This window comes from Altererythrobacter rubellus (genome assembly GCF_030284385.1).
GTDB classification, from domain to species: domain Bacteria; phylum Pseudomonadota; class Alphaproteobacteria; order Sphingomonadales; family Sphingomonadaceae; genus Erythrobacter; species Erythrobacter rubellus.
The window spans coordinates 2,175,001-2,231,900 of the sequence record NZ_CP127221.1; the positions used below are offsets into that span (position 1 = coordinate 2,175,001).

Consider the following 56,900-nt stretch of genomic DNA (forward strand, 5'->3'; position numbering starts at 1 on the left):
CACATGTCCCTTCATCAAAAACTAACGATGTCAAAGAGCCAACCAGACAACAAAAGGCGGACAGCAATGGGGCCCCGATTCTTCCACCGGGGGACCGGCTATCCGTCTGTGTCTGGCGACCAACTTGGTGGGCGGTGAAACCGTCAGCGCCGCGTCGGTGAGAGGCCATATATGGGGGGCATTGAGTCGGGTCAACGCCTTTTTGCAATTTTATTTCACACTAGCGAAATAACCGCAGATTTCCGCCATTTTTACGGCCATTTTTCCTACACCTAAGTGGGGTCGTGACGCACAATTGCAAGGTTAGATCCGGTTGCAGTCCTGATTCCCGACGATTCATCGCTGCCTGTTACACTGAATCCAGTGACTCTGGCTGGGAATCGCTTTGCGAATCCAAGTTGATGCGCAGTTGATCGACTCGATTCCCCCCCCTTCACTCGTTCAGAACTTGGGCCCGGGACCTTTGTCTGGTAGATGTGCTTTCTGGGAGAAAGACATGTCGCATATTATCTGGACCGCATTTGCAACCGCGGGACTTGCCGCAGCCGCATTACCGCTTACGCAAGTCGCAGACGATGCGCAAAAGCGAACGCCCATTGCGACGACTCCCCTTCTGCCAGATCTGACTGATCCGCGCACCGCGATCCTCCCGCTCGATGAAGACAGCAACTTGCGCTATACGATACCTGTGAAGATTGACGGGGCTGGCCCATACAACTTCATGATCGACACCGGGGCGCAGGCCACCGCAGTGACAGACCGCGTTATGCGCGGCGTCATTCTTCCCCCTGCCGGCGAAGCAATGGTGGTTGGCATGGCGAGCCGACGGATAGTTGATCTTGTCGAACTCGACCGGTTCGAAGTGGCCGATCGTACTTTGCACAATATTGCCGCACCAGTGCTCCAACATCGCCATGTCGGCGCAGATGGTATTATTGGGCTGGATGCCTTGCAGGACTTTCGCGTCCTGATCGATTTTCGCGAAGAAACGATCGCAATGGCTGACGCTGACGAGGATCTCGGTCGTCGAGGTTTCGAGATCGTCGTCCGTGCGCGTAGCAAACTGGGGCAGCTTCTGATTACAGACGCATTGATAGAAGGGGTGCGTGCAACAGTGATCGTCGACACTGGGGCTCAGGCCAGCATGGGCAACCTTGCTCTGCAACGCCGGATCAGCGCCAAGCGCGCGCAGGAAGTCAAGACGACCGACGTCAATGGCGCCTCTATCTTAAGCGACCTTTCGTATGCCCGCAGCATCGAGTTTCAGGGTCTAGAAGTATCGAACGTGCCAATCACATTCGCCGATACGCCCGCGTTCGAGGCGCTTGGCTTGCAAGACAAGCCGGTCTTGTCATTGGGCATGCAGCATTTGCGTCTGTTTGACCGTGTCGCGATTGATTTTGCCAAGCGGCAGATCCTGTTCGACGTGCCGCGCAGAGCCCGCACACGTTACGAAGGCAATCACGCCACCCGCCTAGACCAGTAGAGACCCGCTGCAAGCTTGCGCTACCGCGCGCACTCCCCCACATGGGTCAGGCAATGCCGCCAGATACCGCAGACAATCGCCCGCTCGAAGCTGATGGCTGGCTCACGCTAAGACGCTTCCTTCCTTACCTTTGGCCGCGCGATAATCCATCGCTTCGGGGACGCATTATCGCTGCGATGGGATTTGTGCTTACGGCGAAAGCGGTCGTACTATCCCTGCCGTTTGCATATAAATATGCAGTCGATGCGATGACTGTGCCGAGCAATGAGGCGGCGATGGTCGCTCTCGCGCTGGTCCTTGCCTACGGGCTGGGTCGCTTCACAAGCGTCGCATTCGATAACCTGCGCAATATAGCGTTCGAGCGGGTCGGCCAGGTCGCCACCTTCAATCTAGCGCAGGATGTATTCCGGCGTTTGCACCGCCTGAGCCTACGATTCCATCTGGGTCGGCGCACGGGCGAAGTCACCAAGACGATTGAACGCGGCACGAAGAGCATAGACACGATGCTTTACTTCCTGCTCTTCAATATCGCCCCTACTGCCATCGAACTGATCGCGGTTGGCATTATCTTCTATATCAATTTCGGGTGGGAGTTGGTCGCGGCAACCAGCATTACGGTTGTCGCTTATATCTCAGTGACACGTTGGATCACCGAGTGGCGCACAAAACTGCGCCGCGAGATGAATGACCTTGATGGCAAAGCGCTTGATCGCGCGGTGGATTCGCTGCTCAATTACGAAACGGTCAAGTACTTCGGCGCGGAAACCCGTGAAGAGGAACGCTACAGCGCGGCAGCCGGCGCCTATGCCGAAGCGGCGATCAAGAGCGAGAATTCGCTAGCCATCCTGAACATCAGCCAGTCGCTCATAACCAATACCCTGATGGCGGGCGCAATGGCGCTGACTGTTTGGGGCTGGAGCCAAGGCCGCCTCACAGTTGGCGATCTGGTGCTGGTGAACACTTATCTGCTTCAGCTCTTCCGCCCGCTCGACCTACTCGGGTTCGTGTATCGCTCTATCCGCCAGGGCTTGGTTGACATGGGTGAGATGTTCAAACTGATGGACACCAATGTGGAAGTGCAGGACAAGCCAGGTGCGCCCGCCCTTCTCATCAATCGCCCGCACATAACATTCGATCACGTCAGCTTTGGCTATGAGCCTGAGCGGCAGATCCTCAACAATCTGAGTTTTGAAGTTCCGGCGGGTTCGACCGTCGCGATTGTCGGCCCTTCAGGTGCAGGCAAAAGCACGATCGCACGCCTTCTGTTCCGCTTTTATGATACCCAGGCCGGACGCATCCTTATTGATGGTCAGGATATCGCCGGGGTCACGCAGGAAAGCTTGCGCGCCGCAATCGGCATCGTTCCGCAAGACAGCGTGCTGTTCAACGACACGATCGGCTACAACATAGCATATGGCAGCGGCGGCGCGCGCGACGAAGATGTGGTTGCCGCTGCGCGCGATGCCTCTATCCTGCCGTTTGTCGAGCAATTGCCCGATGGCTTTGGCACCGAAGTGGGCGAGCGCGGCCTCAAGCTTTCCGGCGGTGAAAAACAGCGCGTTACGATTGCGCGCACGCTGGTGAAGAACCCTCCGATCCTGCTGCTGGACGAAGCGACCAGCGCGCTGGACAGCCGGACCGAGCAAGACATCCTGTCAACGCTCAAGCGCGTTGCCAAAGGCCGCACCACGATCGCTATCGCACACCGCCTTTCGACCATTGCCGATGCTGACCGCATCCTGGTGCTGGATCAGGGCAAACTCGCAGAGGCTGGCCGCCATCGCGATTTGCTCGCCGCGGACGGCTTATATGCCGATATGTGGACGCGCCAGTTGGCCGAGCGCGAACAAGAGAGCCAGGCGGCAGAGTAAAGCCTACTCTGCCTCAGTACTCGCTTCGTCTGCCACCTTCCGCAAGGAAGCCAGAGACAGATCCACGTCATCTGCCGCAATCACTTCCACATCGGGGAGGATCTCTTTCAGATCGTCCAGGAATCGCGATGCATCACCTACGATAACCAAGGTCGCCTTGGCCGGATCGACATAGGTGCGGGCCGCAAGGGTCGCCGCTTCGCTATCGACCGCATCCAGCCGCTCTGCAAATTTGAGCGCTTCGGCAGGTTCAAGCCCCTGCTGCTGCAGCGTTGAAACGATAGAGTTGAACCCGCCGCTCGATTCGAGCGCCCGGGCGAAGTTGCCTGACATGTAAAGCCGACGTTTGTTCAGCAAGTCATCGCTCAATGGTTCACTGCCCAGCCGTTCAAATTCATCAAAGAATATCTGCGCCACTTCATCGGCGGTTTCATTTTTGGTCTGCGCACTCGCGGTTAGAATTGATTCGTCCGCGCGATCGGCAAAGCCCGAATATGCGCCGTAGCTAAGTGAGCGCTTGGTGCGAATCTCTTCAAATAAGCGCGCGCTCGACCCGCCCCCAAGCACGCTGTTCGCCAATTCTAGCGGGAAAAAATCCTCGCTCTGGCGTGCGGGAGCCCGCACTGCTGCAACCACCGCAGCTTGGCCTGCGTCAGGCATATCAATCACAATCGTTCGGACCGGCTGGTCTTCACCCGCTGCCTCGTGCGGAACTGAACCCGGCGGGGTTGCGACAACCCAGTCGCCGAACATTTGCTCAGTCACAGAAATAGCCTGCTCGGGATTGATCCCACCGCTGACCACGATTTGCATGGCATCGGGATGGAAATAAGAGGCGCGGTGCGCGATCAGATCATAACGGGTAATCGCTGCCAGGCTCTCAGTAGTACCGCCCGGCTGTGAGCCGTAGGGCGCATCGCCATACATCGCGATCCGCACGACGTAGCGCGACAGGCTGCCCGGGTCTTTCAGCGAAACCTGCAAACCATCCGCCGCGCGTTTGCGTTCGCGCTGGAAGGCGTCTTCGGGATAGGTTGCCCCGCGAATGATCTGCGCAGCTAGTGCTCCGGCGTCGGCAAGCGTTGCAACCGGCGCTGTCAGGCTGAAGCTGGTACCGTCGCTGCCTGCGCCGCCGCCGAAACTCGCACCCAGACTTTCAAACCGGGCAGCGATGGCAACTTCGTCCATCCCTTCGATGCCTTTGTCCGCCAGCCCGGCTGCCATCTGCGCGACACCTGCCTTGGCGCGCGGATCAGTCTTGCTGCCGCCGGGCACCAACATGGTAACGGTAGCGATAGGTACGTCTCCGGTTTGTACAGCGACCACCTTAATGCCATTCGATAGCGTGCCCTCGACGATCTCAAGCGCAGCAACAACTGGCACATCGCCCGGTCCGGGAGGCGCCATGCGTTGATCCTCTGGCAGGACTTGGCGAATCTCACCCGCCGCTGCGGGCAATGTCCGATATTCGGGCATTGGTACCGGGTTGGCATAGGTCGATGGATCATCATCTCCCGCGGTATAGGTGAACGCTACGCGTTTTTGTGGATCGAGGTATTTCGCCGCCACCCGCATGACATCATCCGCGGTCACTTCCAGCAGTTGATTGAGGCGCGTATCGGCAAAGTCGGGATCACCACTTGAAACCAATGCTTCGCCTAGCTCGAACGCCCGTCCGCGCGCAGTTTCCCGGCGGCGCAGAGTGCTGGCAATGATTTCATTGCGCGCTTCGGCCAGTTCGGCCTCGCTCACCGGCTGAGTGCGGATGCGCTCCAACGCAGCGTCCAAAGTGGCGCTCGCCTGATCCATAGCTTCCGGATTGGAAACCACCGCATAGGCCGAAATTTGTCCCGCCTCACGGAACAGTTGGACATTGGCCGCGGCCTGGACCGCCTGCCCGCTGCGGACGAGCGCGCTATCCAAACGGTTATTGTCGCCGCGCACCAGAAGCGCTTCGAGCATTTCCAGCGCCGCAGCGTCTGGATCCGTTGTTGGCGGGCCTTTCCAAACCGCACCTACGACCGGAAGCGGCACATTGGGCGCGGTTGCATTGACCACACGCGGTTGCGTGCGTTCAGGTTCGCGCTGGGTAATGGCAAGATCAACCGGGTTCGCGCGCGGGGGAATGTCAGCGAAGTATTGGTCTACCAGGCTGCGAAGCCGAGCGAGTTCGAAATTGCCCGCTACAATCAGCGTGGCCGTGTCGGGCCCGTAGTAAGCCTCGTAGAATGCGCGTGCGTCATCCAGCGTGGCGCCGTCCAGATCCTCGATACTGCCAATGCCGGGGCGGCGATGCGGCATGATATCGAACGCGTTTTCTGCCAGGACAAAACGCTGCAGGCGGCCATAGGGCGGCGCGAGCACTCGCTGGCGCAGTTCTTCCTTCACAACCCCGCGTTCGGTTTCAAACACTTCGTCATCAACCACAACCTTCGCCATGCGTTCACGGTGGGTCCACAGCATGGTTTCCAAATACTGGGCAGGGACAATCTCGTAATAATTGGTGCGATCGACCCAATTCGACGCGTTACGTGTGCCGCCGATATCCGCAGTCAGCCCGTAGATCATGTTGTAAGGCATGTTCTCGGTCTTGCGGCTGAGGATATGCTCGAACAGATGCGCAAAACCGCTGCGCCCTTCGGGATCAAGCTTCGAGCCAATGTCGTACCACAGCGATGTCGTGACCGTGCTCGTCCCCGAATCCGGCAGGGCGATAACGTCCAGTCCATTATCGAGCGTCCACATGGTGTATTCGATTTCGGGAGCAGACAGCTGCGCCTGCATTGTTTCGCTATGCGCGTGCCCGTCAGCCAATGCCGGAGTCGTAGCAGCGATTGCAGCTGCTGCCGCGCCAAGAAGCAATGCTTTTCTGATCATATGTCGGCCCCTGAGTTTCGATATTAGTACCCATAATGCTTTGAACAGCCAGCAGGTTCCAGATCAACCGTAGAACCGTGTTTGTCCTGCGAACGGCCCATCAATATCGATGTGCGGCTTTAATTTGTGCCACGGCGTGCATACCAATTTTGGCTCCCACGGGGTTGTGCTGCACTGCACAATAGGCCAAAGGCGGGCATTCAAGATAAGCGCCGCGAATTGCCGGCGCCTTCCAAAAAATCCGAATTCGGGAATTTTCTATGTTTGATGCCGCCGCGATCCGCCGCGACTCGTTCTCCAATGTGCGCGCCGATATCCTCGCCGGGATTGTTGTCGCTTTGGCCCTTATCCCGGAAGCGATCGGCTTTTCAATTATCGCCGGCGTTGACCCGCGTGTCGGCCTTTACGCCTCTGTCACGATTGCAATCGTCATTGCGTTCACCGGCGGGCGTCCGGGCATGATTTCCGCAGCGACCGCAGCCGTCGCTGTAGTTGTCGTTCCACTGGTGCGCGACCACGGCGTGGAATACCTCTTCGCCGCGACCATTTTGATGGGTGTCTTTCAGGGCGTCGCCGCGCTGTTGCGGCTCAATCTGCTGATGCAATTCGTCAGCCGTTCTGTGATCACGGGCTTCGTAAACGCGCTCGCAATCCTGATATTCATGGCGCAATTGCCGCAGCTGATCGGCGTGAGCTGGGAGACCTATGCAATGGTCATCGTAGGCCTTGCCATGATCTACCTCATCCCCAAGGTCACAACAGCCATTCCGAGCCCGCTGATCGCGATCATCGTTTTGAGCGCGTTGTCGATCTGGCTCGATGCGCCGGTCAACACGGTCAGCGACATGGGTGAATTGCCCGAAGGGCTACCGTTCTTTGCGCTTCCCGATGTTCCGCTGACATGGGATACACTGCGCATCATCGCCCCTTATGCCGCAACCATGGCAGCGGTTGGCTTGCTTGAAAGCCTGCTCACCGCTCAGATCGTGGATGACATGACGCACACCGGCAGCGACAAGCGCCGCGAAAGCGCAGGACAGGGTATTGCCAACGTCGTCACCGGATTCTTCGGCGGCATGGGCGGTTGTGCGATGATCGGCCAATCTGTCATCAACGTCACCAGCGGCGGGCGCGGCAGGCTTTCGTCACTGACGGCTGGTGTTACACTGCTGGTGCTACTGGCAGCGCTTGGGTCGTGGGTGGGACAAGTTCCGATGCCTGCACTGGTGGCGATCATGATCATGGTCTCGATCGGCACGTTCTCATGGAACTCAATTCCCAACCTGGGCAAGCACCCATGGCAGTCCTCTGTCGTGATGCTGGCAACGGTTGTGACAGTTGTGACCACGCATAACCTAGCGCTCGGCGTGCTCGGAGGTGTAATCCTTTCAGGCGTCTTCTTCACTCACAAAGTGATGACCATGTTCGAGGTGGTTCGCGAACGCGATGGAGACACCGCGATCTACCGCGCCAAGGGCCAGATCTTCTTCGCCAGCGTCGATCGGTTCGAAGCGGCGCTCGGCCCGGAAAGCACCCAGTCTGATCCGGCTGACCATGTCATCATCGATGTCCGGAAGGCACATTTCTGGGACATCTCGGCCATCGGTGCGCTGGACAAGGTTGTAGAGCGTATGCGGCGAAACGGTCGAAGCGTGCAAGTGCGTGGGCTTAACCGGGCAAGCACTGACCTGTTCGACAAGTTCGCGCTGACAGATAAGACCGGCGTGGAAATTGGACTCGCTCCGCATCCTTGAAGAAGCACTTGATCGAAACAAAAAGGGCGGCTCTCGAGCCGCCCTTTTCATTCCGTAAAGCGAACAGTTACCCTTCAGATTCAGCCTCAGCTGCGATCGGCGTAACCGTTACCGTTTCGCCTTCGTCACTAGTCGAAGTGAAGCTTCCATCTTCGCCGGGTGCCTCATTAAGCCAACAGCGCGCTACATCGTCGCCAGCCGTGGTGAAACAAATCTTCTCGTCGACAATTTCAGAGGTGCCTTCATTGGGATTGCCCTCATCATCGACACCGTTCCAATTTCCATCCGCATCGATCGAAAATGGTGATGTACCTTCACCATCGTCGACGGAATAGTCTCCGGGAGCCACGCTGCCGTCGTAAGCGGCAACTTCATCAACCGGCACTTCGGCTTCGGTGTCGGCGGCAGGCGAGCAGGCTGCGAAAGCGAGTGCCGCGCTTAGTGCGAGATATGCTTTCATGTATATTCCCCCTCTTTCAAGGGCCCTCGGTTAGCATTGGTATGGCTGGTGGGCAACTTAACCGGTCTAATGCGCCAGCGAACGAATCAATCCGGACGTCTTTCAGCTTGCAGATTCTTGAGAGTATAGAGCGCTTCCTCAGCCCGCTCAGCCGGAACAAAAACATGATCATGATGGAATGCTGCGACCATGTTGCACGCGATCCCCGCGTCAGCGAGCGCGCCGGAAACGGCTGCTGTCAGCCCTACCCCCTCGAGCGCGGAATGCACCCGCAGCGTAATCCGCGCGAAGGCTGAACTTTCGTCGCCCAGTTCGCGCGCCACGCCTTCGGGTACGATAGCCGTCACGCCTTCGTCCTCGCGAAATGTCCCGATCGCTGAACAGAGCGCAGTTGGCGCCATTTCCGGCGAGATGAACAGAAAGCAGTAGGCTTGATCGTCGAGCAGCAGCGCCATTTGCGCAACCATCTCATCCCGGTCAGATACCGGTTCTCTCATCACAGGATGTATTTGCTGAGATCGCTATCGCCAGCGAGATCCGCAAGTCGATCTCGCACATAGGCAGCGTCGATCTTTATGGTCTCGTCAGCGTGATTTTCGGCTTCGAAGCTGATTTCTTCGAGCAACCGTTCCATCACCGTCTGCAAGCGCCGCGCGCCAATATTCTCGACGCTTTCGTTCACTTGTGCAGCAATCTTGGCGACTTCGCTGATTGCATCCTCGGTGAAATCGAGCGTGACTTTCTCTGTGCCCAACAGAGCCCGATATTGCTCGACCAGATTGGCGCGGGTCTCTGAGAGGATCCGCACGAAATCCTCTTCAGTCAGCGCGCGCAGCTCAACCCGAATCGGTAAGCGGCCTTGCAATTCGGGCAGCATGTCAGACGGTTTGGCCACGTGAAACGCGCCCGATGCGATAAACAGCACATGGTCCGTCTTCATCGGGCCGTATTTCGTGCTGACCGTTGTACCTTCGATCAGCGGAAGCAGATCGCGTTGAACGCCTTCGCGGCTGACCGAGCCGCCGCGCACATCACTCACCGCAATCTTGTCAATCTCGTCGAGGAATACGATCCCGTTGGTTTCGGCATTGGCAATTGCGGCCTGGTTCACGTCATCTTGGTCAAGTCGCTTGTCCGCTTCCTCGTCCACCAGCCGGTCCCAGGCATCAGGCACCTTCAATTTGCGGCGCTTTGTCGGCTTCTTGCCCATCGCCTTGCCGAACATGTCAGACAGATCAATCATTCCGACATTGCCGCCCATATTGCCCATGTCGAACGGCATTTGTGGCGCTTCGGAGATGTCGATCTCGACTTCGACATCGTTCATAGCGTCTTGCACGACGCGCTCACGGAATGCTTCGCGGGTCGCTTCAGATGCGTTTTCTCCGCAAAGCGCGTTGAGCAAGCGTTCCATCGCCGCTTCACTGGCGGCTTCGCGCACTGCATCGCGGCGGCGTTCTTTCTCAAGCCGGATCGCTTCTTCGACCAGGTCGCGCGCGATCTGTTCAACGTCGCGACCGACATACCCAACTTCGGTGAACTTGGTCGCTTCGATCTTGATAAAGGGCGCTTGCGCAAGCTTGGCTAGACGGCGGCTTATTTCTGTCTTGCCGCAGCCGGTCGGGCCGATCATCAGGATGTTCTTTGGCGTCACTTCATCGCGGAGTTCGCGATTGAGTTTTTGCCGGCGCCAACGATTGCGCAGCGCCACAGCGACCGCGCGCTTGGCGTCTTTCTGGCCGATAATATGCTCGTCGAGCGCGGCGACAATCGCCTTCGGAGTGAGTGATTCAATCATTTCAGTCAGATCTTCTCGACAGTCACATTGCCATTCGTGAACACACAGATATCTGCCGCGACTTGCATCGCCTTGCGTGCAATCACTTCGGCATCTTCTTCATAGTCAGCGAGCGCGCGCGCCGCCGCCAGCGCATAATTGCCCCCTGAACCGATGGCTGTGATCCCGCCTTCCGGCTCCAACACGTCGCCATTGCCAGTCAGCACCAGCAGCACATCCTTGTCAGCAACGATCATCAGCGCTTCCAGATTGCGCAAATATTTATCGGTGCGCCAATCCTTTGCCAGCTCGACCGCTGCGCGCAGCAATTGGCCAGAATGTGCTTCCAGCTTCTTTTCAAGCCGCTCGAACAGAGTGAAGGCATCCGCCGTTGCACCTGCAAAGCCGGCAATCACCTTGCCGCCTTCACCAATGCGGCGAACCTTGCGCGCATTGGGCTTCATCACCGTGTTGCCCATGGAAACCTGACCATCGCCCGCGATCACAGTTTGATCGCCGCGTTTCACGCCGACAATGGTGGTGCCGTGCCACTGGATCAGGCCGTGGCTCGCCGCTTTATCGTTCATGCAGCGAGATATGGGGGTGAAGTGCCGCCGGTCAAGCGGGCCGGGCCCGCAAACGCTTTATTGCGGGGCGCCACCAGCCCCAGGTGCGCCGACTGTGCCGATATTGCCGAACAGGTCTTCCAGGAAGCCGCGCTCGCGGCCCAATGTTGGCGTTTCATCACCGTCAGGCAAAAGGAACGCCACGCTGTCAATTCCGCTTCGATCGGTGCTGACAACCTTGCCAGCGTCATCGAACTGTATCGCAAGCACGCTATGCGAGCGGATTTTGGGACTGCTCATGGCGCGTTGCCCGGTGACACTGGAAATATAATACCAGGTCGGCGCGCCATACTGGCTGGAGAAGCTTGGGCGGCCCATTGTCATTTCCACCGAACGCTGGTTGTCGATGCCAGGCTGAATTGCATCGACCAGCAAAGCGTCAACCACATAGCCGCGCGATTGACGGATGGAAGTACACCCCGCCATCGCAAGCGCCAGAGTTGCAATCAGACCAATTTTGAAAGCTTTCGCGTGGATCATTCGAACCGCAAACCTTATCTGCATTCGCTTGCTACGCATTGTCCGCGCGGCGAGCATCACTATATCTCGGCCAAGAGCCTTACGGCGATGGCGCGCGGCTTGCAACGCCGCGTTTCAACGCCTCTGGGCATAGCGAATTGAATTCTGGCTGAACGCCAAACTTACGGAGCGCCCAAAACCCATGTCATTCCTTTCCAAGCTGCTCGGCACGCAGAAAGATCCGCGGGACGTGGTTCGCCCGCTTTGGCACAAGGTTGTCGAGCTGACGCGTGACCCAAGCTGGTATGCGGATTGCAAAGTGGCTGACACTGTCGCCGGGCGGTTTGACATGATCACCGCTGTGCTAAGCGTAGTGGTTGTGCGTATGGAGGCCGCAGACAGTCACCAGCAAAGCGCGCTTCTGTGCGAACTGTTTGTCGAAGATATGGACGGGCAATTGCGCGAATTCGGAATCAATGATGTTGTCGTCGGCAAGCATGTCGGCAAGCTGATGAGTTCGCTTGGCGGGCGGCTGGGCGCATATCGCCCTGCCCTGACCGAAGGGGATGCCGCAAGGCTGGAGGCAGCTATCACCCGCAATGTGACTTTCACTGAAGATGGCTCGCCGGCCTGCGTCGCAGGCAAGCTGCAAAACCTGCACGATCATCTTGCCAGGATGGATGCAGACGCGCTGATTGTCGCGGATTTCGGACTAGGCGAATCGGCATGAGCGAAAGCGAACTTTCCCGTCCGATCAAAGTCCGCGCACTACCCGCCGATCCGGTTGTCATCGAAGCGAGCGAGGCAGAGCGAGCCGTGCTGGCTGAGCGCTTCTCGCTCACCAGCGTCGATGATCTTCATGCAACGATAGAGCTGGAACAGCGCGCGAAGACGATCCGCGCGACCGGCACGCTCAAGGCGCGGATCACGCAAGTATGCGCGATCTCGCGCGAGGACTTTGTGACCAAGATTGAGGAGCCACTTGCATTCAGCTTTGTCGAGGAATTCGAGCCAGAGCCCAATGACGCAGATGAAATCGAGATCGAATTGGCTGCCGATGATCTCGACGAAATCGAATATTCAGGCATAACCTTTGATCTCGGCGAGGCTGTTGCCCAATCACTTGGCCTTGCGATTGATCCCTATGCCGAGGGACCGAATGCCGATGCTGCACGCAAGGCAGCAGGTATCAGCAGCGATGATGAACCTTCCGGCCCGTTGGCTGAAGCATTGAAGTCGTTGAAGAAGGACTGAATTCGCTACCGCATTTGCATCTGATACTGCTCCCCATTAAACCCGCCATGGGTCGACATTGTTGGGGGTATCAATGACGGCAAATCCGCGCGCAGAGCGATTCTTTTTCAACATCACCGTGGTGATGATCGTTTTCATATTTGTGGGTTTCGGCGCTTCCGCCATGTACCTGGCTGAATTTCCATTTCCACCTTCGCCTTTGGTAGCATTCCATGGCATCACATTGCTCGGCTGGTACTTGCTGACCGCCTCGCAAGCCCGATTGATCTACACTTCGGAATATGATCTGCACAAGAGAATGGGGCAGATGAGTGTGGCACTGGTCCTGCTGATGATCGTGACCGGTTACCTTGTAGTTCGAGGCGCATTTGCTAACCCGACAAGTTCGATCGGCGGCATGACGCCAGCTGGATCTACGATCTTCCCGAGCATGGATCTGCTCGGATTTTTAGTCTTCTATGTGCTGGCTTTATTGAACCGCAAGAACGGTGCAGCACACAAACGGTTGATGGTGCTTGCCGGTTTGATGATGCTGCCGCCAGCCACTGCGAGACTGGGCCTGGCGATAGGATTTGAGCCGCTGCCGGGAGTTGCCGCGCTAGCAATTGCAGGGACGTTCCTGATATACGTTTGGCGCGCACGCGGGAAACCTCATTGGGCCAGCATGCTCGGCCTCGTGGTCGCCGCTGGCGGCGCACCGCTGAGTTTCATCGTCGGTCGGTCAGAAGGTTGGGCACTATTTGCCGAGGCGATCTATGGCTAGGCCGAAGGCCCGTAATCAATCAAAACGGGATATCGTCGTCCAAATCGTCATAGTTGGAACCACCGCCAGCGCCCTGAACGCCTGAGCCGCCGCCCTGGTTGCCGCCGCCGAAGCCGCCGCCGCTCTGGCCTCCGCCATAGCCACCACCGCTTGAGCGATTGCCGCCAGCACCGTCGAGCATGGTCAGGGTACCATTGTATCCGCGCAGCACCACTTCAGTGCTGTAGCGGTCATTGCCCTGCTGATCCTGCCACTTCCGGGTCTGAAGCTGGCCTTCGACATAGACCTTGCTGCCCTTCTTGAGGTAATTCTCCACCACATTGATGAGGCCTTCGGAGAAAATCGCGACAGTGTGCCACTCGGTACGTTCCTGCCGTTCGCCAGTGCTGCGATCTTTCCACGTCTCGCTAGTGGCGATGCGCAGATTGGCGACCTTTCCGCCATTCTGGAAGCTGCGAATTTCCGGATCAGCCCCGAGATTTCCGATCAGCATTACCTTGTTGAGCGAGCCCGCCATTGTGCATTTCCTTCGTAAGATTCGATTCGATCTATCGGTAGGATATGCGCGGAATGGCGGCTAGCGCCAACTACAGGTTTTTTGTGAACGAAGCGAAATTACCGCGACGGGTAGCGCAGTCGCCCCAGAAAACGCGTGACGCTGAAAGTCTCGCGATCGCTGTTCAGGAATTTCGCCTTCACTTTCTCGAATTTCATCACACCTTCAATCCGGCGCTCGAGGAATGCCTTGGTCGCTTGTTTGTCTTCGCTTTCATCATCGATGAATACCGCCAGCGTCGCGCTGTAAATCCCGGCCAAGATCGCCCGCTTGGTATAGTGATTGTAATCAGTCGCAGTATCGCCTGCGAGCCGCCACATGATGTCCGCACTGCGCCACCCCATCTTGAGCCCGCGCGGCGCATTTTGCGGCTGTGCCATCACTGCCATCGCGCGGCGCACAGCCTCTTCCAGGCCTTGCGCTGCGTCCAGACGGAACTGCACCAATACACGAATCCGTTCGCGGATCTTCATCGCGCCAAGTTTTTCAGGCGTCAGCTCCTCAGCCATCGCCAGATCGACCGTGTCTATCCACGCCTCGATCATGTCCATCACTCCGCCGGGATAGGCCAGTTGGGCAACATCCAGATCAGCGCCGACCATCTCCGCCACATTTTCCAGCGCCGCCTGCGTCCAGCCATCGAAGATGGCGGATTCGGCAATACTGGGCGCGAGCGCGAGCCGCAGCTCATCCAGCGTCATATCGGCGTAGTCAGTCATGATCAGAAGCACATATTTAAAAGCTGGGTCCGTAATTCTCTTGAGAGCCAGAACTCTCTCTCGCTGCATCAGCCCGTTCGAATTCCGTTAGTACAGCGGTGTTGGCCGTCATTAGTTCCGCATAATCGCGCGCAGTCCGGCCCGAATTGTCCGCCCGATCCGGGTTTGCCTTGTTGGCAAGCAGCAGGCGGATCATCGGAATGTCACGGCGATGTACGGCAACAATCAGCGGCGTTTCGCCGGCGCTATCAGCCACTTCGATATCAGCGCCGGCTTTGATCAAGCGCTCCACACCTTCGATGAAACCCATTGTCACCGCAATCTGGATCGGTGTGACACCTTTCTTGTCGCGCACATTGGGGTTTGCACCGCGCTGAGTCAGGAAACGGATCCACAATTCATCGCGCCGCTTGGTAACGATATGGAGACCAGTCTCGCCACTGGTGAGATCACGGGTATTGATGATGGTTGTGCCCGGCTCGTCGAGCATCGCCGTAACAGCATCGCCGTCACGGTCGTCGACCGCTTTCAGGAATTCATACCCATCAGAGAACATCTGCGCGGCAACCGGGGCAGCGGCGAATACGCCAAGCAAAGCCGCCAGAGTTGCAATCTTGCGCATAACGACACGCGTCACGCTGTCATCCTTTCAATTTTCCTGTCAGAACCTACATCCATGGCTCTTCACAATGGCCGGTTAGCAGACGATGAACCAACTCACCATGCTTCACAATAAATTCTCCCGCAAATGGCTGTCACTGGCTGCAGCTTCCCTAGCGCTAACCGCTTGCGATCCCGCGCCTGTCGACACAATTGACCCGCCCTTGGCGGGCGCAACAATCGGCGGCGACTTTGCATTAACCGGATCAGATGGTGCAACCGTCAACTGGGCCGACTTTGCCGGCCAATATCGGATCGTCTATTTCGGCTTCACCTATTGCCCAGACATTTGCCCGACGGACGTCCAGCGTTTCTCTCAAGGTCTGGCAAAGTTTGAACAGGCAGCGCCCGAGCTGGGAACAAAGATCACCCCAATATTCATCTCTGTTGATCCAGAGCGTGATACCCCTGAAATCGTTGGCCAATTTATCGCAAACTTCCATCCGCGATTGGTCGGGCTGACCGGAACGCCGGAGCAGATCGAGGACGCAGCACGCAAATTCGCTGTGTTTTACTCGCGCGGCGATGATACGCCCGGAGGCGGTTATCTGGTTGATCATTCAGCTGTGGTCTATCTGTTCGGGCCCGATGGGGAACCGATCGCGATACTGCCCACAGATCAAGGGGCTGACGCTGTCGCAGCAGAATTAGCGCAATGGGTGAGCTGAGAGATCAATTCTGGGAGCGGCCGCTGTCAGAGCTCTCTCGGGCAGAATGGGAAGCCCTGTGCGATGGCTGCGGGCGGTGCTGCCTGCACAAGATCGAAGATTCAGACACTGGCGAGATTTCGGACACTAATGTCGCGTGCAAACTTCTCGATACCGGAACCGCGCAATGCACCGATTACCGCAATCGCAAAGCCTTTGTCCCTGATTGTCTGCGGCTAACGCTCAAGATCGTGAATGATGTCGCCTGGCTGCCCAGCACATGCGCTTATCGCTTGCGAGCCGATGATCAGCAGCTGCCGGACTGGCACTATCTGATCTCGGGCGACCGTGATGCCGTGAAGCACGCAGGGGTTTCTGTCGCAGGCCGCGTAGTGAGCGAATATGATGCCGGTCCACTGGAGCATCATATCGTTGAATGGAATGCGCGATGATCGATTGGCTACGCAAGGAGATGACCGAGCCGGAGATCGAACTTGATGGCCGAACCATACCCATTGTGCTGAAACGCCACCCCCGCGCGCGGCGGCTGACCTTGCGCCTTGCCGCTGATGGCAGCGCGGTCAACATCACTTTGCCGCAATGGGCGCGGGGCAAGGAGGCAATCGCCTTTGCCCATGCGCGGCAAGCCTGGCTCGCTTCCCAGCTGGCCAAAGTACCGCAGCGATCTGCACCCAAGCCGGGCGGCATTATTCAGTATCGCGGCAAGGAACTCACTATCGACTGGAGCGAAGACGCCCCAAGGCGGCCGAGCCGCGCGGATGACGCGATTGTTCTGGGCGGTCCGCGCCATGCTCTGGAACGCAGATTGGCGCGTTGGCTGGAGCGCGAAGCATTGGTAATATTCGAACAGGATACACAGACCTATTGCGAAGCGGCTCAGCTAGAGCCGGTGCCAGTCGCATTGTCTCGCGCGCAGCGACGCTGGGGCAGCTGCTCTGATAGAAAGCGCATCCGGCTAAATTGGCGGCTGATTCAAGCGCCGGACTTTGTCCGCCGATCCGTGGTCGCGCATGAGGTGACACATCTGGTGCATTTCGATCATAGCCTCGCCTTTCATGCGATGCTGGGCGATCTCTATGAAGGCGATATCTCAGCAGCAGATGCCTGGCTAAAACAACACGGACGCACGCTCTACGCTCAATTCGGCTGAAACCTGCCACTGGCATCGCCGCACGTCTGGCACTATGTAAAGCGGCATGAGCATTCTCAAACGCTTCAATCCTGCCCCTGGCACGGCTGACCTGTGGGAGTATATCAAACAACCGCAGGAGTATCGCTGGCTGATCGTGGCTGTGTCTTGTTTGCCGGTTATCGTGATCCTGTTGTGGGCAAGCGGCGAAAGCAGAATCGCGCCGCTCGATCGCCCGAACGTGACTTACATCACCACGCTGGATGAAAACCGTTCGGATGAGGAAATTCTCGCCTCCAATATCGAGAACCAGCGTGTTCAGGATGAACGCCGCGCTCAAATCGAGGCCATCGAAGAGCGCAAACGCGAGATGTATCGCGCGTTGGGCGCCGCAAGCGGCATGAACGTCGAAGCGATGGAAGAACAAGCCGCGGCCGAGCGTGCCCGCGAAGAAGCGGCCCGTGAAGCGCTGCGCCGCGAAGTCCTGGAAAACCGTGTTGTGCCGGGCGCAGCCGATGCCGCCGTGCGCGGCGGAGACCAATAAGAATTGCGCTCACATGGCGACTGGATGGCTGGCGCTGCGCGATTGGCCGCGCGTGCCCGTCCGCTCAGCCGTCCCAACCCCGCAGTCGCATGCATCATTGTTAAAGACGGAACCGTGCAGGCGCGCGGTTGGACACAGGTTGGCGGCAGGCCGCATGCCGAAGCTGCAGCGCTTGCACAAATGCCCGAAGGCGGTGCAGCAGGCGCGACGATCTATGTAACGCTGGAGCCCTGCGCGCATCAGTCCGAACGCGGGCCATCCTGCTCCGATCTGATTGTTGCAGCCCAGCCAGAAAATGTGGTGATCGGCGTAACCGATCCCGATCCGCGCACATCGGGCAATGGGATTGCGCGATTACGCGAGGCCGGGATCGCAGTCGATGTGCTCGACCATCCTGATGCAAAGGCGAGCCTTGCGGGTTTCTTGACCCGCGAAACACAAGGTCGCCCCTTCTTAACGCTCAAGCTGGCCATGTCCGAAGACGGTTTCATCGCGCGCGAGCCGGGGCAAGACCAATGGATCACCGGCGAAGTTGCCCGCGCGCATGTGCATGGTCAGCGTGCCCGTCAGGATGCGATTCTGGTGGGCCGAGGCACATGGGAAGCAGACGGGCCCAGACTCGATGTACGGCTTCCGGGGATCGAGGACCGCAGCCCGCAGCGTTACGTGCTGACCCGCGGCGCAGCGCCAGATGGCGTAGGCGCCCTCGCCTCACCAGACGCGATCAGCGAACTCAGCGAAATCCAGTATCTCTATATCGAGGGCGGAGCAGGCGCCGCGCAGGCATTTATGGACGCGGGACTGGTCGATAAGCTCCATATCTACACCGCGCCGATCACGATTGGCTCTGGCACGAAAGCACCCGCGCAGTTGCTCCCTCAGGCGCTGTGTCAATCAAGCGAATGGTACGCCACCGAAAAACGCCAGCTTGGCAGCGACACCTTCACCGCTTACAGCCGCGCGTAAGAAGGGAAATCAAACCATGTTCACCGGTATCGTAACCGCCATTGGCACGATCACGCAGGCAGAAGAGCGCGGCGATCTGCGCTTGCGCATTGCTGCTCCGCTTGACCCCGCGCGGATAGATATCGGCGCGTCGATTGCATGTTCGGGCGTGTGCCTGACTGTGGTCGATCGCGGCGGAGCTAAAGGCGATGCATGGTTTGATGTCGATGTCTCTGGCGAGACCACCAGTTGCACAGTCGCCGCCATGTGGAATGAAGGCGCGAAGCTCAATATCGAGCCCTCCTTACGCATGGGCGATGAGTTGGGTGGACATATTGTCACCGGCCATGTCGATGCGGTGGGTGAAGTGACCCGCGCCGAGGAAGAAGGCGACAGCTGGCGGGTCGATGTGCGTGCCCCCAAGGAACTCGCGCCATTTATCGCACCCAAGGGCTCGATCACCGTTCAGGGCGTGTCGCTGACGGTCAACGAAATCCGCGACGAGGATGATGGCAGCTGCACATTCATGCTCAACATCATCCCACATACTGGCGAAGTGACGACGCTTGGGGCATTGAAGGCGGGCGATCAGGTCAATCTCGAGATTGACGTACTGGCGCGCTATCTGAAGCGGATGCAGGCGCTGGCGAGTTAAAGTCCGCTAACGACCCACAAGCGGTCATCGAGACGGATTGTCAGGTTCGGGTTTCTTCATGTGGTTACTCTCCTGTCTTTGAGGTCAACCGCCCTGACAAGAGTCTGGGCTCGTTGCTTAAAACGCGGCCCTACACATTTAATACCACGCCGGAGTGCCACTGGCAAAGCAGCCACTACGTGTCAGGATTTGCTGCTCGCTGAAATTGTGGCCTGAACTACGCGACGGAATTCGCGAAAACCCATCTGCATGCCACAGCCTCCAGACGAAACACCCCCCGTTTTGAAAGTCACACATCGCAGTAGTTTGGAACGCCGGATTTCCTCGGCAAACCGCGAAAAGTCACAGTTTTCAAAAGTGCCTTCTGGGCTCGGGCGCAGCAGGCCGAAATCAGGCAGCGCTCAGCAAGTCACCGCCGCTACGGCGTTCACGAACTTCTCGATATTGCCCATGTGCAGCCCGGCAATGTTCACCCGGCCCGAACCCGCCATGTAAATGCCATGCTCTTCGCGCAGCTGCTTCACCTGATCCGGCGTTACTGGCAACACAGAAAACAGCCCGTTCTGCTTGGAAATCGGTACGAAATCTACATGGCCCGCCATCCCCGCATCGCCCAGCGAGGCGCGCACTTGCCGCATACGGTCCCGCATTTGTGTCAGCTCGTCGAGCCAGACAGCAGTCATATCGGGATCGCGCAGGATCAGACGAATTGTCGCACCGCCATGGTCAGGCGGCATAGACCAGGCCGCGCGCGCCAGCGCATTGGCGTTGGAAAATACAGTCTCCAGCGAATCCGCATCGCGCGTCATCGCATAGAACGCGCCCACGCGATCGCGATACACGCCGAAGTTCTTGTCACAGCTATAGGCGATGAAAGCCTCTGGCACAGCGTTCAGAACCTTGCGTAAGCCGTAAGCATCCTCTTCCATACCATGGCCCAGCCCCTGATAGGCCAGATCAATGATCGGGAAAGTGCCGCTAGTCGCAAATGCCTCGGCAATAGCGTCCCATTCCTCGTTCGAATAGTCGATGCCAGTCGGGTTATGGCACGCGCCGTGGAGCAGCACAGCGTCATTCGGGCCTGCGTTGTTGATCGTATCGAGAACCGCCTCGAGGTTGGCGCTGCCATCTGCGCGGGCATGCTCGAACCATTGCGCCTCAAGCGAGATGTCGTTGAAGATCTGCGCGTGGTTGGGCCAGCTGGGCTTGCCGATGTGCAACCGATCCACGCCAGCCTTCTGCGCGAGCGCGACCGCAAGCCTGACAGCGCCTGTGCCGCCCGGCGTTTGCATACCGGTGATACGGCCGCCCATCGTCGCATCGCCACCGAAGATGTAGGGCATCAAACCATTGACGAAGCCCATGTCGCCTTCTGGTCCAAGGTAAGACTTGCTGTCCTGCGTTTCGACCAGTTTGCGCTCGGCCTGTTTGATTGCAGCGAAAACGGGCGTGTCGCCCTGCCCCGTGCGGTAAACACCAACGCCAAGGTCGATCTTGTCATGCCGCTCATCAGCAGCGTACATTTTTATCAGGGCGAGCAGCGCATCGGACGCTTGCGGGGAAAGGTTCTCAAGCATGGAATGCGTCATGCAACGAGTTACGAAAGGCCGCAACAGCGAAATCCCTATTGCGGCCCTCATGCATACATATTTGCGATCTGCTCTTTTGAGCTGAGACTTAGAATGGCAGCCAGCGCTGCTTCTTAGAAAATTTCATGTAGCCCGCGTTCACCCCTAGGCGCAGGCCCGCACCCACGCGGATCGGAATCAGCACGACATCGCCTTTGCGCATATAGCTCGCGTGCATCCCGCCTACGAAATAGGCTTGGCCTTCGCCTGCGGGGAAGCGCTCGTACAGATCTTCAGTGTCATAGAGATTGTAGACCAACACAAATGTATTGCCCGCGTTCGCGCCCGCATCGAGTCCAATCGACGGTCCGGTCCAATAGACGGGCCTGTTGCCCTCGATCTTGTGATGAAGTGTGCCAGAGCCATAGCGAACACCAACCACCAATGCGCCGCCGCCTTCGCGCCCGACGATATAACCATTGGGTTCGCCCTGTTTGCGCAGCAGGTCTTCGATCATTCCTGCCAGGCCTTCTGCGCCTTTGCCGAATACGCCTTCGGCCGCTCCGATCAGATCGTCCTCGCCGTATGTCGTCTCGCTGCCTTCAAATGTCGGCGCTGCCTCTTCGGCGGCACTCGCGCTGGCAGCATCGGTTGTTTGCGCGGCGTCGGTGCTCACTTCCTCTTGCGCGCCAGGATCAGACCCGAATGCGACCAGGTCGTTGCCGGTCGTACTGTCTACAGGCGCAGCCGCAACTCGTGGTGCGGCGGCTTCGGCCAGATCACCGTCGATCGCGCCCGCGGTGGCGGCAGGAGAAGTATACTCGCTGTCCGGATCGATTGCTTCCAATTCTTGCGCCGCAATCGGGTTCGCCGCGAGCGCGAAGCTGGCCAGTATCGCAGCTCCAGCAACTTTGGATCGTTGAATGATTGTGCGTGTCATTGTCCATCTCCAGCCGTCAAATGCCCGGAAAACCGATTGCAGGCGCGGGCCCTTGGTAGTTGCATCAGAACCCATGCTGGAGACTTCTCAATTGCGCGGCGGTGAACCGAATCGAAAATGCGGTGAATCGAGTCTGCAACGCGATCACACGTTTGAATGCGCTTTTTTGAAACTACGGGTTGAAGCGGCCAATTTGCACCTTTATAGCGCGCCCTTCGCATGCCGTAGACAGCCTGGCATGTGGCTGCGGAGACGTGGGTGAGTGGCTGAAACCAGTTCCCTGCTAAGGAACCATACCTACTACGGGTATCGAGGGTTCGAATCCCTCCGTCTCCGCCACCCACCCCCGACACTTGTCTCCGTCATCAGGGCGGATTTCTAAGCTACCGAACTGTCCGAGTAATTCAGGCTCAAACTGTATCTGGGTGACTATTCGTGAGCCGTCTCTGGCGATATCAGGCCGCGTTTTGCGAGGCTGTCTCTGCGCCGAACGCGATCGGTTCGGTTTCCCTGTTTTCAGGGAATTAACAGGGAAAATAGCGCGTTTAATGTCCGACAATGGGGTGGAAAGCAGACATCGCATTTGGCCAAAATGTAATGCAACTCAAACAATCAGCGTTTACGGGCTTTTCGTTATGATCAATTTGCTTGTTCTCTGCACCGGAAACTCTGCTCGAAGCATCCTTGGCGAGGTCTTGTTCAACACCCTTGGCGAAGGCCGGGTGCGGGCATTTAGCGCTGGCAGCAAGCCTGCGGGTGCGATCAATCCAGGGGCTGTCCGACTTCTTCGAAAGCAGAAAGTAGACATATCCAGCTTGCGCTCAAAAAGCTGGGATGAATTTGCGACCCCAGATGCGCCGAAAATCAACATCGTCATTACTGTGTGCGGGAGCGCTGCTGGTGAAACATGTCCAGTGTTTCCGGGCAAGTCTGTAAGAGCGCATTGGGGGTTGGCCGATCCGGCAGCAGTCGCTGGAGACACGGAGAAGATTGATGCGGCGTTTGCGTGTACTTGGGATCAGCTGAAGGCACGCGTTGACGCATTTCTTGCCTTACCGTTTGAAACCATGAGCGAAGCCGAATTTAAATCTGAACTAGACAGGATCGGCGAAATGGAGGGCGCAGCATGAGCGATCTTCGGCGCCGTCTAGCCGCAGAAGGCATTGGTGCGTTTTTCCTTTTTGCTGGCGTCATCGGTTCAGGAATTATGGCTGCCAATTTGTCTGAAGGGAATGACGCTATTGCCCTGCTAGCCAACACTTTGGCGACAGGTGCGATCCTATTTGTCCTAATCGCCTTTCTTGGGCCCATATCTGGCGCTCATATGAACCCGGCAGTTACTTTTGCCGCCGCACTTAGAAGGGAGCTGACCTGGCGAGAAGCCGCGCTTTATGTCTTGGCTCAGCTTACTTTAGGAATTTTGGGTGCCTGGTGCGCGCATGTCATGTTCGAACTTCCTGTTCTACAGCTAAGTATCAAGCCTAGAAACGGAGTGGGGCAGCTCTTGGGTGAAGGTATCGCAACCTTTGGCCTGATCCTCACAATTCTGGGCACTGTTCGTTTCAGAGAAGAGTGGGTTGCTGGAACCGTGGCGTTGTACATTTCAGCTGCCTATTGGTTCACTTCTTCAACAAGCTTCGCCAATCCTGCGATCACTGTCGCAAGGAGCCTCACAGATACCTTTGCTGGCATCGCCGCGGTGGACGTACCGGCTTTCGTGGCAGCCCAATTGGCAGGGGCCATATGTGCAGTAGTTCTCGCGCGTTGGCTATTTGATGAGGGCTAATCTCGCTTTGTCGCAGCACAAGTCACACAGACAACCTGTTTTCTCAGTTTGTTTCTTCTGGCTGCGTTCTTAGGCGACCCAAGGCCCAGTGATCGCCAAAGTCGCGGTTGGACTGTAGGCATTGACGAATAGCGTCTTGCCATCAGGGGACCAACATGCGCCCGCCAACTCGGTCTCAGCTGTCAGCCATCCAAGCGGATAGGCTTCACCAGCGGGCGTAATCCCGCGCAAGTGATTGGTAGACACATCGCCGCTTTGATCTTCGCACACGATCAAGTGACCATTGGGAGAAACCGTCAAATTATCGCCGTAGTGAAACTGGGTGGGATCGTCGCTCTCGAAGAATAGCTGAAGCTGAGCGCTGCCATCCTCGGCAAACGCCAATCGGAAGATCTGGCCCAGTTCCTTTGCGCCGCCCGAAGTGCAGCAGAAATAAAGCTCGCCATCGCCCATGTGGATGCCTTCGCCGCGCGCGAAGAGAGTGGCTCCGCCTGCCGCGCCGCGGACACGCAAGTCGTCTTCAGGGCTTTCAACATTGTCGAGATCGATCCAACTGACCCCCACCCAAGAACCGGGATTCATGCCCAACCTACGCCAGTTCCGGCTATCAGCGACACCATCAGCGACTAAAGCCTGCAGTTTTCCGCCGCTGGACAGGTCACCTGGCGCATCCGGCATGTAGCGATAAAGCAGGCTATCATCGCGATCTTCGGTCAAATAGACAGAGCCGGTTACAGGATCGACGCAGGCCGCTTCGTGATTGAACCTGCCCATCGCTTTGATAGGGGCAGGATTGACCAAGCCTTGCGCATTGGCGGGGACTTCGAAAACCCAGCCGTGGTCGCGCATCACACCGTCGCCAGCGTTGGTGACATCTTCTTCGCAAGTAAGCCATGTACCCCATGGTGTGATGCCGCCCGCGCAATTCCTGATTGTGCCTCCGAGGGAGCGAAATTCACGCACAATTTCGAGCGTTGCTGCATCAAGCACCAAATTGGTCGTGCCGCCTGGCAGCATTGCGCCTGCTTCGTTTCTGTCAAAGCCTTCAGCCAGTTCGCCGCCAGCATCGTGGTTCACTTTGAGTTCGTGATTGCGCACCAGAGCGATTGTGCCGTCGCCAAGATCAAAGCAGCCCATTCCATCTGCGCGATCTGGCACGGTTCCTCCGTCGCTCATGGCGTCGCCAAGCTTGGAGATAATTCTGTAAGAGAAACCCTTGGGAAGATCGAGCAAACCGGCGGGATCGGGCTGCAAAGGGCCGTAGGGGCTGGCCGCAAGTGAACCCGAGGGATCGCCGCTGTATCGCATGCAGCCGCTTGCCAATAGCGCGGCAAACGCGCTGCCGGTTGCGGCCATGAATGTGCGGCGGTCGGTTTGCATCGCTATCTCTCGTCCAGTGCTTCCAGGATAGCATTCCAGGAAACGAGTTTGAAGTTCTGCGCTTCAGGGCGGTTGTCGCCGTCCTGAGCAACAAACAGGCCGTCCGGATATGACGGGCCAAAACTGCCAAGCTTGAGCGCGATGCCGTCGGTTTCTTCCGCATTGCCGATTTCATTGCCGCCTATACGAAAGCGCCCGACTGCCGCCATGTCAGGCAAGCGATAGACAGCATAGGCGTTGTCACCCTGGCTTGAGGCAACAAGATAGCCATCTTCGCTGCCTTCGGGTGCCAAAGCGAGGCCCTCGACATCAGCGACCAGCAGCCGGTTGTCGATTGGGGCGACCATTTCGCGCGCTCCCGCGGCGACGTCCAGCCGCCAGACACCCGCCACCTCTTCACCGACGTAAAGCTGCTGCGTTCGCGGGTCGAAAACGCAACCTTCGGGCTGGCTCGGGATCTTTGCCAGGGTGCGCGTTTCACTTTGCCAGCCTTTATCCGACCAGCTGACCATATTGACGGCAATTCGCCCGTCCTTGATCGGGCTATACATTGAGATTGAACCGTCATCGAGCTCTTCGCCGATACAAAACCCGTAGGCTTCGCCGGGGCCCGCATCGATGCGGGTGAGTTCGGTCAGTTCACCGGTGGTTGTATCTAGCGAAGCGAGCAGGATCTTGGCATTCGCTGGATCTCCGCGATCGCTCGCCGCAACCAGTGTCGTGCCATCCGAAAGCTCGATCAGATCGACGTTGTTGAGCAAACCACCGGCGAGAAAGCTGCGTACATTCCCGTCGAGCCCGTAAACATACAATCCCGCCTTCTTGTCAGTCGCAACGATCAGGCTATCGGAGGCATTAGCCTCGTTTCGCCAGATCGCTGCATCATCCGCTGCATCCTCATTTGCTGTCCCGACCGGTTCGGTCTGTGCCGTTGCCGATACAAGAGTAGCGGGATCGCCGGTGATCGGCACCGTAGCACAGGCCGCGGCGATCCCGAGAGAAACAAGCACCAAAAGGCGAAAGTTGGTCATGGCCTAGAAGGTATAACGTGCACCAAATTTCATCGTCCAGTTGTACTCTTCGTACTGAAGCAGGTTCTCTCGACCGCCCTGACGGTTGAATGCAAAATACTTTGCGTCGTTGATGTTCACCCACTCATAGTAGAGCTGAAGATTGTCCGTCGCACGGAACTTCGCGCTCAAGTCCAGCTGGAAGTGATCATCTACGTAGCGGTCCAGTTCCGCTTCGTCAGAGAGTTCATCGAGATAGCCATCACGATATGTCCCTGAGAGGCGGATGTCGAATGGACCCTTGTCATAACCGAGCGAGAAGTTCGCTGTGTGCTCCGACGTTGCCGGAAGCGGGATGTTGCGAGGCCCTTCGCTTGCTACCGTCGTGATCGTTCCGCTGGCATCGGTATAAGTGTAGTTTGCCTGCACAACAAAGCCGTCCAGCATGCCAGAAAGCGCTTGCGAGAAGCCCAGCTCGACACCGAAGATGTCGCCCTCATCGCCATTGGTGAACACTGTCGCCTCGTCGAATGCCACCCCGCGGAATACACCGCCATCATCGAAGTTCTGCTCGACGATGAAGTCTTCGACACTCTTGTAGAACACCGACGCGAAGATCGCGCCGTTGTCAGTCATGTAGTATTCTGCAGCTGCATCGATATTCCAGGCTTCAGTCGGGCGAAGATCCGGATTGCCGAATTCGCCTTCACGTTCGCCATCGTCAGCTTCCTCGACGGTGATGCGCGGAGCCTGCTGGAATGGACCAGGGCGAACAATGCTGCGATAACCTGCGAGGCGCAGGATCAGGTCAGGTTGTGCTTCGTAGCGGATATTGATGCTGGGCAGCCAGTGGTCATAGTCGCGGTCGATGCTAGTCGGGGCGACGATCACAGTGTCTTCAGTCGCGGTTGCACCCCCTGGCAAAGTGCCGCCTTCTTCGACCAGCAATACATCGTTGCCCGACAGCGTGTTCGAAGTGTTTTCATAACGAACACCGGCGATCACAGTCAGGTCGCTGGTTTCCCAACGACCCATGAGATAGCCTGCAAGGATGTCTTCCTCGACGGAGAAATCACTCACCGCCGAGTCGAACTGACTGTCGATCTCCTGAAGCTCGAAGTCACCAAAGTTGGCGAAGAAAAAGTCAGTCGCCTCAGTAAGGCCGGGGAGCGGTGTCAGGTCGACAATGCGATATGTCGGGCCGACACCCAGTGCATCCGCCATAGTATAGTTGTCGTTCTCGTAGAACTGAATTTCACCATCGAAACTCTTCTCACGGAAGCGGCCCTTGAAGCCCGCTTGCACTGTGAATTCGCCATTGTCCATTTGGAAGCGACGCCCGATGTCGAGCTGCGCTGCGGTCTCCTCGTCTTCGCTGTCCGACAGTGCGGTTAGCTCTACATCATTCAGCTCATAGGCAGAAGGATCGATGAAATCACCGATCGGATCTATGATCGAATAGATAGGGGTGCGCGGATTCGAGTAGTCGAAACCAACCTGCAGCCCTTCCGCTTCATACTCGCGCTCGAACTGAGTTGGATCGACGCTGCCGTTTTCGAACTCGGTCGATTTTGCGTAACTCAAAGAATAATCCGCGAACCAGTCACCCCAATCACTTTCACCGCCCAAAACGACAGAGCGAATGCGCTGCCGCTCGAAACGGTCTTTGATGTCGCGCTCGACTGTGATTGCTTCATCGTCTTCATAGAGCGGGTTCGTGCTAGAGCCGGAAACGCCCGCATCACCCAGGTCGAAAGTCAGGCGGCGCCGGAATTCCTGATCGTCAAACTGGCTCCAGATTCCCTTGAGATAGAGTTCGGTGCTGTCGCCGGCACGGAAGTCTAGGCCAAGCGTCGCGCTGATCCGCTCACGCTCGACATCATAGTCACGATACTGGACTTCTTCGGCATAGACCAGGCCATCATCATCTTCCCAATCATCCGCCTCGATATTGTCCGTCTCGAACTTGCGGTTGTAGAAAGATATGCCGCCCGAAATTCCGAAGTTGTCGCTTAGACGGGCTGAGAAATCCGCACTCAGGTCTGGAGTCAGTTCTTCGGATAGCTCGTTATAGCTGCCGCCAACAGAGGCTACGAGGAGATCCTTCTGACGATCAAACGCACTGGTCGTTTCAATTTCGATAGACGCGCCAATGGTATCACCATCCATATCCGGCGTCAGCGACTTCTTGATCGTCACTGACTCGATGATGTCAGACGAGACCACATCAAGCGCAACGGCGCGGATGTCACTTTCCGGGGAAGGCAAGCGTACGCCATTGATAGAGGTCGCGTTCAGTGTTGGATCAAGGCCGCGCACCGAAACGAAGCGACCTTCACCCTGGTCATTGAGGACATTAACACCCGGCAGGCGGCGCAGGCTCTCAGCTACGTTCTGGTCAGGAAACTGGCCAATCGCGTCGCGTGTCAGTACGTCACTAACGCCATCGCCTGCACGCTTGCGCGAAAGCGATGAAGCCTGGTTGGCAAGCTGACCGATAACCAGAATGTTGCCGCTGCCATCGCGCATCAGAGCAAAGTTTGCCGTGGCAATACCTGTTTCGCTCACGGTGACAGTCTGCGTCTGTGTAGCCGCCCCGACTTAGCTGACCTCCAGAGTGTAGGTTCCAGCCGGAACGCCTGAGAAACTGAATCCGCCATCACGCTCGGTTGTGGCAACCCGATCCAGTTCGACAATTCGCACTTCTGCCGCGCGAATCGAGACTGTCTCCTCTGCGTCAGTGACTGTGCCGCGCACATCACCGGCGAATGCGGCGACCGGCGTCGAAGCAGCAATGACCGCTGCCCCAGTGAACAAGATCGACTTCAATTTCATTGGAATATGCCCTCCTAGAGTCGGAGGTGCGATAAGACCTGTATTTGTCAGCCTCGCTTCAGTTTGAAGAAGTTTACATTTCAAAGTCGACCAATCGGTAACAAATTGGTCACGGATGCCAAAGGGCGGATGGTCCCTTTCAGGCAGTACCTGGTCTGGATCGAGGTAGTGCCTCCATCGGGGACCGCTCCGACGAACACAGGAAGGTCGTGCCTTCCGATTAGAGGCAGTGCCTCGACCGACATGTGTGGCATTGGCAGCCTGACATAATCGGGCGAGTCTAGTGGGCCCAATCGCACAATCTGGATCCTTCCATCCTATGTTCGAAAGGGCTGCCCATTGTGTCGAACCGCGCCACGGCAGCTTAGGCTCAGCTTAGTTGCATTAGAACGCCGCCGTCGCCCCAACGAGTATCACGTTCGTTGCAGCTTCCCGATCTGACCATGTACTACCATCTGGAAAGTTGCCTCCAGACACGAAATTCAAAGGAGCAAATCCGTCGACGTGGATAAATTCACTGAAGATATTAACATGCGCAAATGGAAAATATGAAAAACCCAGAACGGCTTGATTTTGCCTTTCCCAAGGAGAATCTTCGGCACCAGCAATAAACTTTGAAAATTCGCCGGAAAATGCAAATTTTCTATGCTGCTCTACATCCACCGTCTCGCCAAAAGAATATCGCCCTCCAATGGTGAACGCCTTCGTCTTGACTGCAGGAAAGACACTCAGTGGATTATTCGGGATGGGGACGTTTGATCCAGGCCACGCTTTTGTCGTCTGTGCGTATTCACCCAATAGCTTAAGCTGCCCAAAATTTACGACACCATAGGCGGCAATTCCTGGATTCCTCTCTTCACATGGATTGAAATGGAAAACGGGGTAACTTTGGCAATAACTAGTAGCGTGCTGATAACTTGCACCAATACGAACGTTATGAGCACCCATACCCAGCGGTATTTGATAATTGCCGTCAAAAACAAAATTGTTCAGACGAGAAGGCACGGCAGTGCCTCGCACTGGAGCGTTAGCAGACCTGAATTGTGCGCCGCCCTGCACGGCCATCGCGCGAACACTGAGACCACTCGCATAAAATCCCAATTGTGCGCCGTAAGCCAAAGGCGCAAATGCGTGCCAGTTGGTCGAATTTGTGAAAGGGCTAACCGAATCGTTCAGACCAAATGGCACATCCATCTTACCAATCAAACCATATATTGGACTCTTATCGAGGTTGCCCCACATGATCCAACCGCGGCGCAATTGAATCTGGTTGCGATCCCTTGATGTAATTGTCCCAGGGCCAAAATTTTGCTCTGGATTATACAAGAGTTCAGCATACCCTAAAAGATCATCCGACAGTCTTGCCGTCATGGCTAGATTAGCACTGTGTAGAACAGCCTCAGAAACCTTATCGCCAATCTGGTTGGCGCTAGTTGGGTTTCTCATAAGATAACCAAACTTATCGTCGCGATTTGACCATTGGTAGTTCGCGATTGCTGTAATCTGTCCAGATAGCGTAATCCTGTCGTTTAACTGCTCGTCACGTAGCGCCTTCAACTGCACAATTGGTTTGGTGTTTACGTCTACCGACTGATCGAGAACCCGGAATGCGTAAGCCGAATTAGTCCCTATGCTATCGTTGAAGTTTTCCCTTTCTAAGTATTCCCTTTTTTGCACCAGTCCACCAGGCTCCTCAGCGGACGCGGTCTGCTCCGCACCCACGGGAACCTCAGCTTTGATAAGCTCTAATTCTGCCCTCAAGTCCGCGTTTTCATTGGCCAGAGCTTCAATCCTCTCCTCCAACGCCAACAAACGATCAGATAACTCAATATCCTGTGCGGCTACAGGCGAGGTAAAAACTGTAGTGGCCAAAAAAAACGGGCCCAGATTTCTTATTTTTTTCATACATATTTTCTAACATGAAGTATACGACACGACAACTTTTGAGCTTCAATTATTAGTCTTATTCTGAGGATGACGGTATTTTTAGCGGCGTAATAAGTCCCCTTGAGCAGTGCATCTGCAACTGGTGGCTGGGTTTTCGGGGGGTAGAGAACCACAATGAGATTTGCGCAGACTGGCCGGGTCATAGAGCTTGCCAGGCATTGGGAGCCACGAAGTATCATCATCGAAGACAAGGGCTCTGGAACTGCTCTCATCCAGCAGCTGCGTGCTGAACACAACAGCATGACCCGTCCGACCGCATTCCTACCGAAGGAGGATAAGGTTACACGCCTTCACGCCCAGTCGGCACGGATAGAGGCAGGCCATGTATGGCTTCCGGACAATGCGCCCTGGCTCGAGGATCTTCGTATCGAGCTTTCCAGCTTTCCGAACGGGCGGCATGATGACCAGGCTGACAGCATAAGCCAGTTCCTCAGCTGGTTTTCCGATATGAGATCAAGGACTGTTCAACTCGTTCCGCTAAGCGGAATTTGAGAGCCCTGCGGTACTAACTCACTTGCTCATCGGATCCCGATTAAAAACTAGGCTGAAGATTTAAACTGGGTTGCTCATAATGATGTAAATCACGCGGATCTGAATTGGCGGAGCTGGTCGTGTAGGAAGAATCCTCTTGCTTTAAATTAGGCTTTGGCAATTATCTGGTTCTTAAGGGTAACGGCGAGGATGCAGTTTGGCAGAGGTAACAAGGCAAATCAGTTCACTCGAAAGCTTCGGTAACTTTCTCTCAAAAAATTCCATCGACTGGTTCGTCGATGATGAAGGTTGCGCCGTTATCACCTCATTGTCTTTCAGGCTTTGGGTGCACGCAATTCCTAACGATCAGGGATTTTACTTTAACACCTGTTGGCCCGTTATGGACGATGTGTCCGAGCTTGAGTTGCTCCGCTTCGTCAACACCTACAACCTGGTCTTCCCGATGGTGCAGTTCAGTACGGATGAAGCCCGTTCAGAAATAAGAGGTCATTATGCGTTCTATACGCCCAATGGCTTGAGTGAGGCTGAGTTTCTTGCCGCAGCTCGGCAATTTACCAAAATTTTCAAAGACGCCATCAAGGACGAAGACAACAATGTTACCGAGCCTTGGTGCGATGCCACGCTTCTGTGCAGCGGTGCTGAAGTCCATACACTGCATTAGACTTAAGAGGGGAACACGAACATGAGCGTGAGAGAGGCAGTACTTGCTGTTGCGGAAGGTGAAATTAACGGCCGTATCTTAGCCAGCCCCGATATACCGCACAAAAAATTAGCCAATGCGCGCAAGGGGTTCATCACCCGCACCGATGAAGTTTTTCTTCTCGTTGATGATACCGTTTTTGGGTCTGGTAAAGATGGCCTCGCCATCACCGAAAAGTACATTTATGCCAAGCAGCTCTTCGAAATACCCAAGTCTATAAAGATATCCTCAATCCGGAGCCTCGAATATGAGAGCAAACGGGTGAATCTAGACATCTATATTAACAATAATCTTTTCCTGACCCTGTCCTCCCTCGAAAGGCAGGACCACGATTATCTCATGGCCATTCTGCAAGCGGCCAAAGAAGCTGCAACAGAAGGATCGTTAGAGCCAAATCAGAACGAGGAAAGTCCGGACTTAGTTGAGAAGGAGGATCTCCCTCCACTCAGCTGCGGCGAATGCAATGCGGAGCTGCCGCCAAACGCCAAGTTCTGCCTCGAGTGCGGAGCCAAAGTGCTTCCAAAAGGTGTCTGCCTTGCGTGCGATGCTAAGCTCCCAGAAAAAGCGAAGTTCTGTCCCGAGTGTGGAACACCGGCTGGTAAGCAATCAGAAACAAAGGCACCCCCTGCTGCGGGGGCTGGAACACAGATTGACGCCGATCAGGCCCGCAACGAACTCTCTGAACTTCTGGCCGATGCCGAGCAAGACGTGTCGATAGACAGTGATGGCGACCTCAGAATTTATTTTACTACAAGTGGAGTGCCTTCCTTCACCTCGAAACTTCGCGGCAGTGCGATCTCATACTCGATCAAGGTGATGTCTGAGGGCGAAGAAGCAGAGGATGACAGCCTGTCTGTCAATTATAGCCCTGATGATGACAGCATATCATTTGGCGGACCTTACTTGCGCGTGGGGAAACTACCCTCAGCTCAATATGAAATACAAATCGACGCAAGTTTCTGGGCGACGACCGCTGTGGAGATCCACGAGATCAAACTCAAGGCAGGCAAAATCGATGCCCCTAGCCTCGGATCTTCGGGCATTTCTCTGTCGGGATTGAAAGCCACCAAGGATGAGGGCGACGGCTCTTACGGGGTCGAATACGAGCTTAAGGCCTATCCCAACCATTATGTGCACTTCGATATTCTGTCGGAGAAGCCAGAGGATGACGCCAACCTTTGGCCAATGCTCGAGAGCGATAGCACACGATCTGGCACTGCATGGCTTTATGACATCAAGCCTGGAGAAACGTTCTATTTGGTGTTCGCCGAATACGAGAAGATCGTCGATGGTATAACCGCAACTCTCTCAGGGACGGCTGAGCCGATGGAGGGGGCTTATGATGAAGCGGATGCTACATCATCCGATAGCTCCGGGACGTATGGCGGCAATAATGAAGAAAGCGTCGTTAAGCTGGAATTCCAAATCAAGCGCGGGGTTATCTCTCAATTAGACTTTGATGAAGATGAGTGCGGCGAACTCAAAAATTGCTGGGCGCTATGTAAAGAGGGGGCCTATGATGAAGCTGCAGCCCTTTTATTACCCCACTTGAGCTTCGAATGGGATTGGGCAAACGGCGATGGCGATGCCAATGAATACTTCATCGACCCAGAACCAATTTATATGCAGTTTGATAACGAGAACTGTTCTCTGAGGGTTGGGGATGTCGGAGACACATTATGTCTAACCGCATCCGTATCATTTACTGTTCGCGGTCGTCCCAGAATTGACCAGGATAATCTCAGCAGGTGGCTCGATGAAAACTCCATGTATGCCTGTGGCTACGTGGAAGGAGGCTTCAGTTATGATGGGTCGGATGGAGACAACGTTTGGGTTGTCGATATCAAGGGCGCCTGGTTGACTTCTGGTGAAAATAATCAGGAGTCGGGCCAAGCAATTCGGTGTTGTGTAATCAAGGCCGGCAAAATTAGAAATGCTCCAGGCTTCGAGAGTTTCGTAGGACCAGACGACATAGATGGTTGCGAAGTTGTGGTGTTCTTCGACCGTGAAGACGAATATTCCCCATGCGGATACGCGATATGCAAAACAGGCGATAACACCTATCTTGTTGACGTCAGCGACTATGGTCAAAGCCCGGACAGTCAGGCGTTACGGAATGCATTGCCTGAACATTTAGGCGGGCAGTGGAATAATATACTTCTGGGATCTTTGGACATTGAGGAGATGGAGGATGAAGGCGTTGGAGGCATCCTCATATACCCAGACCATGATTTGAATTATGAAGGCCGTCATTTTGACGTTAGCCCGCATGTTACTGAAGATGTTGGAGATTTAGAAAATCTTGTGGTTTGGCACGTCTTCGGATCTTTCTCACCAAAGTCCGCATTTCCTCTTGAGGAAATGATGAATGGTCAGCTGCCAGCTCCTTTGACTCTAGATTTTTCCGATTTTGGTATGATCACAGACTACGCCACCGACACCGAAATGATGGTGATTTTCAAAAATACCATTAAGGTATCCCCCGATGCAGCTCAAGGCGCCGATTTGACTGCTGCGGCAAATCCTTTGAGTGAAGTGCGAGAAGATATCGCTGAAGGTGCGGATGAAGACGAACTCGCTGTTGCAGCGGAGGGGTCTGTTAGCATCAGCTTGCAGCTCGTTTATAACAATGCGGACACCGGTCATTCGGACGAACAAATTGTGTCGGTCGAAACTGATAACGTGGAAATTCTTAAATTGATTACGGCGTGCCTAGACCAGCCTTCTGAGGATGCCTTCAACATCCTATTTTGCAAGATGTACGACAATCCAGGTTTCGGGGGCATGCTCCGCTCCGGTTCCCCCGGTGCGCTTTATTCAGAGCTTTGGCCATTAATGTCTCGTTGGGCTTTTGAAAAACTTGGCTGGGGTGATGTGACTGTCGACGTCATTGGAGCTGTGATCAATGGCACCGACCTTGGCATCGACGTAGAAACTATGGATACCAATCGCTGGTCCCTCCAGTTGGTTCGCGGTGAAGGCATGTACTGTTACCACTGAGATTGGCAGAACCGCTGCACATTTGAGTTTAGAAAGATTTGGATAATGCAATTTAATAAAGAGCACCTCGATTTTCTAAAGAGTGTCCAGCACAGCCGGACAGATGCATGGGGTGGAAATGATTTACGAGCCTTTTCGAAGTATATTGAGAACAAAGCTCGCCTTAAAAATGAAGTTTCTCTAGAGAGGTTTTTTCATGAAATTTACAGTGCCCAAGAAGCCCGTTGAGGAGGAGATCGACATTGATCTCATCCGCAATGTTCTCGTAAACGCGACCCGTTTAGGTGACTTCGAGTACGCAAATCGCGCGAAAAGACGCCTCTGGGAACTTCACAAGATCGGGGAAACAGAGCTTGAGCGGCGCTTTGGAGAAATTCTCGCTGCATACGAGAGCTTTCTTTCAGAACGTAACCAACGCAACACGAAGGCCTCACGCACTTGGCAAAAGATAAGGCGTCATGGCGTAAAGAGGGCACTCATTGATTGGGCTACAAGCAAGACGGAGCACGCCGGCTTTAAGGTGCTGGTCGAAGAGGGAAACTGGGACATGACCGCTGAGTATCTTGTTGTGAGTATGGCCAACGAATTTGAGCCACCAGTTGTAGCGGCTGCCCGACAGCGGTTGTTAGATGCTGGGGTCAGCTTCGATCTCGATAAATGAGCATCACAAGATGGGTGAAAAAATGAAAAAAGGCCTATCCCGCTCAGCCCTCGAGCAATTCATCCGCTGCCCTCGCTGCTTTTATCAGCAGCGCAAACTTGGCTTGAAGCAGCCATCGATGGTGCCGCTGACACTGGCGGTTGCAACCGACGCCCTACTCAAGAACGAGTTCGATGCAATTCGTGGGCAGGATGTCATCCATGCTGTCTGGCAGGAGCATGGGCTTAACGTCCGGGCTTTCGAGCACCCTGACATCGATCTGTGGCGCGACAACTTCAAGGGACAGCGCATCTCTCATCCGTCCGGAGTAGAGGTTTATGGTGCGGTCGATGACGTCTGGGAGAACCTGGAGACCGGCGAGCTGCACATCGTTGATTACAAGAGCACCTCCAAACAGGGCGAGCCCTCCATCGATGTAGGCTGGGGAGAAGGCTACAAACGGCAGATGGAAATCTACCAGTGGCTGTTCAGGCAAGCGGGCCACAAAGTCAGCAACACGGGATACTTCCTCTACGTCAACGGGAGTAAGCAGGGCGGCTTCTACAGAGAAGGCACTCACGGCGTTATGAACTTCGCCACTACCCTCATCGCCTATGATGGCAATGACAACTGGGTGGATGCGAAGGTCGTTGAAGCGATGGAATGCTATAATGCTGACGACACCCCTCCAAAGGGCGATGAATGCGACAATTGTAGGTATTTTGAAGAACGCCTTGCCTTGGGTTAAGGGCTTAGCGAAGAAGGACGTACTGGAGGTGATATGCAGAATCTGAAAGCATTCATCATAAGCCTTGTAAGGGCACGTCTTCTTATATTTTTGGTTCTGATAATTGGCCTTGTTGTAACTACGGCGGCCTATTTTTTTATGGGGCGCACGCCTCAAACCTCCATCCCAGAAACAACTTTTGAACCTTCAACTGAAGTCGCCAAGCCTCAAGCTATCGATGACCTCCCAGAACCGGCACCCGATGCAGAGCCAGCGCAAGTTGTAGAAACCGCACCAAAACCCGCATATGTTGCGCGTCCGTCGTTTGATTGCTCTAAAGCTCGCCTCAAATCCGAACGCCTGATCTGCGAGAGCGATTACCTCGCCAACCTAGATCTCACGCTCGATAGAACTTACAACGAAGTCGTTGCTGATAGTTCTGCTGAAATAGCCCAAGCACTCAGGTCATCGCAGCTTGCATGGATGCGGGAACGCAACCGTTGTGAAGATGAATTTTGCGTCCAGTCAAAATATCTTGATCGCATCAGCTATTTGCGTAGCCGAACAAAAGCGGAGCCTGAACCGGAGGCGCGCGAAATGGTTTTTGTTGAACCAAAAGCTCCGAGGCCAAAAAACTCGCCGTCAAGCTGGATCCAGGCGCGCGACTACCCAATAAGGGCACTGCGAAGGGAACTTGAAGGAACGGTTCGCTTCCAACTCGAGATAGACCGCGAGGGTAGAGTCTATCAATGCCGAGTAACTTCGACCAGCGGAAGCCCGGAACTAGATCGGGCTGCTTGTGAGGCACTTAAGAGTCGGGCCGAATTCTACCCGGCTGAGGATTCTGTAGGTCAACCAGTAGCTGGTACTTATTCCAGTCAGATAAGCTTTAATTTAGACTGACCATCTCGAGGCTTCGTTGACGCTCGAGTTCAATGGAATTCGAAAAATCGTAGTTGCTCAATTTGACCAGAAATGCTATTCACACAGTGCATCAAGAGTAGGACATGAAGTCCTCGCCAACCTGCCCAGCCCGGGCAAGGTGGTCACCCGAAAAGGGGATGTGGCCGGGCGGCAACCACTAGGGCTTATCCGGCAATATCCGTTTCGCGTGAGCTTTCGATGCAATGCATTGGAGCACACATGGTAAAGAAATACGACATTCACGGCACGCTCTACCACGAGCCGCCTTACACGGAAGAGGAGATCCTCGAGGGCGCGCGCCGCTCTAACGGAGGGGTGGTGGCTTTTAGTAGCCTGCGACATCCACGCAAACCTGTTCCCGCCATCAACAAAGATAACGATAAGGAGCCGACCCGTGGTTAAAGTATATACAAAGGACGGGTCCGCCTTTCATGAGCCGCCTTATACTGAACAGGAGCATTTGGACCTTCAGCGTTGGATGAATGGCGGTGTAGTTAGATTCAGCAGTCTACAGCATCCCCGGCAACCCAAAAAAACCAAAGAAAGTGAGGCCTGAGATGAAGGTTCACGATCTCTATCGCGCTGAACTCGGTCACCAGAGAATGCCGCAGTACTACAGCGGAGGCACCATTCCGAAGTGTGACATCAAACCTGATGCGATGAATGACCTGATAGCCGCCCGTCTAGCGCGGCTTCAGGCTTGTGACCCATGGAGCTCGGAGAAGGCATACCATCGAGAGAGCCTCGAAAGACTATGCGAAGCACATGGCTATCTAGGTTTCTGGGTCGACCCCCGAGACTATCTTGTCCACCGCGTAGGGCAGTCGTTTCTCTACGATGTGCCCATCGACAAGCGGGGCAATCTAGCGCCCTTTGCCGGCAAGCGCGTACGCGTGGCCTGCCTTCATAGTGGTGCATTCAGACGGCATGTCCGCATTGGTGCGGTGGGAGAAGCCCAAACCAGAAAGACCCAGCGCGCAAAGAAGGCCGATAAGCCGAAGAACTTAAGGCCGCCGCGACCCCGACTTTTGGGGCAGGATGAATTGGTCAGTACGCCGCACCTTCTCGCCCGCTTCACTGGCGTTTGGACCCGCATGGGTCATCGCTATGCTCACGGTCTCAGGTTGCAAGCCGCTGTCTGGTATGCGCGGCGTTTCAGAGAATGGACAGGGTCTTGGCCGCAGGGCACGCACGAGTTCATCATCAAGTATGGCCCCACGGACGAGTTTGAGATCCGCGCACCGTGCGGCGGCAAGGAGGGATACTGCGAGATCAGGCTACACTTTGAGGCTCGACCCGCCGGCGCGGCATTCGTCGAGGGCGATGCAGAGGCCGGTTTTAACTGGTTTGCAATGCCTATTGATGATTTACTGGAGGGTATGAATTAAACCCTCACTTCACTCCTGCCTAATATCTAGCTCAAGGCTTCCAACTAAACTCGAGTGTTTCGGCATCAGTAGGGAAGCCTTTGGCAAGATAGGTTACCTCAATAGTTTCCCCCGGCGCGATTACCTTTTCGTATGGTACAATATCCTGAGAAAAAATGATCTTTTGTCGCTTGTCCAACATGACAAGCAGGATTGTGGGGACCTCTCGAACGGTCGAGTCATTGTTTGTAATAAATCCAATGCCGGATAAAAGCTCTGAGCTGGTACCGGGAATGGTTCGTAAGTCCTGCTTGTCAATGTCGAAGTCCAGTTCGAGCCCCTGTATATCAGGTGCCATATACGCTGGCTCAGGAGCGTTTTTCGGCTGACCATAGGTGTTAGCGCAGGCGGAAATGGCGATGCACATAGGCAGCCCAAATATCATAGAACGGAGACGAGCCATTCAATTCCCCCTCGAAATTTACAATAATACATTCTACAAAGATCATCTTCATTTCAAGACCCTTGTTTGACAACTGAAGGTGGGTCATCTTGCCTATATGGCTGGCAGGAAAAACATCCTCGTACTAACTGGTGCGGGCATCTCCGCTGAAAGCGGACTTGCTACCTTCAGGGGCGAAGGTGGTTTATGGGAAGGCCACCGCATTGAGGATGTCTGTACGCCTGATGCTTTGAGCAAGAACAGGAAACTGGTGCATCGCTTTTACGACGAGCGCAGGTCAGACCTAAGGCTCGCAAAGCCAAACGCTGCCCATGCGGCGCTGGCCAAGCTGGAGAGGCATTGGAAAAGCCAGAAGAAGGGTGACTTTCTTCTCGTCACACAGAACGTCGATGACTTGCACGAGCGTGCCGGTTCCCACAATCTGATCCATATGCACGGAGAATTGAAGTCGGCACTGTGCGAAGATTGCGGGGGTCGCACGCCTTGGCAATTACCGATGGGTGAGTTTGAGCGCTGCGGCTTCTGCAAGCGAGGTTATTTGCGTCCTGATATCGTGTTCTTCGGTGAGATGCCTTACCAGATGGAGCGTATCCATGAGGCTTTGATGGCATGTGATTTGTTTCTGGCCGTGGGCACATCAGGCGCTGTCTACCCCGCGTCTCAGTTTGTGATGTTTGCCAAGGATGCCGGGGCTGTGGCCCATCAGTTCAACACCGAACTAGCGGACGGCAGTCATCGCTTCGACACGTGCCATGTCGGCGAGGCAGGAGAGATGCTACCTAAATTCGTAGATGAGTTAATCGGAGAACAGCCCGTCGGGTGGAACCTGACACCAGAGCAGAAGGCCGCCTTCATCAAGGAGATCGAGGAATGCGGGGCGCACACGACTTTTTACTGTAGCGGTATGGTAGAGTACATGACCAACGCCGGCCTTGATGCAGAAGAGTTGTCTGATGGTTCGATGCGTCTATACGACCAAATAATAAAGCCCACGCAACCTGAATGGGGTGAGCCGGGCATCTACGCGCCCAATGTTTTAAGTGCAGCCATCGATGCGCATGGTTTGGAGATCACGACAGGAATGCTCGGCCGCGGGTTTGGGCATCGGGACCGACTGGAAAAGCTTAAAGAAGTTTGGAATGATCGCCGGACATGAGGTGCACTGATCTGAGCGAGCATTGGACACTATGCGATGACGGCGGAGAATTAGAAAGAGCCCGTGAGCCCTTTAATTGAGCCTCATTTTTCCAAGATCGGGGACAATCCGTACAGGGCAAAGGCTATTTTCCCACAACAATGATGGGAAGTATGCCGATTGCCTTAATGGAAGTTCGCGCGCGTTGTGGTATAACGGCAAATGCCTCAAGCCTGCAGCGTCGAGCATGCGTGCCAGAAGCACTCTTTTTCCGGAGACATACTTCCTGTCGGCAAGATATGCTTGGAAATCGCAGTATGGTCTGGGGTGGGATACCAATTCAGCAATAGCGGCCGATCTTAGAGGACAGCTAAGACCCGCTCCACCAATTCTCCTTACAGCATTGGCGTTTGCCAACATCTCCTCGTGGACTGATGCATATCCGCAGTTGAAATAAGAGGGGTACAAAGGCGCTCCACCGGCCGCGAGAAGAGGATATTGCAATCTTGTGCAAGCAACCTCGACCGTGTGGTGAAAAAGTTCGTGATCCAGTAAAAGATAGTAAGCGACATGCTCCAATTTCTTGGTCGAAACCGTACCCTGTGCTCGTCTAACAAGCCGAGAAGCGAGTTCAAAAAGGCCCGACTCCCTAATGTAGATACCCCACGCATCAGCTCGGTAGAAATGAAACGGCGCATACCAGGCCCAAGCATCAAGACTGTTGGGTGGTGGCATCGTTTGTGGCCCGGCTGCTGCATCCTCGAGATCTTCTCTGGGAAACGTGATAATATCTCCAGGCCCGACCTCGATGCTATCATCGGGTATTTCCGGAAGCGTGATCAGTGGGGGATCGTGAGATATTTTTTTGCCCGCCGGAAGAGGCGGAGCTGGCTGTATCGAGAATGGACCACGGCTAAGTATATCCTGTACGATATGATGATCGGCCGACATTCATCTATCTCCTGACTTTCTTACGGCTCTCCAGAGCATTGCTTCTCACGTCTAGCACGATAACGTAGCGTGAAAGACCAAGCTTCGACAACCAGCCTTGGCCGGCTATTTACTCCCGTTGATCCGCGTGTCTGCTGCACGAAATTTTTGGGCCGGCCTTAAAAGCTCTGACCCTTGGCTATCAGCCCTGGACCTCGACAGCCCACTGCTGCCTTTGTTTGAGCAGGTCTATGTGTTCCTCGATAAACACGGAAGTCTCCGGATCTGCTTCCTTGAGCTTGTTCCCGGCTTCCGCGAGAGCCCCCGCGATTGTCGTCCACGGAACATCGTCCTGCGCCGCGACCAGCCTCCCTGCGATTTCCAGCTCCTGATCACGCCGGTCCGTATCTGTCATCAGAGCGGGAGCCTCGCTGTAGGCAAGCCTGCGGGCCAGTGCTTTCAGCCGTTCGTCTTCGAACCGGGATAGAATCGAGATGCGTTCGGGCCAGTCGGCCTGGTGAAAACGTTCCATGAGTTGATTGTCGTTCCAGGAAGGAAACCCGTCATAAATCCGCTGCTCGATGTATTCTGCAGCCGGGAAGGGTTCGCGCTTCTCGAGAGTTGTCGCGACAAGCCGTTCACGCAGCGCCTTATCTGCTGAAATAAGGCCAGCTCTCTCCTCGACTTCCTCCGGCTCGGGCCAGCCTGACCGGATGTCTTCAGGGGCGTCTGCAAGCTCGTTCAGAACGGGAGCCGTATTGGCCCGGATACTGCGAACGGGCCTGGGGCTTTTGTCCAGCCTCTTGCCAAGCTGCTCGTCGTCAAGCTGTGCGAGTTCTGCCGGATCTACCGAAAGATCGAAAACCAGTACCTCCGACCCGTTATCGGGGTTTGTACCTATTGGCGACACAGGGCGGGAGTAGCTCTGTCCGTAGTGGAAGTCCGTCACACAATAGGCTGCTTCATTCAGCGCAAAATCGAGAGCGCTGGGCTTGTGGGCAAGGCGAACGAAATTCTGCCATAGTGCCGGAGCCCGCTCTGCGACGAGCCGGCACATGTGGATCGTAGCCTCGACGTCAGCCATCGCATCGTGTGCATTCTCGTGCGCGAACCCGTTGAGCGGAGCAAGCTGGTCGAGTTTGAACACCTTCCTGCCGTTGCTTCCGACCGGAATTTCAACTGCATCCGGAGCAAAAACAGAAGCTGCCCGCAGCATTTTCAGGCTGTCGGACCGCCCGTTGCCATTTGTGTTTGTCAGGTACGGACTGTGCAGTGTCTTGTACAACGCCTGTCGCAGCAGATGTTCGTCAAAACCGAGCGAATTGTGTCCGATGAAGATGGACGGTGACCAGCTCCCGAGTTTGGCCCTGATCTCGCATACCATCTCGTAGTGCGAGGGCAGTGAAGGGTCGGTCAGCTGCTTGGCACTGACTCCTGTAACCAGCATGGCGCCGGGAGACGGCACGATTTCGGGTAGAAGACGGCAGCGTATTTCGAAACGGTCGATCTCGTTAAGGTCGGCGTCTGTTCGAATAGCGCCAAACTGCAGGATCTGGTCGAACGCAGTATCGATCCCGGTAGTCTCTGTATCGTAAAAGACAAAGCTCAACTGAGAATTCCCATCCGCCATCCTAGGATAGTGTGCTCCGGAAGGGACATATTAACCCAAGCCGCAACTAGGCTGCGACGCTTGCGTCGAGGCCTGCGCGCTCGACACATTTCTCGATAAAACCGTCTATCCGGTCCGGAGACATCGCCTCGAATACAATCCCGCCACCCATCATGTTCAGCGTTTTCATGAATTCGCGAAAATTGTCTTCGCTGGCAAGAATGTCGGGGTGTTCGTCCATTCCCCTGAAGACACCTGCCGCCAGTTTGCGCCGCCCCATGAGCCAGATCCGTTCAACAAGTTGGGATCTGATGTCTGCCGTCTTCAGCAACATTTCCAGAGCCTTGTCAGGGTTCTCCGGCATGCAGTGCTGCGCGATGAAGCCGTTCCACCAGAGACGCGACAGTGCATGATCGTCGCGGATACCGGTCTGGGTCGGGGCAAAGAAGTGTATACGTATATTCTGTTCGGCTTTATCTGCAGGTTGACCGGTCAGCCAGCGGTCGCGGCTGTATTTGAAGGCTTCGACATGCGAGAGCCTGACCCAGATCTGTTCCTCGTTGGCCAGCGAGGGCGTCAGATTTCCCAGTGCTTTCATTATAATACGGGAATTCTTGAGATCGCTGGTAGCGCTACGCTCGCTTCCGTCGAGCTGGGCCAGAGCATCAAGATCGATTTCGACATCTCTTTCGATTGCCCATCCCGGATCGTTGGCGAATTCGTCAAACCCTTCACCCTGATAGCGGCCGATATTGGAAGGGATGTCGGAGCGAAGGTTTTCGAGCAGGTTTGCCGAAACGTGTTTCAGTTTACTCATCAGAACAGATCTTCCTTGACCGTGTCAATTTTCAGGAACGGAGAGTTAAGCAGTTGTTGTGCGGCCTCGAGCGGGACACATGTTTCGGGATTTATCCCTGCTGCATCACACTTGGCCGTAAAGATGCGGAACCATGGCTGGTTGGCAAGTTGTCCATCACCATCACCGAGCTGTCTGAGTACTTCGCTTATGGCCGGCAAGTAGATGGAGTTGAGAATGACAGAGCGACCTGCCTCTCCAACCCCTCGCATCTCTTCAATTGATGCCTTGGTTTCCTTGCACGCATATATGGTGATCTTGGCTTCTCCGGTATCAACCTTGAACTGACCCGGTGGAACCTCGTCGGATTCGGCGAGCGCGAATATGGTTTCGAACGGTTTGAGCTGGTCGCGGTCGACCGAAAATCTCTGCTCCTCACCGACCGCGAGAATACTTGCCTCGGGCAGATCGACTCCGTGCCCGTATTCCTCATGGAGCAAACTGGACGTCCAGCCTTTTCGCGACTCTTTTGACCAAACCACCGGCTGCAGCATAACAGTGCCGAAGAAATTCTGCGCCTTGTAGTCGAGCGTAGCTTTCCCCGGCGCCATCTCGATCTGGCTGTTATAATAAGTTCTCGGGCATATCAGAAAAAAGCCCGTGCCGGCCGCTCCTTCATCTACGAGTCGCTCGAGGTCGGCACAGTTCAGCTTCAGTTCGACCTGGAGGATGACGGTCTCGTCATCGAGCAGGACCTCGAAAGAGCAATCGAACAATGCGTCATTGTAGTCATCCGAGTACGGAGCGAGAACCGGATGGGCGAACAGCATGTCATTACTGAGCTTCATTCTTGTTCTCCTCCTGCCAGCTTATGATCTCGATGGGCCCCGTATACGCTGCGTCGAATTCCACCTCGACTTCCATCCGTTTGCCTGCTTCGCAAACGACAGAAGGCTGCCCGTCCTTGACTGAAAGGGGCTCCGACCGGTTGAGACCCAGGGCCTCGAACTGCAATAGAGCCGGGCCAGACTTCTCAGGTGTGAATTTTATGATCCGCTTGGCGAGATTGCTGCTGTCAGGGATCAGGGTGCGGGGATTGAGAAGTGGCATCGCCACCCTGACCGAACGCTTACCGCTTCCACCTGTCCCATCACCTTCACCGGCACCGGTGCCGCCTCTTCCTCCGGTCTCTTCGTTTTCACCTTCCTGGCTGCCACCTCCTCTATCACCGGATTGGTTAGACGCAGGCGGCTTGGTCTTGCGCGCCTTCTTGACCCTTACCTGTTTCTTTACCTTGAAAGAATAAGGGTCGCGGTCGCCCTTCTCGTCAGGTTCGGCCTTCTCCTCGTTGGCAAAGAATTCGCTGAGCTCGTCGAGATCGGTTTCCGCTCCTGCCTCGCTTTTTGCCTTCGACCGTATCTGTTCGCGAACTGCTTTCGCGAGCGCCCTGCCTGCTGTGCGGGCTGCCTCACGATCATCGGGATTCGTCAGCCGGTCCGGAGAGAGCTGGTCATGTCGCGGGTTCTCGAGGCTCTTGAGCCAGACGCTCTCTTTCTCCCCCGCCGGTTCAACGATCGCGGCAAACTCTCGGAACATCGGAAAGCGTTGCAGCTTGTCTCCGAAACTTCCGAGACTGTCTGTAATGAACATGCCGTTGCGGATGAATGCTATACGCCGCGGCAGGCCGGCCTTAACACCGAGCCGGATCTTGAACTTTCCTGCCCCCGCAACATCGAAATCGAGACTGTAGATGTCTTCGCCTTCGCGAAGGCAATCATACAGGTTGCGTGCGAAATCGAAGTCTTCCTTGTTACCGGTTCTTTCGGCTGCCCGCTGGATCCTCGGCTCGTCGAACTTGTAAAGGAGGGTTCTCGCATTGATGGTTTCCGAACCGACTTCGAATTCCATGTCTTCGCGGTGGATAGCGGCAAAGAAGTTCATCAGAATGGAGGCTATGAGCTCTGCCTCCCAGTCGTTAGCGTCGCGCATGGCAATAGAGAAAATCGATGTTCCGACTTCATCCCGACGCATCCAGCCAGGCACGTCAGCTGGATCTCCTATCGGTTGGAAGCCCTGAGGGTCGCCCCAATAGCCGATGCTTCGATGAGCCGTGCCGTCACCGGCGACAAAAGAGCGGAACCTCGTCTTTCCCTGGCACAGGAATCTTGATGATCCGTTTTCAGTATAGACTGTCGAATAGAATGCAGTCTGCAGATCGGAAGCTGCATAAACAGCATTCTTGCCGATCCCGAACGAGCCGCCGGAAGTTTCCATATCCTTGGCACTGACGCCGGTGGCTTTGACAAGTGCGTGAAAGGGCGTGCCGTCAGTGCACGGCCCTCTCAACCCGTGCGTGTTATAGTCCGATATTTCCAGAACCGCGATAGTATCCTTTTCGAGTACCCGACGGGCCTGGCGGAAAAAGCTGAGCTCTTTCGTATCGGAGGACCTTTTGGCGAGGTCGAGGCAGGTTTTCACAGCCGCCCTATAGCTCTCGATATCGGGAAACTCGGAGGTTGGCACGTCGATCTTCCGGAATGCCATCCTCACGGGCTTCGAAGTATCCGCTCGCACGTCCCGCGTGTTTTGTCCGGTCTCGCGTGCAACCGAGGAGTACGGGCTGTCGCGAAAGGTTTCGATGCCGGGGTCGTTCAGCCCTTCGGCCTCACCCGCCTCATTCTTCAAAAATACCAATCTCGGGTTCATTAAGTCGTGCCTCTGCTGGTTTTGTTAGAGCCGGAACTCGTTCTGGCTTGCTTCTGACGTACGATCGAATCTCGTTCTTGCGCCCTCGAGTGCCTTCTGAAGGGCACCGAATATCTTCCGGAGATCTTTTTCGTCGAAATCATACGCACTTCTGTTCGACAGATTGCCGATCAGCTGGATGTCTTTGAGCGCCTTGTTGACCCTGGATTCTGCCAATCTGACGAACTTTTCACGCTTACTCATAATATTCTACTTTTGTTATGAGGGGTGCCTGCAAGAAGGGAACAGACACCCCTTTGTTATGGTTGAACGCAATATATAAATATATATTGCCTTCAACCGCTCTTGGACCACTTAAATAATACACATATTACAAATGTTGTCAACATACGTCATATATGATGAGCAAGAGGTGCTAATTTCGATATTATTTTCGGAAATTTTGCAGCGTTTTGAGCAGGCAATGTCACAGAATGATCAAAGAGCGTGGTCGTGAGATCGCATTGGCTGGAAACGCATTTAATGTGTTCTCATTGAAATGAGTCGCTGGCACTCTGGTAAGATATAGCGGTTAGGGCAGTCCGAGCTCTCTGCGACAACTTTGCTTGGTACTGATCATAGACTTGCAGAGGCCGTCATTGCACTCTCCGAAGTCGAACGCCCGTCTCGTGGAGTTCGCTATCGACGGTTTGCCTGTTCTGAGCCGCTATTATCTGTCTACTTGTCGTTCTCACCGGCTCGGTCCATGCTTGCAGCTCCGGCTCCGTGAGCTCCGTCAGGATGCGATCGCAGGAATCGAGTAGAGCGCTGGAAGCCACGACTGGTCTGCAAGCTTCCCACGGCTGGCATAGGCAGTCACAACCTCGGGTACCGACACAAACTGACACTCGACCGGCGGAAATCCGCTGGCTGGCGAACCATCTGGCAGAAAGAACCTGATGGCCTTGTAAGGATTGCGACAGGTAGTTTCTGCAGGAAAGATGAATGCGTTTGTGATCCGGTCTTTCGCGACCCGTCCGGTGCTTTCCACTGCCCTCTGGTATATTATCTGCTTCGAGATATCCTGTACGCCGGGTACGAAGGTTGATGAATCAGCGCGATAATATTTCGCGTCCAGAATCACGATCCGATCGCCTTTGCGTACAACGATATCCAGCTCCATGCGGCCCGCTTCGTCGCCGTGACCCCATGCATTCATGTAAACAGGTCCTGGAAGATAACTGTTCCAGTGAGCCTCCACCCCGTCGAGCGTGTCGCGGAGCATTGTCTCCCACATTGTCGAGAAATCCGATACGCCGCAGACAACCCTTCCGTCGCCGGTTTCCATGGAGCCTTCAAGGTAATCAAGCAGCATGCGGACAAGGTTCACTGCCCTCGACTGGAAGAGCTCACGTCGGGCGAGGCGGAGCAACCGGGGCCAGATCTTTCTCGGCCAGACGGTGTCCGGCGCTGCCCGGGGAACCTCGCGGGCGCCGAAATAATGCCCGACCCACCAGCCATGAAGTTCGTTGATCTCGCTGATCACTGCTGCCTGGATTCGCGCTACCACATTCGTAGCAAATGACGAGTAGCGCGAAGTCGCGATGTCGAAATAGACAGGCGCCCCGTTGGAGGCCGGGAAAGCGGCCCCTGATTTTACGGTCCGAGCCCAATCGGGCTTGCCATCGCGTCGGCCCCGTATCTTTTCCCTTGTCGAATAGAGCCCGAAGTCTCTGAAATCCATGGCGAGTTCGGCGAGAAGTGCTGTCTGTGTTGTACTTTCGTTATCGCCCCCCTCTCCAGCGCGTGCATGTTCGCGGGCGAACCGCACAATCGCTTTCATAAGGTCCCTCGCAAAGGCTTCCCTTTCCGGCGCTCCGGCAGGTGATCCGTGCGGGAGAAACACAACCGCACTTTCTGCATCGGCTCGTGCAACACCCACCCACGCAACGGTTTTCTGGCCGTTTTCCATCATCGAGGTGGATGCCTTTTGGAGGTTAGACGCGACCTCGGGATGCCTGCTGGCAAGCTTCGTTTTCGGATAACGGTCCGGAAGAAACAGGATCGTCAAGGCGTCGGTTCATCCCCGCTTACGTCCGCCTCTCCCGCGCCGTCCGCGATAGTTTCGAGGAACTTGTCGGAGAAGATCTGTTTGCCCGCTATCTCTCTTTCATGCAGCTTCCCGTAGGTCTTTATGTCTTCGTCGAAAAGGTCGACCCGGCCCTGATGCCGGAGCAGATCGTCCCACAGGTAGATAAGCAGCTTGCCAGGTATTCTTTCGTTCTTGAGGTCATACTTGTCGACGAACCTTGGCCCAACGAGGCGGTCTTCCCCGATCTCCAGCTTCGTTGACAGATAGTTGTTCAGTGCCTCGATAAACGTCCTCCAGCTGATTGATCTGGTGCCGGAAGGAGTTGCAATCTTTACCGGTGCATCTGGTGCTTTCGCATAGTCGATAGGGAGATAATACTGCCGCCACCGCCTGCGGAATGCAGTGTCGAGAGGATAAACGCCCTGATCAGCCGAATTCATAGTAGCCAGAATCCAGAGATTTGAGGGTAGTGATAGCCGGTCGCGCGCCTCGCCGGTTTCTGCTTCGTACCAGTCGGCAAATTCGGGCGAAGGGAAGTCCACCTTGTAACGTCCGGTGCCGTCGGGCTTTCGGTCAAGCAGCTGGAAGAGCTCGCCGAAGACGGCCGCTGCGACCGCGCGGTTGAGCTCCTCGATGACAAGGTAGACCTTTTCGCCCCGGTTTTTCCATGCATGCGCCACTGCTCGCGCAAACGGTCCGGGGCGGAAGGTATAAGTGGGATTGCCACTTTCATCGACCCCCGGCTTCAGGGTTCCTGCAAAGTCGCTATTCTGCATGTCAGGATGGAAGACGGTAGCAAAGGAAGGACTGTTCCCGACCTTTTCCCATACGTCGTGGCTTTTACCGGTACCGGGTGCGCCGTAGAAAAGGATGTTGTCGCCGCCGGTCTCGCGCGCACCGGCTGAAGGCCTAGGTGCCGGAGTTGCAGACATGCCTGACAGCGCTTCTGAACTTGAAGACGCCTTACGCAATTTCGAAAGCGCCTCATCATAGTCTGCCTTGGTCAGGGCGGAATCCCAGGCGTTGCGGTTAAACGTCCCGGTGTGACCCGCCGCAAAGGCAATCGAGTTGATTAGATGGAGGAAGCCGCGACGCTGCACTTCGGCAAGATCCTTGTGTGAGCCTGCAGAAAAATGAGCCTTGGAAAAGTCCCGAAGCGTGTCGTCGGGATTCGCACTGTTCACATTAAGCCGTGCTTGAGACCACTCTGTCCAGTTATCGACGATGTCCTGAAACGCATTTGCGACATCGTGATTGGAAAGTTTGAACGACTTGCCGGAAGTGGTCTTAATGCCCCAAGCCGTCTCGTAGCTCTCTGTGGTCAGACCATAATTGTCATCTTCGAAGCTACCTGCTGCCTTTTTGAAGAATTCTACGGTCTGTTGAATATCTTGCGGATCCAATCTCTCTTCCTTTCAGGAGCTTGAGCTCGCGAACTTAAGCGGCAGCGATCCTCGGATCTCGCGACATTTGAGTCAAGTATGCGTCCGAGGTCAACCTCAGGCCGGATCCGTTCTGATCTCCGAGACCGGCGCATCCGACGTGATCGCATTTTTGATCTCTTCGATCAGTTTGTGCGGATCGAGCCGCTTCGATTTGGAGATTGCGCATTCCCACAAAATGACAATCTTCCAGCCCGATGCAGCGAGTGCGGCCTGATTTCTGGTGTATCTGCTCCGATTAGTTTCGATTTTCTCTGACCAGAAGTCCGGACGGCTTTTTGGTATCCGGAAGAGGTGGCAGTCTTCGTGTCCATGCCAGTAGCAGCCGTTGATGAAAACAGCTGTCCGGTATTTAGGCAGGACAATGTCAGGGCGACCGGGCAGGTCTTTTCGGTGAAGCCGGAAGCGGAAACCCTGACTGTGGAGCAGTTTCCGCACGACAATTTCGGGTTTCGTATCCTTTCCCCGGATGCCGGACATCATCCGGCTCCTTGTCTCCCTGTCGACAATGTCAACCAAGAGTCTTTCTCAGCCTCCCAGACTGCCGCCTGCCCATTCCTTCATGCGTTGGGCGAGGCTGGCAATCACAGGCACCGAAACCGAATTTCCGAACTGGCGGTATGCCTGGGAAGATGAAACGGCATCGACCACGAACTCCTCCGGAAAGCCCTGGATGCGGGCGCATTCACGCGGCGTCAGTTTACGCGGGTTTCTTCCGATGTCGGTCTGGTCAATCAGGACCTCGCTTCCGTCCTTGTAATATCGTGCACTGATAGTGTTGCAGTACGGGCTCTCGCGATTGAATACGGAAAAGCCGAAGCCGTTGCCTTTCCTGGCATGCTCCACGCGCCGGCGGATATGACCCTGCAGCAACCTGTCAGATATGGTGTAGTTTTCGGGCACAGACCTGTTGTCTTCAAGGACCTCGCCGAGCAGGGGGGCTTCGGTCCGGCCGGGCAGGTCATCGAAGAAACCATCCATCGAGATATCGGGGAAGCGGCTGCGCGAGAAACCGATAATATAGATCCGCTCACGCTTCTGCGGCACGCCGAAGTCGGTGGCGGTCAGGACAGCATATGAGGTTTCGTAATCGAGCGGGATGCCGAGACTTGCGCGTGCGTCGGCCGACATAGGAACGCTTTCCGGAATGTCCGTGCAGGTGTTGCCATTGAGAATGTCGAGAATTGTGGAGAGGGTGTTACCACCGTCATGCCCTCTCAGCTGCTTGACGTTCTCAAGTAGAAATGCGGCAGGGCGCTTTTCGGCAAGAATGCGCTGGATCTCGAAGAACATGGTTCCGCGCGTATCCTGAAAGCCTTTCCGAAGACCTGCCCGAGAGAATGCCTGACAGGGAAAGCCTGCCAGCAACACGTCATGATCGGGGATCTGGGATGCAGGGATCTTTGTGATATCGCCATAGGGTACTTCAGCGAAGTTGGCGGCGTATGTCTTCTTTGAAAACTTGTCCCATTCGGAAGTGAATACACACTCGCCGCCAACCTGCTGGAAGCCCAGCCGGATTCCCCCGATTCCGGCAAAAAGGTCAATGAACCTGAACTCGCCTGTCTCGTCGCTGCTGAAAGGTGCATTATCAGGAAGCGACGCAATCTGCGCCTGTCTCGACGGAGCAGGGCTATGCTCGCCTAGTTCCCATCCGCGTACCGTCCGTTCGCCACTTTCATTAAGGCCCAGAAGATCCGAAAACTCCTTCTGTGAAAGGCCGAGCATCTGGCGCTTTTCGCGGACAAGCGTGCTGAATTCCATGAATGCGTTACCTCCGGTGAAGCCGGTTTGAATCGAATTCATCGCAGGGTCAACTACAGGATACGTGATTTCCCGTTCTTTTTTGTTTCGTGCAGAAATCTGGCCCTGATATAAGAACAGACGAGATGAAGAGAACGAGGCTTTCAGAGGAGCAGATTATCGGTTGCTGAAAGAAGCTGAGACGGGGGTCATGATCACCATTGTTAATTACTCTGTGTTTTTAATTATGGATTAAGATCGCGGCAATCGAGTGAATCTTGATAGAAGGCTGGGCAAAAATGGTGCACGAATGACCGAAGTAGGGGGCAGGCTTGGAGCTCGGTATACGGTCAAGGGCTATCTACGCAGTGTGGAACGTTGGTCTCTACTGGGCTTTAACGATTCAGGCAGATACCGAGTCGAGGATTACGCGCGAGGGTTGCCACGCAAATGGCGTTGCCAACTATACTGTGACGAATTTCTGCGCTTCTGTGATCCTTATGGATGGGACACCGCGCAGTCTGACGGAAAGAACGTGCTCGGACCAAGTAGGAAGCTAATCGCCTCACTGCCGTATGCCACGGTGAACAAGCATTTTGAGAGTGCCTCCGATAGCTCAACATCGGAATGGGAGGAGGGTTTGCTCACCTGTCATATCTGGGACCAGAAGATCCGGCGAGGCAAAGCAATCGTGGACGCAATGCCAAGCTCGGTATTTCTTTCATATCATGCGCTGCTGAGACTTTACGAAAGGACGGGTGGGTGCGCGTTTCAGGAATTTCCATCGTTAGTAGCCAAATGTTGGAGCGAGTTGCTCCGGAATTTGTTCAAGCTTGTCGTGCACAGTTTATGGCGGCGCGATGCTGCCTCTGGGACGATCGGTTTCGCCGTTCCACTTATGGGAGGGCTTGGAATATTCCAGATGCAGAAGGCCATGATTAACAGATTCAATCCCGCGCTTGGAATCAAGTTTCGGATTAATGGTCAGCAGATCACTGGTTTTGGAAAGGCCTCTTTTAATATTGTCGATTGGTTTGGCGCGGCGGTCGAGCAGGATCCGGAAGAGGAGGAAATCATTAACCTGCCAGTTGCAGTAATGAGGACTTTTCTCGGGTTCGAGGATCTATCCGACAGGCAGCGCGACACCTTGTTCCTTACAGAACAGTTCTTGAACTACGCCTCGGAGAACTCCTATTCTGTTCTGGAAGCTGCCAAATCTGGAAAGGACGCAACTGGCAGGCGGTTGATGAGTATGCCGGAAGAAAAACTTTCACTCGCGCTAGTTGGTCTGAAGGCGGATGTTCAGGAATCTCTGTCATGGATCAAAGGCAGTAGGGATGAATTGATAGTAATCTGTTGATCCCTGAACGCGGGCAATGTCCCATTTTTCAGTCCTGCTCTTCTAGTTATATGTCGATGACTCGGGTTTGTGCGAAAGGCTACTCTAGGACAGTCAAACGCCCGTCTTTCCGGACCCAGAGGGACGGATAAAGGTCCAAATCCGGTAGCGCCAATGCGAGATTGTCTCTGATTTCCTCGCTGACCTTTGGTCCAAAGTAGTTATCGGACTGACGGTTCCGACCCAGGTCTTCGGCCAATGCCCCTATCGACTTCCAGCGAATTCGCCTTCCATTCGAGTCTTTCGCGCCGCGACCATCTACAAGCTCGATGAGCTTCTCTTGAGCCTCATTTGAAAGACCTAGGGCGTATGCGGTAAAAAGGTAATCCTGACCAGCAAGGCAAGAGAGATCCAGTTCCTCAACGATATCAGGATTGGCTTCAGGCAAAATCTGGGGAACACCGTATGCCCAAATTGACTCAAGATCGAGCAACTCGGACCAGCTGTCTACGCCGATCGTATCAGATACAGCCTCAAGCCATGGGCTGGCCGCACCATTGAATGAAAGTATCAACGCTCTTCGAGCGCGCGTCATAGCGACATAAAGTTTGCAGCCTTGCCTGAAAGCCTCTTCCTCAGGCGCGCCACGAGCCGGGATCTGCCCTTCACTGCAGTTAACAATCAAGAGCTCATCGAATTCGTATCCCTTGGTCTGCTCCAGATCAGAAAATACTAGTCCGCTCTCAGCCGGATCATACAGCCCGCTTAACGCGGTCACCCCACACTGCTTTGCAAAATGCTGCACATCCCTCGCGGTAAATCCAGCGAATGCAATACAGATCGATCCAACACCCCGAGCCAGCCGCTCGTTAACATACTGTAGAGCATAGGCGATTTCTTCTTCGAGACTTTCTGCGCAAAGCGCCATTGGCGCCGAACCAGAGAAGTTTGCAAACTTCGGATCAAGCAATTCCAGACCCTCGTCCTCGAAAAGGTTCTCATCGAGATTGTTGATCAACAGAGCATAAGCTGCAGTGAGAATTTCTCTGCTGTTACGGTAGTTCTGATAAATTCTATCGCGGTTTCCGATCTTGATGCCAGCACTTGAAAGAGACCTGTGCTTTGGCAAAACAGTCTGAGCAATATCACCACATAGGAATAGGTCGTTAGAACCCGGCTTCACCAGTCTTCTGATGATCGAAAGCTCTGTTGTTCCAAAATCCTGAGCTTCGTCGATAAGTATATGAGAGTACGCAGGCTTCAACTTATCGATGTGTCGATGAAGTCGGTTCGTCAGAGCCAGATAATCCACTACTCCGACATCTCGCATTTTCTTTTCCCAGAGTTTCAGGCCTTCGAGGACTTCCTTTCTCCGATCCTCAACGATCGGAACCCGGCGTCCTGTTCGCTCAACGTTGAGATACTCGTCTCTTCGATCGACAGGCAGCGCGGAGCGGATCCAGTCGAACTCCTCTCGGAGATACTCCTCGGCATCTATATTTCTCGCTGAAAGTTGCCTGCGAAGGGTTTCGAGAACCCTTGCATCCTCATTATTCAGCCATCGACGAAAATACTCCCTGAAGACCTCATCAACATGCTCTGCAAGCTTCCATGTGCTTTCTTCAAGTGAACTCTCGAGTTCTGGATCGAACGAGACCAGGATGTCCTTGGCAAGGTCGAAGAAGGAGGAGACCTTGATGCGTGAAGCCAAGGCTTCGCTCGCCGATGCATCTACTAGCCTCTGCAGCAAGCCCGCTAGGCTACGGTTCAAGGTCAGGATCAGTACGCTGGATCGAGGGTCTTCTGCCAATCGCTCAGCTCTCCGAACAAGCACACAGGTCTTCCCGGATCCGGACACACCCGAAAGCTGAGACGAGCCGTCGTAGTCCCTCAGTACAATCTTTTCCTGCTCGGGATGGAGATACAGGAACCAGTCATGCCAGGGACTCTCGCGTTCAAGCACCGCCATATAGCGTTCGTACTCTGGCGAGCCGACACGGATTGAACGGATTTCATCACCATCCTTGATCGTGATTTCCTGATCGCTTGCCAGATGTTCTTCATCCACGATCTCGCCTTTTTCGTAGGCGATTCGTTTCGTCCAACCATCTTCATCACCCGTACAGATGAGCGAGAGGACGTCATAGACGAACGATCTCCTGCCATCTTCAGCTATTGCCGCTACCGCGGCTTCGATTTCAGGTCCCGTGGAGTACTTCGTCAAGTCGTCGATCTGCCGCAACGCCTTGATCGGCACGCCCTCCAATACAAAGTCTTCTTCACCGCCAAGGAGCTGCGTCAATCGCCGGTGACTGTCATGATCGGCCCATTTGGACGCGCCGCCCTGCCTGACAGGTCGGGCGCCCGGCACCTCTACAAGTGACCCTTTGCTGTCGTACGCGAACCTCTGCCCCCTGTTCTCGTCAAGAAACCGGTCGACTGCGTCATGATCGCCGACAAAGATAAAGCCACACGTGCGACCGTCCTGAACGGTGACCAGCCTCCAGCCAGACCCGAGGTCGTACTTTACGCATTTGGGGATCCGGTTCTCTCCGTGATTGGTCGTGGTAAGCCCGGCGAATGGATCCTTATCTTCAATTGAACCAATAACAGCGCTTACCTTCTGGGCTATCTTTCTTGATTGCCCACCAAGTTTTGCCTTTTTCAATGCTCTATCAAAACTCTTTACTCTGAAATACTTGATAGCCGACATCCGGTCCTCCTGACAGAATGATTTGCAGAGTTTCCGGGGATCCGCAACCAAGATCAGGATTACGCCGCCTTCTTGACGATTCTTTCTGATCTTTCTTGCCTAAGGCCATGCGTCCATCGATGAGCGGCAAAGGCAATTGCTATGACGACTTCGCGGTCGAGACGTTCTTCAAATCCCTGAAGGCAGAACTGATCTGGCGGCAGAAATGGCCAACCAGGCGTCAGGCGGAGGCTGCCATCTTCCAGTACATTAATGGCTTCTACAACACCCGGAGGCGCCATTCATATCTGGGTGGCATCAGCCCGCTCGCATTCGAAGCCAAAGTGGCATAGTGAGATAGGTGACCGGCACAAAACCGTTACAAGTCCAATCATCGTCCAATTCCTGAAAGAAAACAGCAAGGCCAGGATCGGTCATCGTAATTCATTCTGCTCCAAATATCTCCATTTCCATGCTCCCAATGCATTCCCCTTACTGGATTCCCGGGTGACGGCAGCGCTGCGCGAGCGGAAGCAAGAGGGCATGTTCAAGGCGCCACAAAGGAATGGCGGGCCGACGGGGAGCTATGCGTCACATTGTCGCAATCTGATTGCCTATGCGGAGGCAAACCATGACCCGGAGCGTTGGACACCGCGTACAGTGGACGGTGATCTGTATCCATATAAAGTGGCCGACACACTGAAATCGCCCTGAAAACGATACTCCATAAACGACTGGACTAGCGCGACAAGCTGAGCATTGTTGTCGCTAGTAAGTCGCCGCTCGAGCCTCGTGGTTCAGCGGCTCGGGTCAGTGCAAGGCCGGATGGTCCGGCCCGCACAGGAGACCCGTAATGACCACGAAGAAGACGACCGCCCGCAAGACCAAATCTGCTACCGTCAATCGCATGCTGCGCCGAAAGAATGGCGCGACCCTTGCCGAGATCGAGAGCGCGACATGCTGGAAGCCGCATAGTTGCCGTGCCTTCCTGAGCGGAGTGCGCAGGAAAGGTACCGCGATCCTAAAGCAAACCCGATCGGATGGTCAGCTGGCCTACAGGATCGCGGCGGAGGCCAGATCATGCAGGGCCTGAACATCGATGACCTGATGACCATGTCTCCACCAGAGCTTCGCGCCGCATGGCGTGAACATTTCAGGAAGCCTGCACCGGAAATTGGACCCGACCTGCTTCGCCGTGGGCTGGCCTGGCGGGTCCAGGCTCGTATTAACGGCGGCCTGACGACTTCAACGCGGAAGGCGGTCGAGAAGGCGCAGGAGCAGCTCGCGCGGACAGGCTCAGTCGCCTCACCCCGTGATCTTGCGATCAAACCCGGGACAAGGCTGGTCAGAGAATGGCATGGCAAGACCTATCACGTGCTCGTGCTTGATAATGGCTTCGAGCATGAGGGGCGTCATTACGAAAGCCTTTCGCAGATCGCTCGAGCCATTACCGGA

53 protein-coding genes, 1 tRNA gene, 2 pseudogenes and 1 riboswitch (1 of these 57 running past the window's edge) are annotated in these 56,900 nt (G+C 55.2%); of the genes and pseudogenes, 28 read left to right on the top strand and 28 right to left on the bottom strand.

Annotated features, from left to right (window positions below):
• Positions 1–496 precede the first annotated feature (496 nt).
• Positions 497–1,486 (top strand): retroviral-like aspartic protease family protein, encoded by a 990-nt coding sequence (locus tag QQX03_RS10885; protein ID WP_285975744.1) that lies wholly within the window; start codon positions 497–499, stop codon positions 1,484–1,486.
• A 53-nt stretch (positions 1,487–1,539) separates the two neighbouring features.
• Positions 1,540–3,357, top strand: coding sequence for an ABCB family ABC transporter ATP-binding protein/permease (locus QQX03_RS10890; protein WP_285975745.1), 1,818 nt, complete (start codon positions 1,540–1,542; stop codon positions 3,355–3,357).
• 3 nt (positions 3,358–3,360) lie between these two features.
• On the opposite strand, the gene QQX03_RS10895 is transcribed toward QQX03_RS10890, so the two are convergent.
• Positions 3,361–6,234: a M16 family metallopeptidase gene (locus QQX03_RS10895; RefSeq protein ID WP_285975746.1), complete on the bottom strand. Its 2,874-nt coding sequence runs from the start codon at positions 6,232–6,234 to the stop codon at positions 3,361–3,363.
• A 260-nt stretch (positions 6,235–6,494) separates the two neighbouring features.
• Between QQX03_RS10895 and QQX03_RS10900 the strand changes: the two genes are divergently transcribed.
• On the top strand, positions 6,495–7,988 hold the full coding sequence (locus QQX03_RS10900) for a SulP family inorganic anion transporter (protein WP_285975747.1): 1,494 nt from the start codon (positions 6,495–6,497) through the stop codon (positions 7,986–7,988).
• 67 nt (positions 7,989–8,055) lie between these two features.
• On the opposite strand, the gene QQX03_RS10905 is transcribed toward QQX03_RS10900, so the two are convergent.
• The 5 genes from QQX03_RS10905 to QQX03_RS10925 all read right to left on the bottom strand — a co-directional run bounded on the left by QQX03_RS10905 (position 8,056) and on the right by QQX03_RS10925 (position 11,370).
• Complete coding sequence (locus QQX03_RS10905; RefSeq protein ID WP_285975748.1) at positions 8,056–8,448, bottom strand: hypothetical protein; 393 nt, start codon at positions 8,446–8,448, stop codon at positions 8,056–8,058.
• Between the two features lie 86 nt (positions 8,449–8,534).
• Positions 8,535–8,945: an ACT domain-containing protein gene (locus tag QQX03_RS10910; protein ID WP_285975749.1), complete on the bottom strand. Its 411-nt coding sequence runs from the start codon at positions 8,943–8,945 to the stop codon at positions 8,535–8,537.
• Positions 8,945–10,246, bottom strand: a complete 1,302-nt coding sequence (hslU, locus tag QQX03_RS10915) for an ATP-dependent protease ATPase subunit HslU (RefSeq protein ID WP_285975750.1) — start codon at positions 10,244–10,246, stop codon at positions 8,945–8,947. Before hslU ends, QQX03_RS10910 begins: the two co-directional genes overlap by 1 nt.
• 5 nt (positions 10,247–10,251) lie before the next feature.
• Positions 10,252–10,812 carry an ATP-dependent protease subunit HslV gene (gene hslV, locus QQX03_RS10920; RefSeq protein WP_285975751.1) on the bottom strand — a complete coding sequence of 187 codons (561 nt, stop codon included), beginning with the start codon at positions 10,810–10,812 and terminating at the stop codon, positions 10,252–10,254.
• A 57-nt stretch (positions 10,813–10,869) separates the two neighbouring features.
• Entirely contained in the window at positions 10,870–11,370 is a 501-nt protein-coding gene (locus QQX03_RS10925; RefSeq protein WP_432762825.1) for an outer membrane protein assembly factor BamE, read from the bottom strand.
• A 142-nt stretch (positions 11,371–11,512) separates the two neighbouring features.
• Between QQX03_RS10925 and QQX03_RS10930 the strand changes: the two genes are divergently transcribed.
• The 3 genes from QQX03_RS10930 (at position 11,513) to QQX03_RS10940 (ending at position 13,327) form a co-directional block, all read left to right on the top strand.
• On the top strand, positions 11,513–12,040 hold the full coding sequence (locus QQX03_RS10930; RefSeq protein ID WP_285975752.1) for a ubiquinol-cytochrome C chaperone family protein: 528 nt from the start codon (positions 11,513–11,515) through the stop codon (positions 12,038–12,040).
• Positions 12,037–12,564 carry a YceD family protein gene (locus tag QQX03_RS10935; protein ID WP_285975753.1) on the top strand — a complete coding sequence of 176 codons (528 nt, stop codon included), beginning with the start codon at positions 12,037–12,039 and terminating at the stop codon, positions 12,562–12,564. The genes QQX03_RS10930 and QQX03_RS10935 overlap by 4 nt, the downstream gene beginning before the upstream one ends.
• A 73-nt stretch (positions 12,565–12,637) precedes the next feature.
• Entirely contained in the window at positions 12,638–13,327 is a 690-nt protein-coding gene (locus QQX03_RS10940; protein WP_285975754.1) for a hypothetical protein, read from the top strand.
• 19 nt (positions 13,328–13,346) lie between these two features.
• Here the strand turns inward: QQX03_RS10940 and ssb are convergent, their stop codons facing one another.
• From ssb to QQX03_RS10955, 3 genes are all read right to left on the bottom strand, one after another.
• Positions 13,347–13,844, bottom strand: a complete 498-nt coding sequence (ssb, locus tag QQX03_RS10945; RefSeq protein ID WP_285975755.1) for a single-stranded DNA-binding protein — start codon at positions 13,842–13,844, stop codon at positions 13,347–13,349.
• Between the two features lie 98 nt (positions 13,845–13,942).
• Positions 13,943–14,602, bottom strand: a complete 660-nt coding sequence (locus tag QQX03_RS10950; RefSeq protein ID WP_285975756.1) for a COQ9 family protein — start codon at positions 14,600–14,602, stop codon at positions 13,943–13,945.
• A gap of 16 nt (positions 14,603–14,618) precedes the next feature.
• Positions 14,619–15,239, bottom strand: coding sequence for an ankyrin repeat domain-containing protein (locus QQX03_RS10955; RefSeq protein ID WP_285975757.1), 621 nt, complete (start codon positions 15,237–15,239; stop codon positions 14,619–14,621).
• A gap of 187 nt (positions 15,240–15,426) precedes the next feature.
• On the opposite strand from QQX03_RS10955, the gene QQX03_RS10960 reads away from it, so the two are divergent.
• From QQX03_RS10960 to QQX03_RS10985, 6 genes are read left to right on the top strand one after another with little or no spacing between them, the layout of a single operon-like run.
• Positions 15,427–15,930, top strand: coding sequence for an SCO family protein (locus QQX03_RS10960; RefSeq protein ID WP_349665842.1), 504 nt, complete (start codon positions 15,427–15,429; stop codon positions 15,928–15,930).
• Positions 15,918–16,361, top strand: coding sequence for a YcgN family cysteine cluster protein (locus QQX03_RS10965; protein WP_285975758.1), 444 nt, complete (start codon positions 15,918–15,920; stop codon positions 16,359–16,361). Before QQX03_RS10960 ends, QQX03_RS10965 begins: the two co-directional genes overlap by 13 nt.
• Complete coding sequence (locus tag QQX03_RS10970; RefSeq protein ID WP_285975759.1) at positions 16,358–17,080, top strand: M48 family metallopeptidase; 723 nt, start codon at positions 16,358–16,360, stop codon at positions 17,078–17,080. Before QQX03_RS10965 ends, QQX03_RS10970 begins: the two co-directional genes overlap by 4 nt.
• A 46-nt stretch (positions 17,081–17,126) precedes the next feature.
• On the top strand, positions 17,127–17,603 hold the full coding sequence (locus QQX03_RS10975) for a hypothetical protein (RefSeq protein WP_285975760.1): 477 nt from the start codon (positions 17,127–17,129) through the stop codon (positions 17,601–17,603).
• Positions 17,604–17,627: 24 nt separating this feature from the next.
• Positions 17,628–18,569, top strand: a complete 942-nt coding sequence (gene ribD / locus QQX03_RS10980; protein ID WP_285977015.1) for a bifunctional diaminohydroxyphosphoribosylaminopyrimidine deaminase/5-amino-6-(5-phosphoribosylamino)uracil reductase RibD — start codon at positions 17,628–17,630, stop codon at positions 18,567–18,569.
• A gap of 16 nt (positions 18,570–18,585) precedes the next feature.
• Complete coding sequence (locus QQX03_RS10985) at positions 18,586–19,203, top strand: riboflavin synthase (protein WP_285975761.1); 618 nt, start codon at positions 18,586–18,588, stop codon at positions 19,201–19,203.
• A gap of 401 nt (positions 19,204–19,604) precedes the next feature.
• Here the strand turns inward: QQX03_RS10985 and QQX03_RS10990 are convergent, their stop codons facing one another.
• The gene (locus QQX03_RS10990; RefSeq protein ID WP_285977016.1) at positions 19,605–20,780 is read right to left on the bottom strand and encodes an amino acid aminotransferase; all 1,176 of its coding nucleotides are present in this window, start codon (positions 20,778–20,780) and stop codon (positions 19,605–19,607) included.
• A gap of 100 nt (positions 20,781–20,880) precedes the next feature.
• Positions 20,881–21,711 (bottom strand): DUF1134 domain-containing protein, encoded by an 831-nt coding sequence (locus tag QQX03_RS10995; RefSeq protein ID WP_285975762.1) that lies wholly within the window; start codon positions 21,709–21,711, stop codon positions 20,881–20,883.
• 248 nt (positions 21,712–21,959) lie between these two features.
• Here QQX03_RS10995 and QQX03_RS11000 point away from each other — a divergent pair.
• The 3 genes from QQX03_RS11000 (at position 21,960) to QQX03_RS11010 (ending at position 23,497) form a co-directional block, all read left to right on the top strand.
• Positions 21,960–22,050: transfer RNA gene (locus QQX03_RS11000), tRNA-Ser, on the top strand.
• A 209-nt stretch (positions 22,051–22,259) separates the two neighbouring features.
• Entirely contained in the window at positions 22,260–22,841 is a 582-nt protein-coding gene (locus tag QQX03_RS11005; RefSeq protein ID WP_432762826.1) for an arsenate reductase ArsC, read from the top strand.
• Complete coding sequence (locus QQX03_RS11010; protein WP_285975763.1) at positions 22,838–23,497, top strand: aquaporin; 660 nt, start codon at positions 22,838–22,840, stop codon at positions 23,495–23,497. The genes QQX03_RS11005 and QQX03_RS11010 overlap by 4 nt, the downstream gene beginning before the upstream one ends.
• A 69-nt stretch (positions 23,498–23,566) precedes the next feature.
• Here QQX03_RS11010 and QQX03_RS11015 read toward each other — a convergent pair whose 3' ends face one another.
• The 5 genes from QQX03_RS11015 to QQX03_RS11030 all read right to left on the bottom strand — a co-directional run bounded on the left by QQX03_RS11015 (position 23,567) and on the right by QQX03_RS11030 (position 30,627).
• Complete coding sequence (locus QQX03_RS11015) at positions 23,567–24,877, bottom strand: alkaline phosphatase PhoX (RefSeq protein WP_285975764.1); 1,311 nt, start codon at positions 24,875–24,877, stop codon at positions 23,567–23,569.
• A gap of 2 nt (positions 24,878–24,879) precedes the next feature.
• Positions 24,880–25,908, bottom strand: a complete 1,029-nt coding sequence (locus QQX03_RS11020) for a phytase (protein ID WP_285975765.1) — start codon at positions 25,906–25,908, stop codon at positions 24,880–24,882.
• Between the two features lie 3 nt (positions 25,909–25,911).
• Positions 25,912–28,455: a TonB-dependent receptor gene (locus QQX03_RS11025; protein ID WP_349665843.1), complete on the bottom strand. Its 2,544-nt coding sequence runs from the start codon at positions 28,453–28,455 to the stop codon at positions 25,912–25,914.
• Between the two features lie 33 nt (positions 28,456–28,488).
• Positions 28,489–28,722: a carboxypeptidase regulatory-like domain-containing protein gene (locus QQX03_RS11530; protein WP_349665844.1), complete on the bottom strand. Its 234-nt coding sequence runs from the start codon at positions 28,720–28,722 to the stop codon at positions 28,489–28,491.
• A 384-nt stretch (positions 28,723–29,106) separates the two neighbouring features.
• On the bottom strand, positions 29,107–30,627 hold the full coding sequence (locus tag QQX03_RS11030; RefSeq protein ID WP_285975766.1) for a hypothetical protein: 1,521 nt from the start codon (positions 30,625–30,627) through the stop codon (positions 29,107–29,109).
• A gap of 156 nt (positions 30,628–30,783) precedes the next feature.
• Between QQX03_RS11030 and terL the strand changes: the two genes are divergently transcribed.
• The 8 genes from terL (at position 30,784) to QQX03_RS11070 (ending at position 38,540) form a co-directional block, all read left to right on the top strand.
• Positions 30,784–31,161, top strand: a complete 378-nt coding sequence (terL, locus tag QQX03_RS11035) for a phage terminase large subunit (protein WP_285975767.1) — start codon at positions 30,784–30,786, stop codon at positions 31,159–31,161.
• 196 nt (positions 31,162–31,357) lie between these two features.
• Positions 31,358–31,822 carry a hypothetical protein gene (locus QQX03_RS11040; RefSeq protein ID WP_285975768.1) on the top strand — a complete coding sequence of 155 codons (465 nt, stop codon included), beginning with the start codon at positions 31,358–31,360 and terminating at the stop codon, positions 31,820–31,822.
• Between the two features lie 21 nt (positions 31,823–31,843).
• On the top strand, positions 31,844–34,861 hold the full coding sequence (locus QQX03_RS11045; protein WP_285975769.1) for a zinc ribbon domain-containing protein: 3,018 nt from the start codon (positions 31,844–31,846) through the stop codon (positions 34,859–34,861).
• Positions 34,862–35,057: 196 nt separating this feature from the next.
• On the top strand, positions 35,058–35,522 hold the full coding sequence (locus QQX03_RS11050; RefSeq protein WP_285975770.1) for a hypothetical protein: 465 nt from the start codon (positions 35,058–35,060) through the stop codon (positions 35,520–35,522).
• 10 nt (positions 35,523–35,532) lie between these two features.
• The gene (locus QQX03_RS11055; RefSeq protein ID WP_285975771.1) at positions 35,533–36,249 is read left to right on the top strand and encodes a PD-(D/E)XK nuclease family protein; all 717 of its coding nucleotides are present in this window, start codon (positions 35,533–35,535) and stop codon (positions 36,247–36,249) included.
• 33 nt (positions 36,250–36,282) lie between these two features.
• The gene (locus QQX03_RS11060) at positions 36,283–37,131 is read left to right on the top strand and encodes a TonB family protein (RefSeq protein ID WP_285975772.1); all 849 of its coding nucleotides are present in this window, start codon (positions 36,283–36,285) and stop codon (positions 37,129–37,131) included.
• Between the two features lie 83 nt (positions 37,132–37,214).
• Positions 37,215–37,320, top strand: a riboswitch (SAM-I-IV-variant riboswitch).
• 51 nt (positions 37,321–37,371) lie between these two features.
• A complete protein-coding gene (locus QQX03_RS11065; protein ID WP_285975773.1) occupies positions 37,372–37,554 on the top strand; it encodes a hypothetical protein in 183 nt (60 codons plus the stop codon).
• A 155-nt stretch (positions 37,555–37,709) separates the two neighbouring features.
• The gene (locus QQX03_RS11070; protein WP_285975774.1) at positions 37,710–38,540 is read left to right on the top strand and encodes a hypothetical protein; all 831 of its coding nucleotides are present in this window, start codon (positions 37,710–37,712) and stop codon (positions 38,538–38,540) included.
• A 31-nt stretch (positions 38,541–38,571) separates the two neighbouring features.
• Here the strand turns inward: QQX03_RS11070 and QQX03_RS11075 are convergent, their stop codons facing one another.
• Entirely contained in the window at positions 38,572–38,982 is a 411-nt protein-coding gene (locus QQX03_RS11075) for a hypothetical protein (protein WP_285975775.1), read from the bottom strand.
• 97 nt (positions 38,983–39,079) lie between these two features.
• Between QQX03_RS11075 and QQX03_RS11080 the strand changes: the two are divergent.
• Positions 39,080–39,787 (top strand): annotated as a pseudogene (locus tag QQX03_RS11080) (NAD-dependent deacylase); the annotation flags it as partial.
• Between the two features lie 423 nt (positions 39,788–40,210).
• Here QQX03_RS11080 and QQX03_RS11085 read toward each other — a convergent pair.
• The 10 genes from QQX03_RS11085 to dcm all read right to left on the bottom strand — a co-directional run bounded on the left by QQX03_RS11085 (position 40,211) and on the right by dcm (position 51,477).
• Entirely contained in the window at positions 40,211–41,068 is an 858-nt protein-coding gene (locus QQX03_RS11085) for a hypothetical protein (RefSeq protein ID WP_285975776.1), read from the bottom strand.
• A 181-nt stretch (positions 41,069–41,249) separates the two neighbouring features.
• Positions 41,250–42,656, bottom strand: coding sequence for an exonuclease domain-containing protein (locus QQX03_RS11090; RefSeq protein ID WP_285975777.1), 1,407 nt, complete (start codon positions 42,654–42,656; stop codon positions 41,250–41,252).
• Between the two features lie 67 nt (positions 42,657–42,723).
• Positions 42,724–43,473, bottom strand: coding sequence for a DUF6339 family protein (locus QQX03_RS11095; protein ID WP_285975778.1), 750 nt, complete (start codon positions 43,471–43,473; stop codon positions 42,724–42,726).
• Positions 43,473–44,300: a hypothetical protein gene (locus QQX03_RS11100; protein ID WP_285975779.1), complete on the bottom strand. Its 828-nt coding sequence runs from the start codon at positions 44,298–44,300 to the stop codon at positions 43,473–43,475. Before QQX03_RS11100 ends, QQX03_RS11095 begins: the two co-directional genes overlap by 1 nt.
• Positions 44,287–46,158: a hypothetical protein gene (locus QQX03_RS11105; protein WP_285975780.1), complete on the bottom strand. Its 1,872-nt coding sequence runs from the start codon at positions 46,156–46,158 to the stop codon at positions 44,287–44,289. The genes QQX03_RS11100 and QQX03_RS11105 overlap by 14 nt, the downstream gene beginning before the upstream one ends.
• 24 nt (positions 46,159–46,182) lie before the next feature.
• Positions 46,183–46,401 (bottom strand): hypothetical protein, encoded by a 219-nt coding sequence (locus QQX03_RS11110; RefSeq protein WP_285975781.1) that lies wholly within the window; start codon positions 46,399–46,401, stop codon positions 46,183–46,185.
• A gap of 532 nt (positions 46,402–46,933) precedes the next feature.
• Complete coding sequence (locus tag QQX03_RS11115; protein ID WP_285975782.1) at positions 46,934–48,208, bottom strand: LlaJI family restriction endonuclease; 1,275 nt, start codon at positions 48,206–48,208, stop codon at positions 46,934–46,936.
• Positions 48,205–49,632: an AAA family ATPase gene (locus tag QQX03_RS11120; protein WP_285975783.1), complete on the bottom strand. Its 1,428-nt coding sequence runs from the start codon at positions 49,630–49,632 to the stop codon at positions 48,205–48,207. The genes QQX03_RS11115 and QQX03_RS11120 overlap by 4 nt, the downstream gene beginning before the upstream one ends.
• A 96-nt stretch (positions 49,633–49,728) precedes the next feature.
• Positions 49,729–50,190, bottom strand: a complete 462-nt coding sequence (locus QQX03_RS11125) for a very short patch repair endonuclease (protein WP_285975784.1) — start codon at positions 50,188–50,190, stop codon at positions 49,729–49,731.
• 9 nt (positions 50,191–50,199) lie between these two features.
• A complete protein-coding gene (gene dcm / locus QQX03_RS11130) occupies positions 50,200–51,477 on the bottom strand; it encodes a DNA (cytosine-5-)-methyltransferase (RefSeq protein WP_285975785.1) in 1,278 nt (425 codons plus the stop codon).
• A 247-nt stretch (positions 51,478–51,724) separates the two neighbouring features.
• On the opposite strand from dcm, the gene QQX03_RS11135 reads away from it, so the two are divergent.
• Entirely contained in the window at positions 51,725–52,774 is a 1,050-nt protein-coding gene (locus QQX03_RS11135) for a hypothetical protein (protein WP_285975786.1), read from the top strand.
• Positions 52,775–52,853: 79 nt separating this feature from the next.
• Here QQX03_RS11135 and QQX03_RS11140 read toward each other — a convergent pair whose 3' ends face one another.
• Entirely contained in the window at positions 52,854–55,466 is a 2,613-nt protein-coding gene (locus QQX03_RS11140) for a UvrD-helicase domain-containing protein (RefSeq protein ID WP_285975787.1), read from the bottom strand.
• Positions 55,467–55,582: 116 nt separating this feature from the next.
• Between QQX03_RS11140 and QQX03_RS11145 the strand changes: the two are divergent.
• The 3 genes and pseudogenes from QQX03_RS11145 to QQX03_RS11155 all read left to right on the top strand — a co-directional run.
• Positions 55,583–55,798, top strand: a pseudogene (locus QQX03_RS11145) (IS3 family transposase); the annotation flags it as partial.
• A 500-nt stretch (positions 55,799–56,298) separates the two neighbouring features.
• A complete protein-coding gene (locus tag QQX03_RS11150) occupies positions 56,299–56,538 on the top strand; it encodes a DUF3489 domain-containing protein (protein ID WP_285975788.1) in 240 nt (79 codons plus the stop codon).
• On the top strand, positions 56,526–56,900 hold the 5' portion of the coding sequence (locus QQX03_RS11155; RefSeq protein WP_285975789.1) for a DUF2924 domain-containing protein. The gene runs 78 nt beyond the window's last position; 375 of the gene's 453 nt are visible here — the first part of the coding sequence; its start codon is at positions 56,526–56,528; the stop codon falls past the right edge of the window. The genes QQX03_RS11150 and QQX03_RS11155 overlap by 13 nt, the downstream gene beginning before the upstream one ends.

What these genes read in the sequence shown, in the direction of transcription:
- QQX03_RS11055 (WP_285975771.1), top strand. Translation starts at nt 35,533, where the DNA reads ATGGGTGAAAAAATGAAAAAAGGCCTATCCCGCTCAGCCCTCGAGCAA.
- QQX03_RS11015 (WP_285975764.1), bottom strand. Translation starts at nt 24,877, where the DNA reads ATGCAAACCGACCGCCGCACATTCATGGCCGCAACCGGCAGCGCGTTT.
- QQX03_RS11105 (WP_285975780.1), bottom strand. Translation starts at nt 46,158, where the DNA reads ATGAACCCGAGATTGGTATTTTTGAAGAATGAGGCGGGTGAGGCCGAA.
- QQX03_RS11110 (WP_285975781.1), bottom strand. Translation starts at nt 46,401, where the DNA reads ATGAGTAAGCGTGAAAAGTTCGTCAGATTGGCAGAATCCAGGGTCAAC.
- ssb (WP_285975755.1), bottom strand. Translation starts at nt 13,844, where the DNA reads ATGGCGGGCTCGCTCAACAAGGTAATGCTGATCGGAAATCTCGGGGCT.
- QQX03_RS11075 (WP_285975775.1), bottom strand. Translation starts at nt 38,982, where the DNA reads ATGGCTCGTCTCCGTTCTATGATATTTGGGCTGCCTATGTGCATCGCC.
- QQX03_RS11065 (WP_285975773.1), top strand. Translation starts at nt 37,372, where the DNA reads ATGGTAAAGAAATACGACATTCACGGCACGCTCTACCACGAGCCGCCT.
- QQX03_RS11020 (WP_285975765.1), bottom strand. Translation starts at nt 25,908, where the DNA reads ATGACCAACTTTCGCCTTTTGGTGCTTGTTTCTCTCGGGATCGCCGCG.
- QQX03_RS11005 (WP_432762826.1), top strand. Translation starts at nt 22,260, where the DNA reads ATGTCCGACAATGGGGTGGAAAGCAGACATCGCATTTGGCCAAAATGT.
- QQX03_RS10990 (WP_285977016.1), bottom strand. Translation starts at nt 20,780, where the DNA reads ATGCTTGAGAACCTTTCCCCGCAAGCGTCCGATGCGCTGCTCGCCCTG.
- terL (WP_285975767.1), top strand. Translation starts at nt 30,784, where the DNA reads ATGAGATTTGCGCAGACTGGCCGGGTCATAGAGCTTGCCAGGCATTGG.
- QQX03_RS11135 (WP_285975786.1), top strand. Translation starts at nt 51,725, where the DNA reads ATGACCGAAGTAGGGGGCAGGCTTGGAGCTCGGTATACGGTCAAGGGC.
- QQX03_RS11100 (WP_285975779.1), bottom strand. Translation starts at nt 44,300, where the DNA reads ATGAAGCTCAGTAATGACATGCTGTTCGCCCATCCGGTTCTCGCTCCG.
- QQX03_RS10900 (WP_285975747.1), top strand. Translation starts at nt 6,495, where the DNA reads ATGTTTGATGCCGCCGCGATCCGCCGCGACTCGTTCTCCAATGTGCGC.
- QQX03_RS11140 (WP_285975787.1), bottom strand. Translation starts at nt 55,466, where the DNA reads ATGTCGGCTATCAAGTATTTCAGAGTAAAGAGTTTTGATAGAGCATTG.
- QQX03_RS10930 (WP_285975752.1), top strand. Translation starts at nt 11,513, where the DNA reads ATGTCATTCCTTTCCAAGCTGCTCGGCACGCAGAAAGATCCGCGGGAC.
- QQX03_RS10905 (WP_285975748.1), bottom strand. Translation starts at nt 8,448, where the DNA reads ATGAAAGCATATCTCGCACTAAGCGCGGCACTCGCTTTCGCAGCCTGC.
- QQX03_RS10940 (WP_285975754.1), top strand. Translation starts at nt 12,638, where the DNA reads ATGACGGCAAATCCGCGCGCAGAGCGATTCTTTTTCAACATCACCGTG.
- QQX03_RS10910 (WP_285975749.1), bottom strand. Translation starts at nt 8,945, where the DNA reads ATGAGAGAACCGGTATCTGACCGGGATGAGATGGTTGCGCAAATGGCG.
- QQX03_RS11530 (WP_349665844.1), bottom strand. Translation starts at nt 28,722, where the DNA reads ATGAAATTGAAGTCGATCTTGTTCACTGGGGCAGCGGTCATTGCTGCT.
- QQX03_RS11070 (WP_285975774.1), top strand. Translation starts at nt 37,710, where the DNA reads ATGAAGGTTCACGATCTCTATCGCGCTGAACTCGGTCACCAGAGAATG.
- QQX03_RS11085 (WP_285975776.1), bottom strand. Translation starts at nt 41,068, where the DNA reads ATGTCGGCCGATCATCATATCGTACAGGATATACTTAGCCGTGGTCCA.
- QQX03_RS11150 (WP_285975788.1), top strand. Translation starts at nt 56,299, where the DNA reads ATGACCACGAAGAAGACGACCGCCCGCAAGACCAAATCTGCTACCGTC.
- QQX03_RS11010 (WP_285975763.1), top strand. Translation starts at nt 22,838, where the DNA reads ATGAGCGATCTTCGGCGCCGTCTAGCCGCAGAAGGCATTGGTGCGTTT.
- QQX03_RS10890 (WP_285975745.1), top strand. Translation starts at nt 1,540, where the DNA reads ATGCCGCCAGATACCGCAGACAATCGCCCGCTCGAAGCTGATGGCTGG.
- dcm (WP_285975785.1), bottom strand. Translation starts at nt 51,477, where the DNA reads ATGAATTCGATTCAAACCGGCTTCACCGGAGGTAACGCATTCATGGAA.
- QQX03_RS10985 (WP_285975761.1), top strand. Translation starts at nt 18,586, where the DNA reads ATGTTCACCGGTATCGTAACCGCCATTGGCACGATCACGCAGGCAGAA.
- QQX03_RS10965 (WP_285975758.1), top strand. Translation starts at nt 15,918, where the DNA reads ATGGGTGAGCTGAGAGATCAATTCTGGGAGCGGCCGCTGTCAGAGCTC.
- QQX03_RS10970 (WP_285975759.1), top strand. Translation starts at nt 16,358, where the DNA reads ATGATCGATTGGCTACGCAAGGAGATGACCGAGCCGGAGATCGAACTT.
- QQX03_RS11060 (WP_285975772.1), top strand. Translation starts at nt 36,283, where the DNA reads ATGCAGAATCTGAAAGCATTCATCATAAGCCTTGTAAGGGCACGTCTT.
- ribD (WP_285977015.1), top strand. Translation starts at nt 17,628, where the DNA reads ATGGCTGGCGCTGCGCGATTGGCCGCGCGTGCCCGTCCGCTCAGCCGT.
- QQX03_RS10935 (WP_285975753.1), top strand. Translation starts at nt 12,037, where the DNA reads ATGAGCGAAAGCGAACTTTCCCGTCCGATCAAAGTCCGCGCACTACCC.
- hslV (WP_285975751.1), bottom strand. Translation starts at nt 10,812, where the DNA reads ATGAACGATAAAGCGGCGAGCCACGGCCTGATCCAGTGGCACGGCACC.
- QQX03_RS10895 (WP_285975746.1), bottom strand. Translation starts at nt 6,234, where the DNA reads ATGATCAGAAAAGCATTGCTTCTTGGCGCGGCAGCAGCTGCAATCGCT.
- QQX03_RS11050 (WP_285975770.1), top strand. Translation starts at nt 35,058, where the DNA reads ATGAAATTTACAGTGCCCAAGAAGCCCGTTGAGGAGGAGATCGACATT.
- hslU (WP_285975750.1), bottom strand. Translation starts at nt 10,246, where the DNA reads ATGATTGAATCACTCACTCCGAAGGCGATTGTCGCCGCGCTCGACGAG.
- QQX03_RS10975 (WP_285975760.1), top strand. Translation starts at nt 17,127, where the DNA reads ATGAGCATTCTCAAACGCTTCAATCCTGCCCCTGGCACGGCTGACCTG.
- QQX03_RS10925 (WP_432762825.1), bottom strand. Translation starts at nt 11,370, where the DNA reads ATGCGTAGCAAGCGAATGCAGATAAGGTTTGCGGTTCGAATGATCCAC.
- QQX03_RS11030 (WP_285975766.1), bottom strand. Translation starts at nt 30,627, where the DNA reads ATGAAAAAAATAAGAAATCTGGGCCCGTTTTTTTTGGCCACTACAGTT.
- QQX03_RS10885 (WP_285975744.1), top strand. Translation starts at nt 497, where the DNA reads ATGTCGCATATTATCTGGACCGCATTTGCAACCGCGGGACTTGCCGCA.
- QQX03_RS10950 (WP_285975756.1), bottom strand. Translation starts at nt 14,602, where the DNA reads ATGACTGACTACGCCGATATGACGCTGGATGAGCTGCGGCTCGCGCTC.
- QQX03_RS10995 (WP_285975762.1), bottom strand. Translation starts at nt 21,711, where the DNA reads ATGACACGCACAATCATTCAACGATCCAAAGTTGCTGGAGCTGCGATA.
- QQX03_RS11045 (WP_285975769.1), top strand. Translation starts at nt 31,844, where the DNA reads ATGAGCGTGAGAGAGGCAGTACTTGCTGTTGCGGAAGGTGAAATTAAC.
- QQX03_RS11095 (WP_285975778.1), bottom strand. Translation starts at nt 43,473, where the DNA reads ATGAGTAAACTGAAACACGTTTCGGCAAACCTGCTCGAAAACCTTCGC.